At 62.9% G+C, this 57,671-nt stretch carries 43 protein-coding genes and 1 tRNA gene (1 of these 44 cut by a window edge); 20 read left to right on the top strand and 24 right to left on the bottom strand.

Features of this window, described 5'->3' with window-relative positions:
- Positions 1-131 precede the first annotated feature (131 nt).
- Positions 132-1,811, bottom strand: a complete 1,680-nt coding sequence (locus KHO30_RS22240) for a methyl-accepting chemotaxis protein (RefSeq protein ID WP_200652437.1) — start codon at positions 1,809-1,811, stop codon at positions 132-134.
- 521 nt (positions 1,812-2,332) lie between these two features.
- Between KHO30_RS22240 and KHO30_RS22235 the strand changes: the two genes are divergently transcribed.
- Positions 2,333-3,580 carry an MFS transporter gene (locus KHO30_RS22235; RefSeq protein WP_200652438.1) on the top strand — a complete coding sequence of 416 codons (1,248 nt, stop codon included), beginning with the start codon at positions 2,333-2,335 and terminating at the stop codon, positions 3,578-3,580.
- 213 nt (positions 3,581-3,793) lie between these two features.
- Positions 3,794-5,698: a propionate--CoA ligase gene (locus KHO30_RS22230; RefSeq protein ID WP_200618941.1), complete on the top strand. Its 1,905-nt coding sequence runs from the start codon at positions 3,794-3,796 to the stop codon at positions 5,696-5,698.
- A gap of 106 nt (positions 5,699-5,804) precedes the next feature.
- Here KHO30_RS22230 and KHO30_RS22225 read toward each other — a convergent pair whose 3' ends face one another.
- Together KHO30_RS22225 and KHO30_RS22220 are read right to left on the bottom strand one after the other, a co-directional pair.
- Positions 5,805-6,611, bottom strand: a complete 807-nt coding sequence (locus KHO30_RS22225; protein WP_200618942.1) for a 5'-methylthioadenosine/adenosylhomocysteine nucleosidase — start codon at positions 6,609-6,611, stop codon at positions 5,805-5,807.
- Positions 6,608-8,959 carry a UvrD-helicase domain-containing protein gene (locus KHO30_RS22220; protein WP_211702320.1) on the bottom strand — a complete coding sequence of 784 codons (2,352 nt, stop codon included), beginning with the start codon at positions 8,957-8,959 and terminating at the stop codon, positions 6,608-6,610. The genes KHO30_RS22225 and KHO30_RS22220 overlap by 4 nt, the downstream gene beginning before the upstream one ends.
- Positions 8,960-9,796: 837 nt before the next feature.
- Between KHO30_RS22220 and KHO30_RS22215 the strand changes: the two genes are divergently transcribed.
- Both KHO30_RS22215 and galU read left to right on the top strand, forming a co-directional pair.
- Positions 9,797-12,676, top strand: a complete 2,880-nt coding sequence (locus KHO30_RS22215) for a valine--tRNA ligase (protein ID WP_093647645.1) — start codon at positions 9,797-9,799, stop codon at positions 12,674-12,676.
- 72 nt (positions 12,677-12,748) lie between these two features.
- Entirely contained in the window at positions 12,749-13,630 is an 882-nt protein-coding gene (gene galU, locus KHO30_RS22210; protein WP_054042256.1) for a UTP--glucose-1-phosphate uridylyltransferase GalU, read from the top strand.
- Positions 13,631-13,769: 139 nt separating this feature from the next.
- Here the strand turns inward: galU and KHO30_RS22205 are convergent, their stop codons facing one another.
- The 4 genes from KHO30_RS22205 to KHO30_RS22190 all read right to left on the bottom strand — a co-directional run bounded on the left by KHO30_RS22205 (position 13,770) and on the right by KHO30_RS22190 (position 17,073).
- Complete coding sequence (locus KHO30_RS22205; protein WP_054042293.1) at positions 13,770-13,997, bottom strand: sulfurtransferase TusA family protein; 228 nt, start codon at positions 13,995-13,997, stop codon at positions 13,770-13,772.
- Positions 13,998-14,142: 145 nt separating this feature from the next.
- Complete coding sequence (locus KHO30_RS22200) at positions 14,143-15,183, bottom strand: Gfo/Idh/MocA family oxidoreductase (protein ID WP_211702318.1); 1,041 nt, start codon at positions 15,181-15,183, stop codon at positions 14,143-14,145.
- Positions 15,183-16,199, bottom strand: coding sequence for an inositol 2-dehydrogenase (iolG, locus tag KHO30_RS22195; RefSeq protein WP_211702316.1), 1,017 nt, complete (start codon positions 16,197-16,199; stop codon positions 15,183-15,185). The genes KHO30_RS22200 and iolG overlap by 1 nt, the downstream gene beginning before the upstream one ends.
- Positions 16,192-17,073 carry a MurR/RpiR family transcriptional regulator gene (locus KHO30_RS22190; RefSeq protein WP_211702314.1) on the bottom strand — a complete coding sequence of 294 codons (882 nt, stop codon included), beginning with the start codon at positions 17,071-17,073 and terminating at the stop codon, positions 16,192-16,194. The genes iolG and KHO30_RS22190 overlap by 8 nt, the downstream gene beginning before the upstream one ends.
- A gap of 277 nt (positions 17,074-17,350) precedes the next feature.
- On the opposite strand from KHO30_RS22190, the gene KHO30_RS22185 reads away from it, so the two are divergent.
- From KHO30_RS22185 to iolB, 7 genes are all read left to right on the top strand, one after another.
- Positions 17,351-18,397 carry a sugar ABC transporter substrate-binding protein gene (locus KHO30_RS22185; RefSeq protein ID WP_054042251.1) on the top strand — a complete coding sequence of 349 codons (1,047 nt, stop codon included), beginning with the start codon at positions 17,351-17,353 and terminating at the stop codon, positions 18,395-18,397.
- A gap of 191 nt (positions 18,398-18,588) precedes the next feature.
- Positions 18,589-19,764, top strand: a complete 1,176-nt coding sequence (locus KHO30_RS22180) for an ABC transporter permease (protein WP_200618946.1) — start codon at positions 18,589-18,591, stop codon at positions 19,762-19,764.
- Positions 19,765-19,777: 13 nt separating this feature from the next.
- Positions 19,778-20,602, top strand: coding sequence for an ATP-binding cassette domain-containing protein (locus tag KHO30_RS22175; RefSeq protein WP_093647634.1), 825 nt, complete (start codon positions 19,778-19,780; stop codon positions 20,600-20,602).
- 66 nt (positions 20,603-20,668) lie between these two features.
- Entirely contained in the window at positions 20,669-22,747 is a 2,079-nt protein-coding gene (locus KHO30_RS22170) for a bifunctional 5-dehydro-2-deoxygluconokinase/5-dehydro-2-deoxyphosphogluconate aldolase (RefSeq protein WP_244864101.1), read from the top strand.
- Positions 22,744-24,717 (top strand): 3D-(3,5/4)-trihydroxycyclohexane-1,2-dione acylhydrolase (decyclizing), encoded by a 1,974-nt coding sequence (gene iolD / locus KHO30_RS22165; protein ID WP_211702312.1) that lies wholly within the window; start codon positions 22,744-22,746, stop codon positions 24,715-24,717. Before KHO30_RS22170 ends, iolD begins: the two co-directional genes overlap by 4 nt.
- A 10-nt stretch (positions 24,718-24,727) precedes the next feature.
- A complete protein-coding gene (iolE, locus tag KHO30_RS22160) occupies positions 24,728-25,654 on the top strand; it encodes a myo-inosose-2 dehydratase (protein ID WP_211702310.1) in 927 nt (308 codons plus the stop codon).
- Positions 25,651-26,451, top strand: coding sequence for a 5-deoxy-glucuronate isomerase (gene iolB, locus KHO30_RS22155; RefSeq protein WP_211702307.1), 801 nt, complete (start codon positions 25,651-25,653; stop codon positions 26,449-26,451). Before iolE ends, iolB begins: the two co-directional genes overlap by 4 nt.
- Before the next feature lie 702 nt (positions 26,452-27,153).
- On the opposite strand, the gene KHO30_RS22150 is transcribed toward iolB, so the two are convergent.
- From KHO30_RS22150 to KHO30_RS22110, 9 genes are all read right to left on the bottom strand, one after another.
- Positions 27,154-29,508 (bottom strand): hypothetical protein, encoded by a 2,355-nt coding sequence (locus tag KHO30_RS22150; protein WP_211702419.1) that lies wholly within the window; start codon positions 29,506-29,508, stop codon positions 27,154-27,156.
- A 586-nt stretch (positions 29,509-30,094) separates the two neighbouring features.
- Positions 30,095-30,808: an ABC transporter ATP-binding protein gene (locus tag KHO30_RS22145; RefSeq protein WP_211702306.1), complete on the bottom strand. Its 714-nt coding sequence runs from the start codon at positions 30,806-30,808 to the stop codon at positions 30,095-30,097.
- Complete coding sequence (locus tag KHO30_RS22140) at positions 30,805-31,557, bottom strand: ABC transporter ATP-binding protein (RefSeq protein ID WP_211702304.1); 753 nt, start codon at positions 31,555-31,557, stop codon at positions 30,805-30,807. Before KHO30_RS22140 ends, KHO30_RS22145 begins: the two co-directional genes overlap by 4 nt.
- On the bottom strand, positions 31,554-32,792 hold the full coding sequence (locus KHO30_RS22135; protein ID WP_244864107.1) for a branched-chain amino acid ABC transporter permease: 1,239 nt from the start codon (positions 32,790-32,792) through the stop codon (positions 31,554-31,556). Before KHO30_RS22135 ends, KHO30_RS22140 begins: the two co-directional genes overlap by 4 nt.
- A 43-nt stretch (positions 32,793-32,835) precedes the next feature.
- Entirely contained in the window at positions 32,836-33,774 is a 939-nt protein-coding gene (locus KHO30_RS22130) for a branched-chain amino acid ABC transporter permease (protein ID WP_211702302.1), read from the bottom strand.
- 4 nt (positions 33,775-33,778) lie between these two features.
- A complete protein-coding gene (locus KHO30_RS22125; RefSeq protein WP_200618432.1) occupies positions 33,779-34,228 on the bottom strand; it encodes an acyl-CoA thioesterase in 450 nt (149 codons plus the stop codon).
- Between the two features lie 3 nt (positions 34,229-34,231).
- Entirely contained in the window at positions 34,232-34,762 is a 531-nt protein-coding gene (locus tag KHO30_RS22120) for an NUDIX domain-containing protein (RefSeq protein ID WP_054036317.1), read from the bottom strand.
- A gap of 172 nt (positions 34,763-34,934) precedes the next feature.
- Entirely contained in the window at positions 34,935-35,966 is a 1,032-nt protein-coding gene (locus KHO30_RS22115) for a threonine aldolase family protein (RefSeq protein ID WP_054036315.1), read from the bottom strand.
- A gap of 224 nt (positions 35,967-36,190) precedes the next feature.
- Entirely contained in the window at positions 36,191-37,468 is a 1,278-nt protein-coding gene (locus tag KHO30_RS22110) for a YbfB/YjiJ family MFS transporter (protein ID WP_211702300.1), read from the bottom strand.
- A gap of 119 nt (positions 37,469-37,587) precedes the next feature.
- On the opposite strand from KHO30_RS22110, the gene KHO30_RS22105 reads away from it, so the two are divergent.
- Positions 37,588-38,499, top strand: coding sequence for a LysR family transcriptional regulator (locus tag KHO30_RS22105; protein WP_200618429.1), 912 nt, complete (start codon positions 37,588-37,590; stop codon positions 38,497-38,499).
- Positions 38,500-38,666: 167 nt separating this feature from the next.
- Here the strand turns inward: KHO30_RS22105 and alaS are convergent, their stop codons facing one another.
- Complete coding sequence (gene alaS, locus KHO30_RS22100; RefSeq protein ID WP_211702297.1) at positions 38,667-41,291, bottom strand: alanine--tRNA ligase; 2,625 nt, start codon at positions 41,289-41,291, stop codon at positions 38,667-38,669.
- A gap of 345 nt (positions 41,292-41,636) precedes the next feature.
- Between alaS and KHO30_RS22095 the strand changes: the two genes are divergently transcribed.
- Positions 41,637-42,857 (top strand): CaiB/BaiF CoA transferase family protein, encoded by a 1,221-nt coding sequence (locus KHO30_RS22095; protein WP_211702295.1) that lies wholly within the window; start codon positions 41,637-41,639, stop codon positions 42,855-42,857.
- A 117-nt stretch (positions 42,858-42,974) separates the two neighbouring features.
- Here the strand turns inward: KHO30_RS22095 and KHO30_RS22090 are convergent, their stop codons facing one another.
- Together KHO30_RS22090 and ggt are read right to left on the bottom strand one after the other, a co-directional pair.
- A complete protein-coding gene (locus KHO30_RS22090) occupies positions 42,975-43,535 on the bottom strand; it encodes an RBBP9/YdeN family alpha/beta hydrolase (protein ID WP_200652457.1) in 561 nt (186 codons plus the stop codon).
- A 41-nt stretch (positions 43,536-43,576) separates the two neighbouring features.
- Positions 43,577-45,331: a gamma-glutamyltransferase gene (gene ggt, locus KHO30_RS22085; protein WP_211702293.1), complete on the bottom strand. Its 1,755-nt coding sequence runs from the start codon at positions 45,329-45,331 to the stop codon at positions 43,577-43,579.
- A gap of 498 nt (positions 45,332-45,829) precedes the next feature.
- On the opposite strand from ggt, the gene KHO30_RS22080 reads away from it, so the two are divergent.
- Positions 45,830-47,539, top strand: coding sequence for a glutamine--tRNA ligase/YqeY domain fusion protein (locus KHO30_RS22080; protein WP_200618425.1), 1,710 nt, complete (start codon positions 45,830-45,832; stop codon positions 47,537-47,539).
- A gap of 271 nt (positions 47,540-47,810) precedes the next feature.
- The gene (locus tag KHO30_RS22075) at positions 47,811-48,704 is read left to right on the top strand and encodes a transporter substrate-binding domain-containing protein (protein WP_093640274.1); all 894 of its coding nucleotides are present in this window, start codon (positions 47,811-47,813) and stop codon (positions 48,702-48,704) included.
- A gap of 77 nt (positions 48,705-48,781) precedes the next feature.
- On the opposite strand, the gene KHO30_RS22070 is transcribed toward KHO30_RS22075, so the two are convergent.
- Positions 48,782-49,231: an NUDIX hydrolase gene (locus KHO30_RS22070; RefSeq protein WP_211702291.1), complete on the bottom strand. Its 450-nt coding sequence runs from the start codon at positions 49,229-49,231 to the stop codon at positions 48,782-48,784.
- A gap of 82 nt (positions 49,232-49,313) precedes the next feature.
- Positions 49,314-49,703 (bottom strand): RT0821/Lpp0805 family surface protein, encoded by a 390-nt coding sequence (locus tag KHO30_RS22065; RefSeq protein ID WP_093640280.1) that lies wholly within the window; start codon positions 49,701-49,703, stop codon positions 49,314-49,316.
- A gap of 282 nt (positions 49,704-49,985) precedes the next feature.
- Between KHO30_RS22065 and KHO30_RS22060 the strand changes: the two genes are divergently transcribed.
- Positions 49,986-50,225 (top strand): hypothetical protein, encoded by a 240-nt coding sequence (locus KHO30_RS22060; RefSeq protein ID WP_093640283.1) that lies wholly within the window; start codon positions 49,986-49,988, stop codon positions 50,223-50,225.
- Between the two features lie 55 nt (positions 50,226-50,280).
- Here KHO30_RS22060 and KHO30_RS22055 read toward each other — a convergent pair whose 3' ends face one another.
- On the bottom strand, positions 50,281-51,702 hold the full coding sequence (locus tag KHO30_RS22055) for a cytochrome-c peroxidase (RefSeq protein ID WP_211702289.1): 1,422 nt from the start codon (positions 51,700-51,702) through the stop codon (positions 50,281-50,283).
- A 215-nt stretch (positions 51,703-51,917) separates the two neighbouring features.
- Between KHO30_RS22055 and KHO30_RS22050 the strand changes: the two genes are divergently transcribed.
- Both KHO30_RS22050 and KHO30_RS22045 read left to right on the top strand, forming a co-directional pair.
- Positions 51,918-53,498: an acid phosphatase gene (locus tag KHO30_RS22050; RefSeq protein ID WP_211702287.1), complete on the top strand. Its 1,581-nt coding sequence runs from the start codon at positions 51,918-51,920 to the stop codon at positions 53,496-53,498.
- A 244-nt stretch (positions 53,499-53,742) separates the two neighbouring features.
- Positions 53,743-54,126, top strand: coding sequence for a DUF427 domain-containing protein (locus KHO30_RS22045; RefSeq protein WP_093640291.1), 384 nt, complete (start codon positions 53,743-53,745; stop codon positions 54,124-54,126).
- Positions 54,127-54,184: 58 nt separating this feature from the next.
- Here KHO30_RS22045 and KHO30_RS22040 read toward each other — a convergent pair.
- Together KHO30_RS22040 and KHO30_RS22035 are read right to left on the bottom strand one after the other, a co-directional pair.
- Positions 54,185-54,258: transfer RNA gene (locus tag KHO30_RS22040), tRNA-Arg, on the bottom strand.
- A 311-nt stretch (positions 54,259-54,569) separates the two neighbouring features.
- Positions 54,570-55,400: an undecaprenyl-diphosphate phosphatase gene (locus KHO30_RS22035; protein ID WP_093640294.1), complete on the bottom strand. Its 831-nt coding sequence runs from the start codon at positions 55,398-55,400 to the stop codon at positions 54,570-54,572.
- Between the two features lie 658 nt (positions 55,401-56,058).
- Between KHO30_RS22035 and KHO30_RS22030 the strand changes: the two genes are divergently transcribed.
- Positions 56,059-56,967, top strand: a complete 909-nt coding sequence (locus tag KHO30_RS22030) for an aldose epimerase family protein (RefSeq protein ID WP_211702285.1) — start codon at positions 56,059-56,061, stop codon at positions 56,965-56,967.
- Between the two features lie 183 nt (positions 56,968-57,150).
- A protein-coding gene (locus tag KHO30_RS22025; protein ID WP_211702283.1) for a peptidoglycan DD-metalloendopeptidase family protein crosses the window boundary here: on the top strand, positions 57,151-57,671 show its 5' portion. 205 nt of this gene lie beyond the right edge of the window; the window shows 521 of its 726 coding nt (coding positions 1-521); the start codon lies at positions 57,151-57,153; its stop codon lies beyond the right edge, outside the window.

Below are 57,671 nucleotides of genomic sequence, written 5' to 3'. Positions count from 1 at the left end.
CGGACGGGCCTGCATGGGAAACCACCGGCTTCGCTTTTGCGCAGCGGGAACCATCGGCTTCGCCTCGGCGGCGCGGCGCGCGCCGAGGCGGTACCTCAATATCGTTTCTTCTGTTGCGGTGCTGCGCTGCTCTATAGCCTGAACTTTCCGACCATCTGCTTCAGGCCGCGGGCCTGATCGTCCAGTGATCTTGCGGCTGCGGTGGCCTGTTCCACTAGTGCGGCGTTCTGTTGTGTGCCGGAATCCATCTGTGTTACCGCAAGATTGATCTCTTCAATTCCCGCGCTCTGTTCCGATGATGCCGCCGAAATCTCGCCCATGATGTCGGTTACGCGTTTCACCGCCTTTACCACTTCGTCCATCGTTTGTCCGGCATCCTGCGCCAGCGTCGAGCCGTTGCTCACTCGCTCCACCGATGTGCTGATCAAACCCTTGATCTCCTTGGCGGCAGCCGCGCTGCGTTGAGCCAAGTTGCGCACTTCGGCGGCGACTACCGAAAATCCGCGGCCTTCTTCGCCCGCTCGTGCGGCTTCCACCGCGGCGTTCAACGCCAGAATGTTGGTCTGGAATGCAATCCCCTCGATCACGCCGATGATGTCGCCAATGCTCCGCGCGCTATCGTTGATCTCGTTCATCGTTGCCACCACGCGGCTTACTACGTCGCCACCCTTCTCCGCAATTTCCGAGGCGTTGTTGGCTAGGGTGCTCGCCTGCTTGGCGTTGTCGGCGTTCTGACGCACCGTCGACGTCAACTGCTCCATGCTGCTCGCGGTTCGCTCGAGCGCCATTGCCTGTTGTTCGGTGCGCTGTGACAGGTCGAGGTTGCCCATCGAGATTTCGCCCGATGCGGTTGCGATCGCGTCCGCGCTGGATGCGATGTCGGACACCGTCGTCGCGAGGCCGCTTTGCATGTCGTGTAGCGCGTAGAGCATGCTCGACTTGTCCTTGCGGCCCAATGCGATCTGGTTCGATAGGTCGCCCGCGGCAATCCGGCTCGCGATTTCCTTTGCGTATGCCGGCTCGCCGCCGAGTTGGCCGGCGAGGCGTCGGATTACCCACTCGCTAATGCCGAACGCCAGTACGATCAGCGCGACCGTCATAGCCGCGAGCATCACGAACGATGAGTGGAAGATAAATCCCGATGCTTCGATAGTCGCCTTGGCGGCTGTGCCGCGCTGGGCTACGAGTTCGTCGACCAGTTTTTCGAGCTTGCCGGTCTCGACCAGCAAGGAGACGTCCTGGGTGCCGACCTGCCAGTTCATCTGCGAAAGATCGAGCGGTTGGGCTTTTACGAGGGTCACGAAGTCGCGCAAGTGGCCACTCCATACCGCGACGGCTGCGGCGAATTTTTTCTGCTGGTCGACGGCCTTGGCGTCGGACGTGTCGACGTACTGTTGCAGCGTGCCGAGTTCTCTGGCGAGGCCACTCAAGCCCTTGTCGATGTCGGCGCCGAGCTCGTCGCGTTCCTTGGCTGTGGTCGCGGTCAGCAGCATCTTTTGCGCGCGGCTTGCGCGCAGCATGTGGCCACGCGCCTCTTCGGCGGCGCGGCTCGCGACGTGGCCCTGGTCGTAGATCGATTGTGCGGAAGCATTCAGGCGGCTGATCTGGGTCAGCGAAAACACGCCGATCGCGAGGGTGCCGATCAGCAGCACGGCAAACGCCAGCCGCAACGTCGCCTTCACCGACAAGCCCTTGAGCCGCACGGCCCGCGAGCGGTTGCCCTGGCCACGCGATGGCGACGGCTTGCCCGCCGCTTCTCCTTCCGGTACGAACCCCGCGCCCGTCTGGCCACCCAGCGAAACTGCTTTCATATTCCTCGTCCCCACGTTTCGAACTGCCGGAAAGGTCGGTTCCGGCATTAATACTTATCTCTCCGGGTCTACGGCACAAACGTCTGCGATCTTTAACGCCGCTCGTCTCATGCCGATTGTCGCGCCCGGTCCTCGACGCGTCGCCTTGTAAGCTTCGCGCCCGCGACCGTTTTATACATGGCCAAAAATCCACGAATCGCATTTATCAGACGACGTGCCGCCCACACGTCGCCCTGCGCAACACACTTGACACAAGCACCACCACAGTGCACCGCGTTTGGGTTTCGGCACATCCATGACGCATGGGAAGCGTAATACGTGTCCGATTCTCGACAAAACTTGTCCTTACAATTCGTGCGAGCCACATTAAACTTCGACAAATAGCTGACAAGGCCCGGCGCCGCGTCGAAATGCCGCGGCAACCCGGCAGGTCACGCACAGGCATGCGAACGCCTGAGATCGCGACGCGCCGGCAGCCTGAAATCATGACCGCACACCCTTTCTCCTCTCTCATCTAGCGTATGGAAACGAGCCTCGATAAAAGCACCCTCGCCGGCGCTTCAGCCTCCCCCGCTGGCGCGCAGCCGGCTGCCAAGGTCCAGCGCACGGTCTATTCCGTGCTGGGTGCGATCAGCTTTTCGCACCTGCTCAACGACATGATCCAGTCGTTGATCCTGGCGATCTACCCGATGCTGAAAGACAACTTTTCGCTGTCGTTCGGGCAAATCGGGTTGATTACGCTGACTTACCAGATCACCGCGTCGCTGCTGCAGCCGCTGGTCGGCAGCTATACCGACAAGCATCCGAAGCCGTATTCGCTGCCCGTCGGCATGGGCTTTACGCTCGCCGGCCTGCTGCTGATGTCGGTCGCGCCGAGTTTCGGCGTGTTGCTGGTCGCGGCGGCGCTGGTCGGCTGCGGCTCGTCGGTGTTCCATCCGGAGTCGTCGCGGGTGGCGCGCATGGCCTCGGGCGGCCGTCACGGTCTGGCGCAGTCGCTGTTCCAGGTGGGCGGCAATGCGGGTTCGTCGCTCGGGCCGCTGCTCGCCGCGTTGATCGTGATTCCGCACGGCCAGCGCAGCATCGCGTGGTTCTCGGTGGCGGCGCTGGTCGCGATCGTCGTGCTCACGCAGATCGGCCGCTGGTACAAGCAGCATCCGGCCGTGAAGAAGGCGCGCAGCCAGACCGGCCACGCAACCCTGTCGCGCAACCAGGTCATGTTCGCAATGGGCGTACTGATGCTGCTGGTGTTCTCGAAGTACTTCTACCTCGCCAGTATCAACAGCTACTTCACGTTCTATCTGATCGACAAGTTCCATCTGCCGGTGCAGGCCGCTCAGGTTCACCTGTTCGTGTTCCTCGCGGCGGTTGCGGCGGGCACGGTGATCGGTGGTCCGATCGGCGACAGGATCGGCCGCAAGTATGTGATCTGGGTGTCGATCCTCGGCGTCGCGCCGTTCACGCTGCTGCTGCCGTACGCCAACCTGTTCTGGACCGGCGTGCTGACGGTGATCATCGGTATCGTGCTGGCTTCCGCGTTCTCGGCGATCCTCGTCTATGCGCAGGAACTGGTCCCCGGCAAGGTGGGGATGATCGCGGGCCTCTTCTTCGGTCTCGCGTTCGGCATGGGCGGGATCGGCGCTGCCGTGCTCGGGCAGTTGGCCGACGCCACCAGCATCACCTATGTGTATAAGGTCTGCTCGTTCCTGCCGCTGATCGGCCTGTTGACGGTGTTTCTGCCGGATGTCGAAGGCAAGCGCGCAAAAGCGTAATGGGATCTCTTCTGGCTGCATGAAGAAAAAGGCGCTACGGCGCCTTTTTCCGTTGGGCCGCCCCCTCATGGTGAACCCGCGTTGTCCGCAAGGTGACGCCTGCTCTATGCTTGTGCGGATGTACGCACTGCTGCCCTCTCGCCGCGCCCGGCAGCCGCCCCGAGCCGTACGACTCGCCATCCGTTCACTCACGCAGCAGAAGGATCGCCGCCGATGACCACCTACCGCGACTTCCACCGCCGTTCGATCGAGCAGCCCGAGGAATTCTGGCGTGACGAGGCGCAGCGGATTCATTGGCAAACGCCGTTCGATACCGTGCTCGACCGCTCGAATCCGCCTTTCGCGCGCTGGTTCGTCGGCGGTCGCACGAACCTGTGCCATAACGCGGTGGACCGGCATATGGCCGAGCGCCCGCAGCAGAACGCACTGGTGTACGTGTCGACGGAAACCGGCATCGAGCGGCGCTACACCTACGCCGAGCTGTACGCGGAAATCAACCGTATGGCCGCGGTGATGCGCTCGCTGGGTGTGAAGCGCGGCGACGTCGTGCTGCTTTATCTGCCGATGATCCCGGAAGCGCTGTTCGCGATGCTCGCGTGCGCGCGGCTCGGCGCGATTCACTCGGTGGTGTTCGGCGGCTTCGCGGCGCCTAATCTGGCGGCCCGCATCGACGATGCGAAACCTGTCCTGATCGTCACCGCCGACGCAGGCGCGCGCGGCGGCAAAGTGATCGACTACACGCCACTGGTGGACGAAGCACTGGCGCGCGCGACCCACAAGACGCCGCACGTGCTGTTGATCGACCGGCAACTCGCGCCCGAGCGCCTCAACGCGAGCTACCTCGTCGCCTACGAGCCGCTGCGCGAGAAATTTTTCGACGCCCACGTGCCGTGCGAATGGCTCGAATCGAACGAACCCTCGTATGTGCTGTACACGTCGGGCACCACCGGCAAGCCGAAGGGCGTGCAACGCGACGTCGGCGGCTATGCGGTGGCGCTGGCGGCATCGATGGAACACATCTTTCAGGGCAAGCCCGGCGACACGATGTTCACCGCGTCGGACGTGGGCTGGGTGGTCGGCCATAGCTACATCGTCTATGCGCCGCTGATCGCGGGCCTTACCACGGTGATGTACGAAGGCACGCCGATTCGTCCGGATGGCGGCATCTGGTGGCGCCTCGTCGAACAGCACAAGATCAATCTGATGTTCACTGCGCCGACTGCGTTACGCGTGCTGAAAAAGCAGGACCCGGCGCTGCTGAAAAAATCCGATCTATCGAGCCTGCGCGCGCTGTTCCTCGCCGGCGAGCCGCTCGACGAACCGACCGCCGCATGGATCGCCGACGCGCTCGGCAAGCCCGTGATCGACAACTACTGGCAGACCGAGACCGGCTGGCCGATGCTGGCGATTCCGCGCGGCGTCGAAGCCCTGCCCACCAAGCTCGGTTCGCCAGGCGTGCCGTCGGCCGGCTTCAATCTGACCTTGCGTAACGAACTGACGGGCGAGCCCTGCCCGCCCGGCGAAAAAGGCGTGCTCACGCTGGGCTATCCGCTGCCGCCGGGCTGCATGTCGACGGTATGGGGCGACGACAAGCGCTTTGTCAGCACGTACTGGTCGAGCATTCCGAACCAGCAGGCTTATTCAACCTTCGACTGGGGCATTCAGGATGAAGACGGATACGTGACGATTCTCGGCCGCACCGACGACGTGATCAACGTGGCCGGCCATCGGCTCGGCACGCGCGAGATCGAGGAAGCGTTGTCGAGCCACGCGGCGGTCGCGGAAGTGGCGGTGGTCGGCGTGACGGATGCGCTGAAGGGTCAGACGGCGATGGCCTTCGTGGTGCTGCGCGACGCGCAAGCCTACGCGAGCGAGAAGGCACGAGCGAAGCTGGAAGCCGAACTCACCGCGACGGTGGACCGCCAACTCGGCGCGATCGCGCGGCCGGCGCGCGTGGTGGTGGTGTCGATGCTGCCGAAGACACGCTCGGGCAAGCTGCTACGCCGCGCGATTGCGGCGCTGGCCGAGGGACGCGAACCCGGTGATCTGCCGACGATCGAGGATCCGGCGGCTTTGCAGCAGGTGCGGGAGGCGCTGGGGGATTCAACGAAGCACTAGCGAGCGGCGAGGCTGATCGTGCGGTGAAAGGGCGACGCAGTCATGCGCCGCTCATTCGTGTGACTGCCGGCTGATCAGCGCCCTGCGCGTACCAACGGCGAACATGTCACGCCACCCGACGCGCCTCCAGAAACCGCTTCAGAATCGCATTCGAATACGTCCCGGCAATCGCCGTGAGAAACGACACGAACGATTGCGGTGCGTGATCGTCGGCGGTGTCGGAGATGGTCCGCACTACCGCGCACGGCACACCGTACTCGTAACAGACCTGTGCGATCGCCGCGCCTTCCATCTCCACCGCAAGCGCATCCGGCAGCGCATCGCGCAAGGCTTTGACGCCCGTTGCACTCGCGACGAACTGATCGCCGCTGATAATCAACCCGCGATGTACGCGCGGCTCGCGCGTGCCGAAGCGCGCAGCCGACGCAGCGCCCTCTTCAGCAACAAAACGCTCACACGCAGCGGCCAGTTGATCGGCAAGCACCGCATCGGCTGCAAAGCGCGACACGCCGAGCAACGGCACTTCGAAGCGTGGAAACAGGGGCGACGCGTCGAGATCGTGCTGCATCAGCACGTTGGCGACGACGATGTCGCCGACCCGCACCTCAGTCCCCACGCCTCCCGCCACGCCGGTGAACACGACCGCTTCGACATCGAACGCATGGATCAGGGCGCTGACCGTGGCTGCCGCCGCGACCTTGCCGACGCGCGCCAGCGTCACGACGCAAGGCGCGCCATGCACGGTGCCGAGGTGATAGTCACGCTGACCGTGAGTGATGGTGCGCACGCCGGATTCGGCGCGCATCGCTTCGATCAGATCGCCGAGTTCCTGCGGCAAGGCCGCCAGAATGCCTAGCGGACGATGCGAAACCGGCGCACCGCCGCGGTTTGGATCGATGCCGCCCGCGCTCATTCGACCGCCTGCAATTTAGCGACCGCAAGCGCCAGCCACTTCTCGCCGTGCCGCTTGAATTTGACCTGGGCCTTGGCATCCGTGCCACCGCCTTCCAGTGCGGTGATCGTGCCTTCCCCGAACTTGGTGTGGAACACCTGCTGGCCGACGCGGAAACCCGTTTCAGCTGCGCGCTGTTCGTTCGCAAAGGCCGGCAACGGCGCCGGCGTCGACGACACCGCGCCCGTGTAACCCGACCGCGCGAACCAGTCGCGACCGTAACCGGCGTTATCCGAACGCCCGCCCCAGCGCGCGCCTGCCTCGACCTTCGGCGTGAGCCACTTGAGCGTTTCCTGCGGCAGTTCGTCGAAGAAGCGCGAGCGGATGTTGTAGCGCGTCTGGCCGTGCAGCATCCGGCTCTGCGCGAACGACAGATACAAACGCTCCTTGGCCCGCGTGATCGCCACGTACATCAGACGACGCTCTTCTTCCAGGCCGTCCGATTCCATCGCACTGTTTTCATGCGGGAACAGCCCTTCTTCGAGCCCGGTGATGAACACCGCCGTGAACTCGAGACCCTTGGCCGCGTGCACCGTCATCAACTGCACGGCTTCCTGACCGGCTTGCGCCTGGTTGTCGCCTGCTTCCAGCGATGCGTGCGACAGGAAACCGGCGAGCGGCGTCATCGTGTCCGGGTTTTGCGCCGGATCGGCGATGCCGGGCGCGTCCAGCACGACGGTATTCGGATCATCCGTGGCGACGGCCAGCTCAGGCGCCGTGGTCGCGCCTGGACGCAGCGGAATCGAGCGCGCGGGCGTATCCATGCCGTAGCCTTCTTCGCTGACGAAAGCAGCGGCCGCGTTGACCAGTTCCTGCAAGTTCTCCAGCCGGTCCTGGCCTTCACGTTCGTTCTGATAGAACTCCGTGAGACCGCTCGTGCGGACCACGTATTCGACGGTTTCCGGCAGACTCATTTGTTGCGTTTCGGCGCGCATCTTGCCGATCAGGTTTGCGAAACTCGCGAGGCTCGACCCCGCCTTACCCGCGACATACGGAATCGCCGCAGCCATCGAGCAGTTGTATAGACGCGCCGCGTCGGCAAGCTGTTCGATCGAGCGCGCGCCGATGCCACGGGTGGGGAAATTGACGACGCGGGCGAACGCGGTGTCGTCGTTCGGATTGTCGATCAGGCGCAGATAGGCGAGCGCGTGCTTGACTTCCTGACGCTCGAAAAAGCGCAGACCGCCGTACACGCGGTACGCGATGCCCGCATTGACCAGCGTGTGTTCGATCGTGCGCGACTGCGCGTTGCTGCGATACAGGATGGCGATTTCGCTGCGCGAGGTGCCCGTGCTGATCAGCGCCTTGATTTCCTCGACGATCCAGCCGGCTTCCTGCGTATCAGTTGCGGACTCATAGACGCGCACCGGTTCGCCGTGACCCGCGTCAGTGCGCAGATTCTTGCCCAGACGCCGCGAGTTATTGGCGATCAGCTGATTGGCCGCATCGAGAATATGGCCGTGCGAGCGGTAGTTCTGCTCCAGCTTGATCATGTGCCGGACGTTGAACTCGTGTTCGAAGTCGCGCATGTTGCCGACGTTCGCGCCGCGGAAGGCGTAGATCGACTGGTCGTCGTCGCCGACGGCGAAGATCGAGTTGGTCTGCCCGGCCAGCATTTTCAGCCACGCGTATTGCAGCTTGTTGGTGTCCTGGAACTCGTCGACGAGGATGTGCCTGAAGCGCGCCTGATAGTGGGCGCGCAGCGGCGGATTGTGCGCGAGCAGTTCAAAGCAGCGCAACAGCAGCTCCGGAAAATCGACGACACCTTCGCGCTGGCATTGCTGATCGTAGGCTTCGTAGAGTTCGACGAATTTGCGGTTGAAGTTGTCGGTGGCGTCGACGTCTTTCGGGCGCAGGCCTTGTTCTTTGGAATTGTTGATGAAGTACTGGAGATTTTTCGCCGGGTACTTTTCATCGTCGATGTTGAGGCCCTTCATCAGACGCTTGATCGCGGAGAGCTGGTCCGCGGTATCGAGAATCTGGAAGGTGGCCGGCAGGCCCGCATCGCGATGATGCGCGCGGAGCATGCGGTTGCAGAGGCCGTGGAAGGTGCCGATCCACATGCCACGGGTGTCGATCGGCAGAAGCGCCGAAAGACGCGACATCATTTCGCGGGCGGCCTTATTGGTGAAGGTCACCGCCAGGATGGTGGCGGGCGACGCCAGACCGTGCTGGATGAGCCACGCGATGCGGGTGATGAGGACGCGGGTTTTGCCGCTGCCCGCGCCGGCAAGGATGAGTGCGGGCTCGTTGGGGAGCGTGACGGCGGCGTGTTGTTCGGGGTTTAGATTGGCTAGCAGATCGGGCATTTTTTGGGAGGACGGCGAGGGCGTTCGACATTATATGCCCCTCCGGGGGTTGGGTTTTTTTGGGGGTTTTTTGCCTTCGCGGCGCTTTTTTCCGTGTTCTTAGCGCTTTGGCCTTTCCTTGCATTGTTAGTGGTCTATTAGCGTTGCCCCTGTGCGGGGCGGCACTTACTTTCTTTGCCGCCGCAAAGAAAGATAAGCAAAGAAAGCGGCTAGAAGCCCCTGCTAAGTGGGCACCGTGGTCTGCTACGGGTAGTGGTGCATCTGGAATCTGTGTTCGTGCCCGTGCATAGGCTTGTGACAAGGGCGTCATACTTCCGGCGGCGCTACGCGCGCCGAAGAGCCATTCATAAAACCGATCGCCACGTTTTAACGTTTGCGTCTCGCACGGGGTTTCAGAGTGAGTGCAGCGGCGCCTCGCCGAGGCGAAGCCGATGGCCCCACAAACCAAAACCGAAGCCGGCGGTTTCCCATGCAGACCCGTCCGCGACGCACGCAGTGCGGAGTGGGAGCTGATGACTCCTTTGTCACTAACGCCGAATGTGAGAGAACACGGATTCCAGTCGCACCACTACCCCTAGCAAACCACGGTGCCCACTTAGCATTAGCGGTTTGAGCTGCTTTCTCTTGCCTACTTCTCTTTGCAGCCGGCAAAGAGAAGTAGGTGCCGCCCCGCACAGGGGCAACGCTAATAGACCACTAACAATGCAAGGAAAGGCCAAAGCCTCTGGAGCACTGACAAACAAGCGCCCCGCAGGCAAAAACCGCCCCCCAGGGGCCCCCACCGGCATCGCCGCTTATAATTGAACATTCTTTGCATCCACCAGCAGACGGACAGAAATGAGCGAGACCCCGAGCGACCCCACCTCCACACTTGCCAAAAGCTTCGAGCCCCACACCATCGAGGCCCACTGGGGCCCCGAATGGGAAAAGCGCGCCTACGCAAAGGCCACCTTCGACGAAAACAAGAAAGACTTCTCGATCCAGCTGCCGCCGCCGAACGTCACCGGCACCCTCCACATGGGTCACGCGTTCAACCAGACGATCATGGACGGCCTCACCCGCTATCACCGCATGCTCGGCGAAAACACCCTCTGGGTGCCGGGCACGGACCACGCGGGCATCGCCACGCAAATCGTCGTCGAACGCCAACTGGATGCGAAAGGCGTCTCCCGTCATGACCTCGGCCGCGAAAAGTTCACCGAACGCGTCTGGGAATGGAAGCAGGAATCCGGCTCGACCATCACGAATCAGGTGCGCCGCCTCGGCGCGTCGATCGACTGGTCGCGCGAATACTTCACGATGGACGACAAAATGTCGGCCGCCGTGCGCGACGTGTTCGTACGCCTGTATGAACAAGGCCTGATCTACCGCGGCAAGCGCCTCGTGAACTGGGATCCGGTGCTGCTCACCGCCGTCTCCGATCTCGAAGTGGTCAGCGAAGAAGAAAACGGCCACCTCTGGCACATCCAGTACCCGCTCACGGACGGCTCGGGCCATCTGACGGTCGCCACCACGCGCCCGGAAACCATGCTCGGTGACACCGCCGTGATGGTCCATCCGGAAGACGAGCGCTATGCCCATCTGATCGGCAAAACGGTCACGCTGCCGCTCTCCGGCCGCGAAGTCCCGATCATCGCCGACGACTACGTCGACCGCGACTTCGGCACCGGCGTGGTCAAGGTCACGCCCGCGCACGATTTCAACGACTATCAGGTCGGCCTGCGCCACAAGCTGCCCATGATCGAGATCCTCACGCTCGACGCGAAGATCAACGACAACGCGCCGGAAAAATATCGCGGTCAGGACCGTTTCGCAGCCCGCAAAGAGGTCGTGGCCGACCTCGAAGCCCTCGGCGCGCTCGAATCAGTCAAGCCGCACAAGCTGATGGTGCCGCGCGGCGACCGCACGGGCGTCGTGATCGAGCCGATGCTGACGGACCAGTGGTTCGTCGCGATGAGCAAGCCGGCGCCGGAAGGCACCTTCAACCCGGGTAAATCGATCGCGGAAACGGCGCTGGACGTGGTTCGCAGCGGCGAAATCAAGTTCGTGCCGGAAAACTGGTCCACCACGTACTACCAGTGGCTCGAAAATATCCAGGACTGGTGTATCTCGCGCCAACTCTGGTGGGGCCATCAGATCCCGGCGTGGTATGGCGAAAACGGCGAAATCTTCGTCGCCAAGACCGAAGAAGGTGCGCGCGAGAAGGCCGCGGAAGCCGGTTACACGGGCCCGCTCAAGCGCGACGAAGACGTGCTCGACACGTGGTTCTCGTCGGCGCTAGTGCCGTTCTCGTCGCTCGGCTGGCCTGCCGAGACGCCGGAGCTGAAGCATTTCATGCCTTCGTCGGTGCTGGTCACCGGTTTCGACATCATCTTCTTCTGGGTCGCGCGCATGGTCATGATGACCACGCACTTCACCGGCAAGGTGCCGTTCGACACGGTCTACGTGCACGGTCTCGTGCGCGACGCCGAGGGCCAGAAGATGTCGAAGAGCAAGGGCAACACGCTCGACCCGATCGATATCGTCGACGGCATCGACCTCGACGCGCTGGTCGCCAAGCGCACCACCGGCCTGATGAATCCGAAGCAGGCTGCGTCGATCGAAAAGAAAACCCGCAAGGAATTCCCGGAGGGCATTCCGGCGTTCGGCACCGACGCACTGCGCTTCACGATGGCGTCGATGGCCACGCTCGGCCGCAACGTCAACTTCGACCTGGCGCGCTGCGAAGGCTATCGCAACTTCTGCAACAAGCTGTGGAATGCCACCCGCTTCGTGCTGATGAACTGCGAAGGCCACGATTGCGGTTTCGGCAAGCCGGAACAATGTGGCGAATGCGGTCCGGACGGCCACCTGAATTTCTCTGCGGCCGATCGCTGGATCGTCTCGCGCCTGCAGCGCGTGGAAGCGGAAGTCGCCAAGGGTTTCGCTGACTATCGTTTTGACAATGTGGCCAACGCCCTATACAAGTTCGTATGGGACGAATACTGTGACTGGTATCTCGAACTCGCCAAGGTTCAGATCCAGACGGGTCAGCCGAACCAGCAGCGCGCAACGCGCCGCACGCTGCTGCGCGTGCTCGAGACGGTGTTGCGCCTCGCGCATCCCGTGATTCCGTTCATCACCGAAGCGCTGTGGCAAAAAGTTGCGCCGTTGGCTGGACGTTATCCCGAAGGCAAAGCCGAGGGCGAAGCGTCCATCATGGTGCAGCCCTACCCCGTTGCGGAGCCGTCGAAGATTGACGAAGACGCTGAGCAATGGGCGGCCGACCTGAAAGCAGTGATCGATGCGTGCCGGAATCTGCGTGGCGAGATGAATCTGTCGCCGGCGGTCAAGGTGCCGTTGCTCGCTACCGGCAACGCGGAGCGCCTCGCAACTTTCGCTCCGTACGCTCAGGCATTGGCCCGTTTGTCGGAGGTGCAGATCATTGCCGACGAGGCAACGCTGGACGCGCAGGCAGATGGCGCGCCAATTGCTATCGTAGGGAATGACAAGCTTGTGCTGAAGGTGGAAATCGACGTTGCGGTGGAACGCGAGCGTCTGTCGAAGGAGATTGCGCGGCTTGGCACGGAAGTCATCAAGTGCAATGCCAAATTGCAGAATGAAAGCTTTGTGGCTAAGGCGCCACCGGCAGTCGTTGAGCAGGAGCAGAAAAGGCTGGCAGAATTCGAAACCACTATCGGCAAGCTGAAAGCCCAGTTGGCGCGTTTGCCGGCCTGATCGACGCGCCTTGTCCGCCCCGTTGCGGGCTGACGGGGCGCAAAGCTAAACCAGAGGATTCAGGGTAATCACATGCTAAAAGTTACAAAAGCGGTTTTTCCGGTAGCAGGTCTTGGCACCCGGTTCCTCCCTGCCACGAAGGCAAGCCCGAAGGAGATGCTGCCGATCGTCGACAAGCCGCTGATTCAATACGCGGTGGAAGAGGCAATGGCGGCCGGCATCACCGAAATGATCTTTGTGACGGGCCGCAGCAAGCGCGCGATCGAGGACCATTTCGATAAGTCATACGAAATCGAGGCCGAACTCCAGGCGCGCGGCAAGGACAAGCTGCTGGAATTGGTGCGCAGCATCAAGCCGAGCCATGTGGACTGTTTCTACGTGCGTCAGCCGGAAGCGCTGGGCCTCGGCCACGCGGTGATGTGCGCCGAAAAGCTGGTGGGCGACAACCCGTTCGCCGTCATCCTCGCGGACGACTTGCTGTACGGCAAGCCGCCTGTCATGACGCAAATGATCGAGGTGTTCGACCACTATCACAGCTCGGTGATCGGTGTCGAAGAGATCCCGCACTCGGAGACGAAGTCGTACGGTATCGTCGACGGCAAGGAGTGGGAAGACTCGATCATCAAGATGTCGGGCATCGTCGAAAAGCCGGAGCCGGACGTCGCGCCGTCGAATCTCGGCGTGGTAGGCCGCTATGTGCTGAAGCCGCGTATTTTCGAACATCTGCGCGCGCTGAAGCCGGGCGCAGGCGGCGAATTGCAGCTGACGGACGCGATTCAGTCGCTGCTCGCCGATGAGCAAGTGCTGGCGTACAAGTACCACGGCACGCGTTTCGACTGCGGCAGCAAGCTGGGTTATCTGAAAGCGACGGTTGAGTTCGCGTTGCGTCACCCGGAAGTGGCAGCCGATTTCGAAGAATATCTGCGTACTCGTTCGCCGGTGCTGGAAGGCTGAGCAACGGGACAGCCGCGCAGAATCCTTGCGCTGTTAGCCTCTCGCGATAAGCAGTAGTCAGGTTAGTCAGACGTAAAAAAGGCGCTGTGCCCCGCAATTGCGGGCACAGCGCCTTTTGTTTGGTATTTTCGTTCGTGTTTCAGCGGCGCTTCATCAGAAACGTGAAAACCTTGTCGTGCGACGAGCTTTCGACGATTTCGTTGCCGGTTTGCTTCGCGAATGCGGCGAAATCGCGCTGCGAGCCCGGGTCGGTGGCTAACACCTTGAGAATCTGGCCGCTTTCCATGTCGGCGAGCGCCTTCTTGGCGCGCAAGATGGGCAGCGGGCACATCAGCCCGCGCGCATCGACTTCCTTGTGAACCTGAATTTGCATCGACGATGACCTTCGGGATGAGGCGTCATAAGCGACGCCGGACAGAGGGTCAAATTCTACAGCAGGTGTCGTTTAGCCGCCGGAAGTGACGCTGTCGTGTCGATTTCCGTCATCCGGCGGCGCTTTGGTGCCTTGGGGGTTACAACGTGACCGCCTCTCCGCTCTGCAGCGACTGCCGCAACGCCATGCCGATCCGAGTCGCTTCGAGCGCGTCGGCCAGCGTAGCGCCTGCTTGGGCATTCGATGCCGCGCCGCCCTGCACCGCCGCCACGAAGGCGCGCGCCTCATGCAAAAACGCATCCTCGAAGCGATCGAAGAACGTCGGTGTGCATTCGTTGCGAATGCCCGTTGCGTCGTAGATCTCGACGCGATTTGCCCGTGGATTGTGGCCAATCGCCAGCGCGCCGGCAGTGCCGATCACCTCGCTATGCGTGTCGTTACCGTGAGCTTGCGTGCGCGACGCGTAGAACATCGCGAGCTTGCCATCCTCGAATTCGCAGATCGCCACGCCGTTATCGACGTCGCCGAATTCCCGCAGCCCCTCGTGCAATGCGACCGCGCCCGCCGCAAACACGCGTTTGGCGCGCGGTTTGCCGAGCAGCCAGCGCGCGACGTCGATGTCATGCACCGTGCAATCCAGAAAGATCCCACCGGAGGTCGCCGAGAAACGCACGAAGAAACCGTTGGTGTCGTTCTGATCGGTGGTTTGCGAGCGCACCAGAAACGGCCGTCCGATCTTGCCGGCTTCGATCTTGTCGAACGCATCCTTGTAGCTCGGATCGAAACGCCGCATGAAGCCGATGGTGGCCTGCAGATGCGGATAGCGCGCGGCTTCAGCCAAGACGCGCTCGCACTCGGCGAGATCCAGCGACAGCGGCTTCTCGCAGAACACATGTTTGCCGGCGCGCAATGCATCGATAATCTGCTGCGCGTGCAAGGACGACGGCGTGACAAGCCACACCGCGTCCACGTCGCGATCGGCGAGCAGGTCCGCATAGTCGGCGTAGAGACGCGGTTCGGGTAAAGTCTCGCGCGCCCACGCCCTCTCCTCTTCCACCGGACTGCAAGCGGCCACGAGCGTCGCACCCGGCACGCGATACGCCAGATTTTCCGCGTGGCGCTTGCCCAACCGTCCCAAGCCCACCACACCCAAACGAAGTCGCCCAGTCGTCGCATTCATCACAATGCCTCCCCGAGTCTCACCGCGCGACCCTCGCGCCACGAGCGCGTCGCGGCGTCGGCGAGTTCGAGCGCCTTAAGGCCGTCGGCGACGGTGGTTCGCACCGGTTTGCCGTGCGTGACCGCGTCGAAGAAATGCGCGATTTCCAGTGCGTACGCCGCACGATAGCGCTCGAGGAAAAACGCCTCGGGCACATCGCTCGACACTTCGGTTTTTGAGTACGCGGTGACCTCGGTGGGTCGCACATTGCCCGCCTGCAGCATGCCGGTGCTGCCGAGCACTTCGAAACGCTGGTCATACCCATAGGCCGCGCGGCGCGCGGTATTGATCTGGCACAGACGTCCGTGCTTCGTGCGGATCGTCACCGCGGTCGAATCGATATCGCCCGCTTCGGCAATCGCCGGATCCGAAAGACAACTCCCCGTGGCGTGCAGCGTGTCGGCTTCGTCATCGAGAATCCAGCGGAAGATGTCGAAGTCGTGAATCAGCATGTCCTTGAAGATGCCACCCGAGTGCTTGATGTACTCGACCGGCGGTGCGCCCGGATCGCGGCTCGTCACCACCAGCATTTCCGGCGTGCCGATTTCGCCCGCATCGATGCGCGCTTTCAACGCGGAAAAGGTCGGGTCGAAGCGGCGCTGAAAGCCGATCATGCAAACCACGCCCGCGCGCTCCACCGCATCGGCGCAGGCACGCGCCCGCTCCAAAGTCAGATCGACCGGCTTCTCGCAGAACACATGCTTCTTCTGCGCGGCTGATTTCATGATCAGATCCGCGTGCGTGTCCGTGCTCGAACAGATCACCGTCGCGCCGATCGACGCATCGCCCATCGCGCCGTCGATATCCGCAACCTGCGCACCGTGCTCGGCGGCGAGCGCCGCAGCCGCCTCGCGATTCACATCGACCACATACTTGAGCCGCACGCCTGGCTGCCGCGCCAGATTCGCCGCATGAATCTTGCCGATACGGCCCGCGCCGAATACCGCTACGTCGATCGTCTTTACCGCCTCAGTCATCGTATCCTCCAGTCTCTTTGGATTCTTCTACGTTCAGTTCGAGCTTGTACGCGAGCGCGATGAACAACGCCTGGCACAAACAGATCGTGCTGGTCAGCGAGCGGAACGCAAACGCGCTGCCCTCTTTCACATACAGTTGGATGGTGGCGTAACGCGCCAGCGGTGATAGTTGGCTATCCGTAATAACCAGCGTCTTAGCCTGATGGTGATGCGCCACCCGCAGGCAGTACTGCGTTTCCTTGCCATACGGTGCGAAGCTGATCGCGATCACCACGTCGCTCTTCTTCACGCTGCGAATCTGTTCGCGGTACATGCCGCCAAAGCCGGATACCAGATGCACGCGCTTGGGCGTGTGCTGCAACGCGTAGACGATGTAGCTTGCCACCGGAAACGAACGCCGCACGCCAATAACGTAGATGTTGTCGGCCTGCTGCAGCATCTTCACGGCGGCGTCGAACTGCTGGTCGTCGAGGCCGGCTTCGAGTTCTTCAAGACCGCCGCGCGAGGCCGCGATGAATTCGCGCGCCACGGAACCGCCGGACAACGCACCGGGCTTCTCGTCGATCAGCTTGCGAATCCGCTGCTGATAGCTCGGCGAGGACGTCCCCTGACCCGTGTACGCCTGACGAAACACCGCCTGCAGATCGGAGAAACCGGAAAAGCCGAAGCGCTGCGCAAAACGCACCACCGCGGACGGATGCACGCCGCAACTCGCGGCGATATCGCTGGTGCGATCCACCATCACGCTCGAGCGATGCTGCTCGATATACGTCGCGACATTCTTCAATTGCCGCGGCAGCGCCTCGTAGTTTTCCGCGATGCGCTGCATCAATTCTTCGACGCTCGGCAAGTCTTCGGTGCTCTCTTCCGCCATGGCTCTCTCTTCGTTGCTTTATTGCAGTGCAGAAGACGCTTCCAGCGCGCGCCACACGGCATCCTGACGCTGCCGATTATAGGCAGGCGCCCCGTCAAATGGAATGTATTTTCCATTTTTATTTGTCATGAAATTTTCATTGCAACGCTTCGGAAGATGGCCTAATCTTGGTCGTGAGCGATGGTGCATCGGCTGACGTCTGCCGCAACGCACGCAATCGGAAAGCCGCCCGCCAGACGCTCCCTTCAATAACGACAGACCGAGAAAGGTGGAGACAATGAGACTTTGCAAGGGCAAGGCTACGCTCAGGATTCTGGTGGCGGCATTGACGTTGGCGACGGGATTCGGTGCGGCGTCGGCCGCCCGCGCGGCTGACGCTCACTTCGTGCTGATCAGCCACGCGCCGGATTCGGATTCGTGGTGGAACACCATCAAGAACGCCATCAAACAGGCCGACGAGGATTTCAACGTCGAGACCGACTACCGCAATCCGCCGAACGGCGACATCGCCGATATGGCGCGCCTCGTCGAACAGGCCGCCGCGCGCAACTACGACGGCGTGATCGTTTCCATCGCCGACTTTGACGTGCTCAAGAGTTCGCTCGCCAAGGTCACCGAGAAGCACATTCCGCTCGTCACGATCAATTCCGGCACTGAGGAGCAAAGCGCGCAGCTTGGCGCGATCATGCACGTCGGTCAGCCTGAATACGCCGCGGGCAAAGCGGCGGGCCAGAAAGCGAAGGCAGCGGGCATCAAGTCGTTCCTGTGCGTGAACCACTACGCAACCAACCCGGCTTCGTTCGAACGCTGCCGCGGCTTTGCCGAGGCGATCGGGGTCGACTTCAAGTCCTCCACGCTCGACGCGGGCCAGGACCCGACTGGTGTGCAATCGAAAGTGAGCGCGTATCTGCGCAATCACCCGAACACCCAGGCGGTGCTCACGCTCGGTCCGCTGTCGGCTGCGCCGACGATGAAGGCGCTGCAGCAGATGGGCCTCGCCGGCAAAGTCTGGTTCGCGACATTCGACTTCGACAATGACATCGCCAAGGGCATCCAGGACGGCACGATCCAGTTCGCCATCGACCAGCAACCCTACCTGCAGGGCTATATCCCGGTTGCCGTACTGGCCATCGTGAAGAAGGAACACACCACAGATCCGGCGAAGATCCGCCAGATCCTGCAGGCCAATCCGAAGTTCCAGCAACGTCTCACCACGTACGGCCTGCAGCCCGCCTATGGGCCGCGCAATATCGGTTCCGGCCCGGGTTTCATCACCAAGGCCAACATCGACAAGGTGGTCAAGTACGCAGGGCAGTACCGCTAACGCATTTCGCTGGACGTACGGACACGGGAGAACCGTTCCGGCAGGTATGAAGAAAGTGGACGCGGCCGGCCGCAACTGGCCAGGCCGCCCCACGCCTGCATTCACCACGTTTTACGTGCATTACGCGCCATGCGGTCCGATTGCAGTCCTTTGACGACTGCGAAAAGCCGGGCGCATCAAGGAGAGCTTCAATGGGCGTAGCCAACCCCTTCCACCCTCATCCCCGCAAGCAGCCCCCTTCGAACACCGCGACGACGTCAACGTCCGGCGGTGCACCCGCGGCGGCCGATGAGCGCGTGCGCCAGGAATCGTGGTTCCGGCATCTGCTGAACCGTCCGGAATTCGCCGCCCTCGCCGGCACCGTGATGGTGTTCCTCGTGTTTGGGATTGCGGCCGGCAACTCCGGCATGTTCAACCTCGACGGCGTGATGAACTGGTCGCAAGTGGCCGCGTATCTCGGCCTGATCGCAGTCGGTGCATGCCTGTTGATGATCGCCGGTGAATTCGATCTGTCGATCGGCTCGATGATCGGCTTCTCGGGCATGATGGTCGCGCTGCCCACGATGTATTTCCACTGGCCGATTGCCTTGTCGATCGTGTTTGCGTTCGCCGGATCGATGCTGCTCGGCGCGCTCAACGGCTATCTGGTGATGCGTACACGGCTGCCGTCATTCATCGTGACGCTGGCATTCCTGTTCATCCTGCGCGGGCTCACACTGGCCCTGTCGGTCATGTTCGCCGACCGCACGATCATCTCCGGCGTAGGCGACGTCGCGGCTCACGACTGGCTCGCCCATACCCTGTTCCAGGGTGTCGCGTTCAAGGGTCTGTTCGTCTGGCTCGGCCATATCGGCGTCGTGAAGCTGCTCGATAACGGCAATCCGCTCGTGCCGGGCATTCCGAAGGTGCTGCTCTGGTGGTTCGCGCTGGCCGCGGTCTGTGCCTTCACCCTCGCCAAGACCCGCTTCGGCAACTGGATTTTCGCGGTTGGCGGCGACGCCAACGCGGCAAAGAACGTCGGCGTGCCGGTGCGGCGCGTGAAGATTTCGCTGTTCGTGCTGACCGCGTTTTGCGCGTGCCTGTTCGCCGTGCTGCAAGTGTGCGACATCGGCTCGGCCGCGGCCGACCGCGGGTTGCAGGCCGAATTCGAAGCCATCATCGCGGCGGTGATCGGCGGCACGCTGCTGACCGGCGGCTACGGCTCGGTGATCGGCGCCTGCTTCGGCGCATTGATCTTCGGCGTCGTGCAGATCGGCATTACCTATACGAATGTCGATTCCGACTGGTTCCGCGTGTTCCTCGGCGTGATGCTGCTGATCGCCGTGCTGTTCAATCACTACGTGCGCCGCCGCGTCGCGCAATCGTAACGAGGAGACGACCATGTCCGATACGAATACCGTGAACACCGCGGCCAAGCCGCAGGACGACGTGATCCTCGCACTCGAAGACGTCAGCAAGTACTTCGGCCAGGTCATCGCGCTAAGCGGCGTGACCTTGCGTCTGAAGCGCGGCGAAGTGCATTGCCTGCTCGGCGATAACGGCGCGGGTAAGTCGACGCTGATCAAGACGCTCGCTGGCGTGCATCGACCCTCCTCCGGTCAATATCTGGTGGATGGCAAACCGGTGCTGTTCGAATCGCCGAAAGATGCGCTCGATCTCGGCATCGCCACCGTCTATCAGGATCTGGCGCTAGTGCCCTTGCTCTCCGTGGCGCGCAATTTCTTCATGGGCCGCGAGCCGCAGAAGAAACTGTTCGGCTTTCTGAACGTGATGGACCTCGAAACCAGCGCCACCACCGCACGCGACAAGCTCGCCGAAATGGGCATCAACGTGCGCGACCCGCATCAACCGATTGGAACGATGTCCGGTGGCGAAAAGCAGTGCCTTGCGATCGCGCGAGCGATTCACTTCGGCGCACGCGTGCTGATTCTCGACGAGCCGACTGCCGCGCTCGGCGTCAAGCAGAGCTTCAACGTGCTGAAGCTGATTCACACGGCGCGTGCAAAAGGCATCTCGGTGATCTTCATCACGCACAACGTGCACCACGCGTATCCGATCGGCGATTCGTTCACGCTGCTCAATCGCGGCAAATCGCTCGGCACGTTCACGAAGGACACCATCAGCAAGGACGAAGTACTCGACATGATGGCCGGCGGCGCCGAAATGCAGAAGATGATCGGCGAACTCGACGGCGCGACGATCTGATTCATTCGCGCGGGCTTCCGGCGCATGTTGCGCCTCACGCCCGCGCTCAGCTATTCAGGAATATTCATGAATCATTCCAGCACATCCAGCGGGACCGGGATCGTGAACGGTGGCGGGCTCGCTTCCGCTTCAGGGGCAACGTCAGCGACAACGGCCAGCCGTTTCGCACCGGACCGCAGCCGCGACATCGTCTGTCTTGGCCGTCTTGCCGTCGATCTGTACGCGCAGCAGGTCGGCGCGCGACTCGAAGACGTGTCGAGTTTCGCCAAGTATCTTGGCGGTTCATCGGCGAATATCGCGTTCGGTTGCGCGCGCCTCGGGCTTGCATCGTCGATGCTCGCGCGCGTCGGCAACGATCACATGGGGCGTTTTCTCACCGAGACCTTGACGAAGGAAGGCTGCGACGTCAGTCATGTCCGCGTCGATCAGGAACGCCTGACCGCCCTCGTTCTGCTCGGCCTGAAAGATCGCGATACCTTTCCGCTGATCTTCTATCGCGAGAACTGCGCGGATATGGCGGTAGATGAAGCGGATTTCGACGAGGCGTACATTGCGTCGTCGAAAGCGCTGCTGATTACCGGCACGCACTTTTCGACCGAGCAGGTGAATCGCACGAGCCGCCGCGCGCTGGATTACGCGCGACGCAATAACGTGCGCACCGTGCTCGATATCGACTATCGCCCGGTGTTGTGGGGCCTCACAGGTAAGGCGGACGGTGAAACCCGCTTCGTCGCGAGCGAAGGCGTAACCGCGCACTTGCAGCGCATTCTGCCGTTGTTCGATCTGGTGATCGGCACTGAGGAGGAGTTTCGCATCGCCGGCGGCAAGACCGAGCTCGTCGACGCACTCGCGATGGTGCGCGCTGTGACGCCGGCCACGCTGGTTCTGAAGCGCGGGCCGATGGGCTGCCAGATCATCGACGGCAAAGTACCCGCAACGCTCGACGATTTGCCTATTCACGGCGGCGTCGAGGTGGAAGTTTTGAATGTACTCGGCGCGGGCGATGCATTCGCCTCGGGCTTTCTCTCCGGATGGTTGCGCGATCAGCCACTCGAAGCGTGCGCCCGTGCGGCGAATGCAAGCGGCGCGCTGGTCGTGTCGCGTCACGGCTGTGCGCCTGCAATGCCGACGCCCGCCGAACTGGACTACTTCCTGCGCGAAGCCAAGGCCGATCCGCAACGCATGCGCCGTCCCGACCGCGATGCAACGCTCGCACGCCTGCATCGTGTGTCCCCTGCCCGCAAACAATGGGACGAAGTGCTCGGCTTCGCGTTCGACCACCGCAACCAGTTCTTCGAGCTTGCCCAGCAGACCGGCGCCGACGAAGCGCGTATCGTGCAACTGAAGGGCCTGTTCGTCGAAGCTGTCGCGCAGACGGAAACCGCCTTGGGGCTGCAAGGCCGCATCGGCATCCTGAGCGACGACCGCTACGGTCAGGACGCATTGAACGCCGCCACCGGACGCGGCTGGTGGATCGGCCGGCCGGTTGAGCTGCCCGGTTCCGTGCCGCTCGTGTTCGACCACGGACGCTCGATCGGCACGACGCTGATTGCATGGCCGCAGGAACACATTGCGAAGTGCCTCGTGCAATTCCATCCCGACGAACCGATCGAACAACGCCTCGAACAGGAAGCGCAGCTGCGTGCGCTTTACGACGCGACACAAGCAAGCGGCCACGAATTGCTACTCGAAGTGATTCCGCCGAAACACGCGCATCTGCCGCAAGCACCGGACATCGTCTATCGCGCGTTGAAGCGGCTGTACAACATCGGCATCTATCCGGAATGGTGGAAACTCGAACCGATGGACGCCGCGCAATGGCAAGCCGTCGACGCGTTGATCGCCGAGCGCGATCCGTACTGCCGGGGCGTGGTGTTGCTCGGTTTGTCAGCGGGTGTCGAGCAATTGAACGAGGGCTTTCGCGCGGCGGCGCAATCGGCGACATGCCGCGGCTTTACCGTGGGTCGTACGATCTTTCACGAGCCGAGCCATGCGTGGCTCGCCGGTGAGATCGGTGACGATGAGCTGATCGCGCGCGTGCGCCGCACATTCGAAACGCTGATCGCGTCGTGGCGTGCCACGCGTGGAACGACAAGCACGCAGCCCACCACGGCGGACCATGCACATCAGGAGCAGGCGGCATGAACCAGCGCGTATTGCATCACGATGCGGCGTCCGCCAACGACGCCACCCAGGCCCACGCGCCGTCGGGCGGCACCGTCCGCCTGACGACCGCCCAAGCGTTGGTTCGCTACCTCGCCGCACAACGGGTCACGACGGAAGACGGCGGCGGCACCGAACCGCTCTTTGGCGGCGTATTCGCGATCTTCGGGCACGGCAATGTGGCCGGCATGGGCGAAGCCTTGTATCAGCACCGCGAAGCGTTGCCCACGCTACGCGCTCACAACGAACAGGCGATGGCGCACAGCGCGATTGCCTATGCGAAGGCGCATTTCCGTCGCCGTATGATGGCCGTCACGACGTCGATCGGCCCCGGTGCGACCAACCTGGTCACCGCGGCCGCGCTCGCGCATGTGAACCGTCTGCCCGTGCTGCTGTTACCCGGCGATGTGTTCATCTCGCGCGCGCCCGATCCGGTGTTGCAGCAGGTTGAAGATTTCCACGATGGCGGCGTCTCTGCCAACGATGCGTTCAAACCGGTGTCGCGCTACTTCGACCGCATCGTGCACCCGGCGCAATTGCTCAATGCATTGCCGCGCGCCTTGCGCGTGCTCACCGACGCGGCCTTGTGCGGTCCTGTGACGCTCGCGCTGCCGCAGGACGTGCAAGCGCAAGCATGGGATTTCCCTGCCGACTTCTTTACGCCGCGCGTCGTCACGTTCCACTCCCCCGCGCCGCGCGCTGACGATATCAACGCGGCAGTTGCCCATCTGCGCCGCGCCAAGCGTCCATTGATCGTCGCGGGCGGCGGGGTGCTCTATGGCCGTGCGACCGACGCGCTGCACCGCTTCGCCGCCGCACACGGCATCCCGGTTGCTGAAACGCAGGCCGGCAAGGGTTCGCTCGCGTGGAACGATCCGTTGAACGCCGGCGCGTTGGGCGTGACCGGCTCGCCCGCCGCCAATGCACTCGCCCACGATGCCGACTGCGTGCTGGCAATCGGCACCCGCTTGCAGGACTTCACCACCGGCTCGAACACATTGTTCACCCAGGCCGACGTGATCGGCATCAACGCGAATCCGTTCGACGGCCTCAAGCATCGCGCGCTGGTGGTCGAGGCCGACGCACGTCTTGCGCTGGATGCGCTCGCCGAATCCATGCAAGGCTGGCACGCGGACCGTACATGGACCGCGCGCGCCCACAAACTCGCGGCAAGCTGGCGCGACACCGTGAGCACGCTCACGCATGCGCCGCAACGCGACACCGTGCTGCCGTATGAAGGCGACGTGATCGGCGCGGTGCAGCGTTCGAGCGCGCGTTCCGCGACGGACGATATCGTCGTGTGCGCGGCGGGCACCTTGCCGGCCGAATTGCACAAGCTGTGGCGCGCCGGCAAACCGGGCGCTTACCACGTCGAATACGGCTACTCATGCATGGGCTACGAGATTGCCGGCGGCCTCGGCGCCAAGCTCGCACGGCCCGCACGTGAAGTGATCGTGATGCTCGGCGACGGCAGCTATTTGATGATGAACAGCGAGATCGCGACTTCGGTGATGATCGGCGCGAAGCTGATCGTGGTGGTGCTCGACAATCGCGGCTACGGCTGCATTAACCGCTTGCAGCAGGCTTGCGGTGGCGCACCGTTCAACAACCTGCTCGACGACTGCATGCAGGGCCCGCTTGGCGCACCGAAGATCGACTTCGCTGCCCATGCACGCGCGCTCGGAGCAGAGGCCGAACACGTCGCGAATATCGGCGAACTGGAAGACGCGCTGCAACGAGCGCGCGCCGCCGATCGCACCTACGTGATCAGTATCGACACTGACCCCGCCCGCACCACGAACGACGGCGGCTGGTGGTGGGAAGTCGCCGTGCCCGAGGTATCGGCGCGCGACACTGTGCGCGCTGCACGCTCGCAATACGACGCGCAACTCGCCGCCCGCGCGGCGCCCACCGACCCCAGCGACCGCCCCGGCCACATCGACAACGAATGAGGACGCCCGCATGACTGCTTTCGACGTACGTATCGGCATCAACCCCTTATCGTGGATGAACGACGACCTGCCTTCGCTCGGCGGCGAAACACCGCTTGAAGTTGCACTGACCGAAGGACGCCAGATCGGCTACCAGGGTTTCGAACTCGGCAACAAGTTTCCGCGCGAACCGCAGGCGCTGAAGACGCTGCTTGCCCAATACGATCTGGCCTTAGTATCCGGCTGGTACTCCGGCCGGCTCGCGCGACGCGGCGTGGAAGAGGAAATCGCCTCCGTCGGCCCGCATCTCGACCTGCTCGCACAGAACGGCGCGACGGCGATGGTCTATGGCGAAGTCGCCGATTCGATCCAGGGCGCACCGCAACCGCTCTATCAACGCCCGCGTTTTTTCAGCGAAGCGCAGTGGGCCGCGTATGCGGCGCGCGTCGATGAATTCGCGCGCTACACCCTAAGCCGCGGCGTGCGGCTGGCGTACCATCATCACATGGGCGCATATGTCGAAACACCGGCTGATGTCGATCAACTGATGTCGCGCACGAGCGACGCCGTCGGCCTGCTATTCGACGCCGGACACATCACGTTTGCCGGTGGCGATCCGCTCGCGGTGCTCGACAAACACATCGGGCGCGTGTGCCACGTCCACTGCAAGGACGTACGGCCCGCGGTAATGAAACTGGCGCGCAATCGCAACTGGAGTTTCCTCGACGCCGTGATCGCTGGTGCCTTCACGGTACCGGGCGATGGCGCGGTGAACTTCCCGGCGATCATCGATCGATTGAAGCGGCATGGCTATCGTGGCTGGCTCGTGGTTGAAGCGGAACAGGACCCGGTGGTGGCGCCATCGTACGAGTATGCGCAAAAAGGATTCCGGACCTTGCGAGCGCTGGTCGATGCGCCGCTCGACGCCGGTGGCGGGACTGAGCAGGAGGCAGCATGAGTTTATTGGTCAAGGCGCAGCGCGAGGGCCAAACGATCGCGCGGGTGACGCCTGAGTCGGCGTGCTGGCGGTATGTGGGATTTGCGGCTTACCGGCTAGGCGCGGATGAAGTCGTGCATGTGTTTGAACCGGCTCGTGAGGTGTGTGTCGTCGTGCTGACAGGCGCGGTGGATATTGAAACTCCCGATGAGAAATGGAGTTCGCTGGGTTCACGCGATAGCGTGTTTGAGGATTCCGCGCCGTATGCGGTGTATTTGCCGCCTGGTGTGCGGGTGACGGTTCGCGCCTGTCGCGATGCTGAGGTTGGTGTGGCGAGTGCGCCCGGCAAAGGGGCGTATCCGGCGAGGTTGATCGAGCCTTCTACGATGAAGCGTTCCACGCGTGGGAAGGGGCTGAATACGCGTTACGTATGCGATATTCTTCCGCAGACTGAGCTTGCGGAGTCTTTGCTGGTTGTCGAGGTTCGGACGCCTGGGGGGCATGCTTCAAGCTATCCGCCGCATAAGCACGATACGGATAATGTGCCTCATGAGAGTTCGCTCGAAGAGACTTATTATCATCGGCTCGATCCGCCGCAAGGGTTTGCTTTTCAGCGTGTGTATACGGATATGCGGGATATCGATGAGTCGATGGCGGTGGAGAATCACGACGTCGTGATGGTGCCGCGTGGGTATCATCCTGTTGTTGTTCCCTATGGGTATGAGTCTTATTATTTGAATGTGATGGCTGGGGGGCAGCGGACCTGGCATTTTCGGAATGATCCGGCGCATGAGTGGATTATTAATAAGGACAGTTAGGGGGTTTTGCCTTTTGCGGCGGCATTGGCCGTGTTCCTGGGGCTTTGGCCTTTCCTTGATTTGTTAGTGGTCTATTAGTGTTGCCCCTGTGCGGGGCGGCACTTACTTTCTTTGCCGCCGCAAAGAAAGATAAGCAAAGAAAGCGGCTAGAAGCCCCTGCTAAGTGGGCACCGTGGTCTGCCACGGGTAGTGGTGCGACTGGAATCCGTGTTCTCTCACATTCGGCGTTAGTGACAAAGGACTCATCAGCTCCCACTCCGCACTGCGTGCGTCGCGGACGGGTCTGCATAGGAAACCACGGGCTTCGATTGAGGTTTGTGCGAGCCATCGGCTTCGCCTCGGCGAGGCGCCACTGCACTCACTCCGGAACCCCGTGCGAGACGCGAACGTTAAAACGTAGCGATCGGTTTTATGAATGGCTCTTCGGCGCGCGCAGCGCCGCCGGAAGTATGACGCCCTTGTCACAAGCTTATGCAGCGGCACGAACACAGATTCCAGTCGCACCACTACCCTGTGCAGACCACGGTGCCCACTTAGCAGGGGCTTCTAGCCGCTTTCTTTTGCCTACTTTTCTTTGCGGCGGCAAAGAAAAGTAGGTGCCCCCCCGCACAGGGGGAACACTAATAGACCACTAACAAAACAAGGAAAGGCCAAAGCCCCAAGAACACGGCCAATGCCGCCGCAAAAGGCAAAAAACCCTAACTATTTCCTAGCAGCCAGATCCACCTCCAATCCCCCATCCCCCCCCATCCTCACAGTCCCCTTAGAAACATCCCTCCTATACCCATAAAGATCAAACCTCATAACCCCAGGATTAGAACTATCCCGAATAAAAGTCCTCGCATTCGTGACCAACGAATTAAACATCTTCACATCCCCAGACTCGATCCACACAAAACTCTTCGCCGCCCCAACAGGCGGCCTCGCAGCAACAACGGATGCATCCCGCTTGAACTTCAACACCAACCCCTCATCAGTCACCGTCGCACTAGCCAGCCGCCCCTGCAAAACGGGCGGCGGAAACACGGTGTACTGATCGAACACCAGTTCGTTACCCTTCAACGCCACACCCTTGCGCGTAAACGGCGTCAACGACGCCAACGGAATATCCAGCGCCCGCAGCAACCCCGCCTGCGGCACGCCCAACACCTTCACCGAGGTCGGCTCATAGACGAGATGCCGCTCATCCTTAGCCACGATCGTGCCGCTCATCGTCGTCGGCAACCACACGCCAGGAAAGTGATTCCACAACTTGATGCCACCCGTCACTTCCAACTTGCCGTCCACCGGCTTCAGCTGCAAATCGTTCAGCGAACGCGGCTCATAGTCGAGCAGATAGTCGTTGAACAACGCCGCCATCGCCGGCCACGGCTCGACCACTTCGCCGCCAATGATGCGAATGTCGTACTGGTCCGGATCGTCGAGGTCGACCGGTTGACCCGGCTTCTTCGGCACCATCTGCGCATCCAGCGATCGCACATGAAAACCGATTCGGCCCGATACGTAGAAGTCCACATTCTCGACGTGAATCAACGGCGCAGGTCCGGACGAGTGTCGCTCGTCGCTGATCGCGGAGCCAGGCGTCGCCATGCTCTGACCGGCAAACGCCGCCCGTGTGCCGACCGGGATCGCGCGTGCAACCGACGCCGTCCGCAACGTCTGCGGCACGTGTTGCCAGACCTGGCGCGCCTGCGCGAGCGACGCCTGCTGCGCGCGAATGAAACTGTCGTTAAAGCGTGCGCTCGCGCTGCCCATTTGCGTCGGCGCATCTTTCGACGCGCTGGCTAGCGTCGGATATGACGGCAAGTGCACGTCCAGTGCGCCCGCTTCGTCGAAGGTGAAGTAGCCCGCCGCCATCTGGTCTCGATAGTGATACAGGTCGAGCACGAAGGGTGCATTCGTATCAAGCGGGGTTAGCGCCATGTCGATGTTCATCGGCATCGAACGCATGAACTTCACGTCGCCGCCCTGCACCAGCATGCCGCGCGGTGGCATCGTCGCGGGCCAGTCGATCTTCGGCACCGTGCGGTCGTCGAGCGTGAAGCGCACACCTGCGGCACTGATGCTGATCTGCGTGATGGTCATGCGCAACGCGGGCGGCGGCGTGAGTTTGGCCACCTGCATCACGACGTCGTCGCCGTCGAGACGCGCGATCGGTGTGTCCACTTTCAACAGGTCGGCCATCTTCACGTGCGCGGCCTGCATCAGCTTGTCGGCGCCGACGCCGGCCACTTCGACGTGATCGGCATGGAACACGAGGTCGTCGGCGTTGCGCATCGACAGCGAACCGATCAGCACGATCGGCACCCACGTGTCGCGATGCATTTCGCCCGTGATGCGCAAAGTGCCGCCGTCTTGCGGCACCACTCGCATATTGCGCAACGGCGAGCCCTGGTACTGGAACAGATAGCGATTGAAGATCGCGGTGAGCTTAGCGCTGTCGAGCGTCACATCGCCGCGGTGGACATTGATCGTCACGCTGGTCGGATCGTCGAACACGATCGGTTGGCCGGCGCGCGCCGGAGTCAGCGTCGCCGCCATGTCGTGAATCATGAAGCCGATGTCGCCAGTCACGCGAAAGTCGACGTCGCGCGCGAACATCAACGAGCCGTCGATGCCGGAATCGCGCAGCGTCAGCGGACGGCTGCGCTTCTCGGTCATGCCGCTCGCGGCCGGCACGCGTGCGGCGACGCGCTGTTCGGCAGCAAGCTGTTTGGCCTTGACGAGTTCAAGCGAGGGGCGCGATGCGGAGGCAGGTTGATCGGTGCTCGCAACGGAGGTGCCGCTCGAAGCAGTAGCGACGCCGTTCGTGGCGTTAGCGGTGGGTCCCGGAGCATCCGGTTGAGATTTTGCCGTCAACAGGCTGTCGTTGTTGCTCACAGCGTTCGCTGCCGCGCTCGTTTGTCTCGACGGTGCGGACGCCGCATCGCCGGTCGTGGAACTCGCGTCGGCGCACGCGGACATCAGCAGTGCAGCCGTCACCAGCGCGGCACTGGCGCCAGCTCGCGTGCGCCACGTTTCTGCGAGCGGCGAGCGCGCCACTCGACGCGACAACATTCTTTGAAGCGGTCGCAGCGCGGGCTCCGCCTGCACGCCGTCAGCCGATGTTTCGCCCAATGCGTCTGTCTGTTTCATGATGTCTCCTCCTGAGGCCGCGGCGCGTCTTGTGCGCGTCCGGCACGGCATGGTCGGTCGCACATACGTCGGCTTTAAACACCGTGCCGCCGTTGCGCGCCTTTGACCTGATTGTCTTGATTTGTCAGCGCGCTGCCGACAAGATTTCTGGAGGACGCTCACCAAACGATCAAGCGTTTGAATCGCTACGACAAGTCACGGGAAAGCCCCACGCATCAGGCTTGAGCGCGCTGTACGCAGACGGGATTCAAACGGCATTCAGAACGCGATTCGGACGTGGAACGAGGGACGCGTGCATCGCGGAGCGCATGACGTACGCGTCAGGACAACAAAATGGCCGCAAATTCGAATGCGGCGCCGCAATAAAACTGCAGCGGGATGGCTGCCAGGGATGCTCAGGTTCGGCTTCGCGAAACCGGGCTTGGGCGCCCTTTCGGAGCTGTCCTTGAGTGAGTCGCAGTGATGCCGGTGAACTAGCGGTTAAGCGCAGCTCCGCTACACATCGCGACTAACCCACGCCGAGCCATTCCTGCATAACGTCCGGCCGCTTCACAAACGACGCGAGCGCATCGTCGAAAACAATTTCGCCGTGCCCCATCACCGCAACCCTGCTGGCGATGTCTTGCGCAATAACGAGCCGCTGTTCGATCAGCAGCATCGCCACGCCACGATCACGCAGCGTCCGCAGGCACCGCGCGACTTGCTCCATCACCAGGCTAGCCAGCCCTTCGCCGGGTTCGTCGATGACCAGCAGGTCGGGGTCGCCGAGCAATGCCCGGGCGAGCGTCAGCATCTGTTGCTCGCCGCCCGATAACACGCCGGCTCGCGTGCGCTTTCTCTCGCGCAAGACGGGGAACAGTTCGTAGGCGTCGTCAAAGGCGAAGCGCGGGGCACGGCCGCGCGCTTGCGGCGCCACACCGAGTTGCAGATTTTCGTGGACGCTCAGCGTCGGAAAAACGTCGCGATGCTCAGGCACGTACCCGAGTCCCAGGCGAGCGATTTCGAAGGTGCGCAGCCCGCCGAGCGCATGGCCGGCAAAACGCAACTCGCCCTCGCTGCGCACGAGGCCCATGATCGCGCGCGCGAGCGTCGAGCGTCCGGAGCCGTTGCGCCCGACCAGCGCGACGACTTCGCCGGCGTCGATCCGCAAGTTGACGCCGTGCAGGGTCTGGCTCGCTCCATACCAGGCGTTCAGCTGTTGAATGTCGAGCAGGGCAGTCATGGGTGGACGCTGTCGCCAAGATACGCAGCGCGCACAGCCGCATCCGCGCGAATCGCCGCCGGCGTGCCGGTCGCGATGATCCGGCCTTGCACCAGCACCGACACACGGTCGGCAATCGCGAACACGGCGTCCATGTCGTGCTCGACCATCAGCAACGTACGGCCGGCGGTGGTCGCGCGAATCAGTTCAATGGCGCGCGCCGCTTCGGCGCGGTTCATGCCGGCAGTGGGCTCGTCGAGCAGCAAGGTGTGCGCGCCGCCTGCAAGCGCAAGGCCGAGGTCGAGCGCGCGTTGTTCGGCATAGCTGAGCGTGCCGGCCTCGATATGTCTGCGCGCACTCAGCCCCACGGCTTCGAGCACCTGCTCGGCGCGCGCATCGACCGTGCGTGAGCCGCTGAAACGCTGCCACCAGCGCGTGCGGTCGCGCTCGGCCAGCATGGCCGCGCAGCGCAGGTTGTCGAATACGCTGAGTCGTGCGAACACGCTGGTGGTCTGAAAGCTGCGCGCGAGGCCCCGGCGCGTGATGGCGGCAGGCGCAAGACGCGTGATCTCCGCGCCGAACAGATCGATGCGCCCGGCGTTCGGGCGCGCGCCGCCGGCAATCAGATTGAATAGCGTCGACTTGCCCGCGCCGTTCGGCCCGATCAATGCATGACGCTCACCGGGCTCGATCGCAAGATCGACACCGCGCAGAATCCGCGTGGCGCCGATGCGCTTTTCGACGCCGTAGACCGCGAGGGCCGGGATCATCGCGCGTCTCCGGTGATCGGCGTGGCGCTGGCGCGCCCGGCAAGACGTGCTTGCGCGCGATGTGCATAGTGCGCGGCAAGTGCGCCTGGCGCGGCCAACATGCACACCACGACGCCGAGCCAGAGATGCGGCGAGGCCGGCTCCAGCGGCACGCCGATAACGCTGAACGCCGCGCCATCGGCAGCGCCGAATTGCACGGCATACGCCCACTGCACCGCGAGCACGACGGCCAGCGTCCATAGCACCGCCGAAGCCGCGCCCCATAGATACGCCTTGCCGCACACGCGCCAACCGTAAGCAGCGACGCGTGCCGTGTGCCGCTGCATGAAGCCCGCCAGTCCATCCGGCGAAGCCACCACGATCACGATAAAGAACAGGCCCAGATAGAACAGCCACGCCCGCGTCACGCTCGCCACCGCGACGCTGAAAAACGTCAGCACGATCGCCCCCGCGACCGGTCCGAAAAACGCACCTGTGCCGCCGATCACCGTCGCGATCAGCACGGCGCCCGAGCGCATCATGCCGACGCTTTCCGTCGACACCAGTTCGACATTGATCAGCCCCAGGGTGCCTGCGATGCCCGCAAAAAAAGCCGACATCACCACCACGCCGTAGCGGATGCGGCGCGGATAGCAGCCGATCGCGGCAGCGCGCGCCGGGTTGTCGCGCACGGCGTTGGCGAGCCGCATGAACGGTGTGCGCGACAACGCGAACATCGCGACGCTCGCCAGCACGCACCACAGCGCGATCAGCGCATAGGCCTCGCGCGCCGGGCCGAAACTCCAGCTTGCGAGCATCGGTCCACTCGCGCGATCGATCGGCACGCCCGCCTCGCCGCCGAACCAGTCGGGCAGCGTCCACGCGGCCGCAGCGACGAGTTCGCCGATGCCGAGCGTGATCATCGCGAAGGCCGTCCCTGCACGCCGCGTCGACACGAAACCGAACAGCACGCCGCACAATGCGCCGCCGATGCCGCCGATCAGCGGCAACAGCACCAACGGTGCACCGATGCGATTGAACACTTGCGCCGCGATGAGCGCGCCGAGGCCGGAATAAGCGGCATGACCGAAAGAAAGCAAACCCGTTTCGCCAAGCAGCAAGTTATACGAGAGCGCGAATACGATCATCGTCGCGGTTTGCGCGAGATAGGCGAGGAGCCAGCTTTGCGGCCAGACAAAAGGCGGCACGGCGAGGAACAAAACAAGCGCGAGCCACGGCGCGAATCTGTGCAACATCGAGCGCGGCTTGACTGCCGGCACAACAAACTTCTCGGGCGGCTCACGCATGATCGTCATGCCGTCCGAACAGTCCACGCGGGCGCAGCGCCAGCATGGCGACTAGCAGCAGATAGGGAATCAAAGGGGCGAGTTGCGCCAGCGTCAGCGTGTCCCATGCGTCCGGCAGCACGCCTCCGAATACGGCTGTGAGATCGCCCAGCGACACGTCGCTCGCTACCGCGAAGGTCTGCACGCAACCGACGATCAGCGATGCCGCCAGCGCCCCGCTCAACGAGCCGAGGCCGCCGATCACGACCACCACGAAGACGATCGAGCCGAGCGACTCCGCCATCGACGGTTCGATCACGAAGAGCGGCGCGCCGATCACGCCGGCCAGTGCGGCGAGCGCCGTGCCCGCCGCGAACACGCCGGTGAACACGCGCGGCACGTTGTGGCCGAGCGCCTCGACAGCGCTCGCATGCGTGAGCGCGGCGCGTACGATCAACCCCGCCTTCGACACGCGCAACACCGCGTAGAGCACCGCCAGCATCGCCAGCGATACCGCCATCATGAAGGCCCGATAGCGTGCAAAAGCGGCGCCGTAGAGGGTGAACAACGGTCCGTCGAGCACGGCCGGAACAGTCGCGCTAAGCGGACTCAAGCCCCAGCCGAGCTTGACCAGCTCACCGAGCAGATACGCGGCGCCGAAAGTCAGCAGCAACTCGGGGAGATGACCGTGCACACGCACGCGGCGCAACAGCCAGCGCTCCAACGCCGCACCGATCAGGCCGACGATCAGCGGAGCGATTACGAGCGCACTCCAGAAACCCGCATGCGCCGCCACCGAAAAACCGACGTACGCGCCGAGCATGTAGAAGCTCGCGTGCGCGAAATTCAGCACGCCGAGCATGCTGAAAATCAGCGTCAAACCCGCCGACAGCATGAACAGCAGCAGGCCGTAACTGACACCGTTCAGCAGATTGATGACGAACGACTGCACGCGCCTATTCCGCCTGCACAGCGACGGTCAGCGGTTCGAGCGCCGCGCGCAAGTCGGCGGCCAAGCTCACCGGGCGACGCGTGACGCGATCCACATACACGTGCACGAAATGCCCTTGAGCGACGGGTTGATCTTCGCCCGCCTTGAAGAGGCCCACCTCGTAGCGCACGCTCGAGGTGCCGAGGCGCACGACCCGCAAGCCCGCTTCGACGTGTTCGGGAAACACCAGCGGCGCGAAGTAATTGCAATGCGTCTCGACCACGAGGCCGATCGTCGCGCCATGCTCGAAATCGAGCACGCCGGCGCGGATCAAATACTCGTTCACCACCGTGTCGAAGTAGCTGTAATAGACGACATTGTTGACGTGGCCATAGACGTCGTTATCCATCCAGCGCGTGGTGATCGGCAGAAAATGCGGGTAGGCGCTGCGCGTGGCCGGTGCGGGTTTGTTCATCGCTTACTGCCCCGGTTTTTCGACGAACTCGAACGGCAAGCCGCGCCGCCGCATCCATTCGCCGAGCGCCTGACCGGTGCCCGCACGCCATGGACGCAATTTGGCCGGCTCGACCAGCCGGTATTCGAGCAATTCCGGCGACAGCGCGACCGTGCCGTATGCCTTCACGTGATACGCGATGATCAGTTCGTTTTTGCGGATGAATTCGTACACGCCGATCAATTCGACCGTCTCCGCGTGCAGCGAGGTTTCTTCCAGCACTTCGCGGGCAATGCCCTCTTCCGGCGTCTCGCCGTTTTCCAGAAAGCCGGTGATCAGCGCGAACATGCCTTCCGGCCAGGCGGCGTTGCGTGCGAGCAGAATCTTGCCCTCGTACTCGACGATCGCGGCCACCACCGGCAGCGGATTGTTCCAATGGACGTAGCCGCATTCCGTATCAGGGCAGATCTGGCGGATCCGGCCGCCTTCGTGTTCGGCATCGGCGCGCTCGATCAAAGGCGTAGCGCAGCGCGGACAAAATCGATGTTCGGTCATGGCGAGTGGGGCGTCTTTTATGGTTTGTGTGCAGCGTTGTTCAGTGTTGAATGTCGTACTGCGGCGGGTTCAGCAACTCGTGCGCGATGCTGTTTGTACGCCTCGTTCCTGGTTCCAGCTTCCGGTTCAAGCTCACGATGCCAGGCTGGTCGCACGCGCGGTCATTGCGGTTTCAGGCCAGGCACAAATCGCGTACTTCCGCGGCGAAACGTTCGACGGTTTCCGGCTGCGTATCCCAGGCGCACATCAGCCGGCAACCGCCCGCGCCGATGAACTCGTAAAACTTCCAGCCGCGCGCACGCATTGCCTTGGCGGCCTGCGCCGGCAATTGCGCAAAGACCGCGTTCGATTCTCGCGGAAACATGATGCTCACACCGGGAATTTCCTGCAACCGCGTTTCCAGCAAGGCCGCCATTGCATTCGCATGACGCCCATTGCGCAGCCAGACGTCGTTGTCCAGCAGTCCGAGCCACGGCGCGGAGATGAAGCGCATTTTCGAGGCGAGTTGGCCGGCCTGCTTCAGACGGTAGGCGAAATCGTCGGCGAGCGAGCGGTCGAAGAACACCACAGCCTCACCGACCGGCAAACCGTTCTTGGTCCCGCCGAAGCACAGCACGTCGACGCCCGCGCGCCACGTGATCTCGGACGGATGCACGTCGAGCGCCGCGACCGCGTTCGCAAAGCGCGCGCCGTCCATATGCACTTTCAGATGACGCCGCTTGGCGATGGCCGCGATCGCGCGCACTTCCTCGACGGTGTAGACGGTGCCTACTTCCGTCGATTGAGTCAGCGTGACGACCTTCGGCTTCGGGTAATGAATATCGGCGCGGCGCGTGACGACCGCTTCGATCGCATCCGGCGTGAGCTTGCCGCCGACGCCCGGCGCGGTCAGCAGCTTCGAGCCGCCGGAGAAGAATTCCGGGCCGCCGCATTCATCGGTTTCGATGTGCGCGAGTTCGTGACAGATCACCGAGTGATACGACTGGCACAGCGACGCCAGCGCCAGCGAATTGGCGGCCGTGCCGTTGAACACGAAAAACACTTCGCAATCGGTCTGGAACAGATCCCGCAGACGGTCGCAAACCTGGTTGGTCCAGGAGTCGTCGCCGTAAGCGGGTTCGTGACCGCTGTTGTTGGCGGCGATCAGCGCGTTGAGCGCTTCGGGACAGATGCCGGCGTAGTTGTCGGACGCGAAATGTTGCATGGCTGGCGACGCGCCCGGCGACGGGCGCGCTGAGATGACGGGAAAGCCGTCATTTTAGTGCGCCGGTGAGTTATTTGTTTTTTGGCCTGGAATTGGCCTCGCGGGCGGTTCAACGGGCCCATACGTTCCTCGCAAGGCGGGGGACGAACTTGCCTTGCTGGTGCTTGAGCTTGTGCGTGCACGGGTTCTTTTGACGCCGCGGAATGGGCCAACCGGAAAGACCGTTAGTTGCAGCCGCAATCGGGCATGCGGCCACGGCCTCGCGGCATGTGTGCCACGACGATCAGGCCGACCGCGCCCAACAGCAGCGTCCCCGCCGCCAGCCACAAGGCCGGCGAAAAAGACCCCGTGTGCTCGGCGACCGGCGCGGCCACCAGCGGGCCGACAATCTGCCCCACGCCGTACGCCGCCGTCGCATAACCCATCAGGCCCGCCGCTTCGTCGCCAAGCAGACGCCGCGCCTCACGCATCGCGAACAGGGTGATGGCCGTAAATGGCAGGCCGATCAGGATGCTGCCGAGCGAGAAACCGCCCGCCGTGGGCCAGACGATGCCGAGCGCAATACCGGCGGCTTGCAGCACGTAACAACCGGCGAGCAGCGTGCGATTGTCCCAATGCACCGGCAGGCGGGCCGCGAGCAGCGCACCGACGATCAGGGCCGCGCCGAACATCGGCCAGAACAGATCGGGCCAGGACGAACCCGGCAGCGCATGGCGCGCGATCACCGGCAGGAACGTCGCGGTGATGATGTAGCCGAAGCCGGGCACGCCGTAGAGCAGGATCAGCCAGAAGGCGTCAGCGCGGTGCCAGGCGTGGTTTGTAGAGGCGCGCTGACCTGCGGGCGAGGCTCGCCGAGTGGCAGTGGTTGCCGGGCCTGTGGCGCGCGTCGCGTCTCCTGGGGCGGTCCGGAACACGGGCCAAACCAGGATCGAAAGCACCGCCCCGATGAGTCCGAAACCGATCCAACCGACCGTCGCGCCATAGCCGCCCGCAGCGCTAACCAGCAGACCCGTTCCGACAATGCCCATGCCCGGGCCCGTATAGATCACCCCTCCCCACCCATGCGCGCCGAGTTCGGCGAGGCGCCGCAAGCCCCACTGCGAGGCGAACACGAAGGTCCAGGCGCTGACCGCGCCGGCGACGAAGCGCACGACGGCCCATACCCAGAATTGGCTTGTTACGCCCATCGCCAGCGTCAGCAGGACCGTCGCGACAAGTCCCACGCGCACCATGCGAGCCGGCTCGACCCGCAGCGCCGCGCAGGTGATCGCGCCGACGAAATAGCCTGCGTAGTTGGCCGATGCGAGCCAGCCGCCGTGCTGGATGTCGATCTGCGGCTGCCCGAGCGCGCTGCCGTGAAGCATCAGCGGCAGGAGCGGCGTGAACGCAAAACGGCCGATACCGAGCACCACGGCCAAGGTAATCATGCAGGCAAGCGCCGCGCGGCGGGCGGCGTGACGTTCGGTAGCGGTGTCTTGCGCGCTGGAAGCGAGATCGATCATGAGCATCACGGATAGTGGAAGCGGGCCGGCAGCTGCCGGTTTGTTGAATCCATATTAGCTTGACCTTTCAATCACGAAAAATGAATAATTAGGATATCAACCATCGCCAGGAGAGAATCGTGGATCTGGCCGCTTTGACCATTTTTCGTGCTGTGGTGCGGGAAAACGGCGTGACGCGCGCCGCTGCCAAGCTCAATCGCGTGCAATCGAACGTCACGACGCGCATCAAGCAACTCGAGGAGCAACTGGGCACCGACCTGTTCATCCGTGACGGGCGGCGCCTTGTTCTGACCCCGGCGGGCGAGACACTGCTGCCCTACGCGGAGCGTTTGCTCGCGCTCGCCGACGAGGCGCGCCATGCCGTGCGCGAAGATCGGCCGAGTGGACGCCTGCGTTTGGGCACGATGGAAAGCGTCGCGGCAACGCGTCTGCCCGGATTGCTCGCGAGTTATCACCAGCGGTGGCCGGATGTCGCACTGGAGCTCGAAACCGGTACGACCGGCAAGCTGATCGAGCGGGTGCGCGAATTCGAGGTGGATGCAGCGCTTGTGGCGACGCCGCAGGATCCTGCCGCGCTCGGCGAATTGTTCGAGACGGTGCCGGTTTTTCGCGAAGAGCTGGTGATGCTGTCGCCGCGTGGCCATCGGCCGATTCGCGAAGTACGGGATATTGCTTTATCGACGCTGATCGCGTTCGAACGCGGCTGCGCTTACCGCGCGTATATCGAGAAGTGGTATCTGGAGCATGGCGTGAGGCCGGCTCGCGTTCTGGAGCTCGGTTCGTATCATGCGATCGTGGCTTGTGTCGCCGCCGGCGCGGGGGTGGCCGTGGCGCCGCGATCCGTGCTCAATCTGCAAACGGATGCGAGCAATATCGCGGTTCATGAGCTTCCGGATATTGGTGTGATCGAGACACTGCTCGTCTGGCGACGAGGGCATTTTTCGTCCGCGCTCAATGCGCTGCGGCAAACGCTTGTGTCGGCAGAGGATACGGTGGAGTTGCCTGCCACTACACCGGTAGGCGTTGCTTGAATTTTTACTTGATGCTTTGTCTGCGTGGCTGGGAACGCTAACCGCCAACGCTATCGGCAAGGTTGATGCGCGGCAAGACACGCTACGACACGCCAAGGCCAGAAACAACTTGGGCCACGTGGGACGCCAAAACCACCAGCGTCCCGCATGGCCCAATCAAACTCAAATCAAAGCTGGGCTTCGACCCAACCCTTCACACCTGCCAGTGCCGCCGGCAGATTCGCCGGTTCGGTGCCACCCGCTTGCGCCATATCCGGCCGCCCGCCGCCCTTGCCGCCGACTTGCTGGGCAACGAAGTTGACCAGTTCACCAGCCTTGACCTTCTTGCTGGCGTCCGCCGTCACACCGGCGATCAGGCTCACCTTGCCGCCCTCGACCGAGGCCAGCACGATCGCCGCGCTCTTCAGCTTGTCCTTCAGCTTGTCGACCGTCTCGCGCAACGTTTTCACGTCCGCGCCCTCGAGCGTTGCAGCCAGCACATGCACGCCGGCCACTTCGATTGCCTGACCGGCAAGCTCATCGCCCTGGCTCGAAGCCATCTTCGACTTCAATGCGCTCAGTTCCTTCTCCAGCGACTTCACCTGGTCCTGCACCTGCACGATCCGCTGCGTCAATTCCGACGGCTGCGCCTTCAACACGGCCGCTGCCGCATTGATCCGCGCGTCGAGATCCTGCACGAAGCGCACAGCGTTGTCGCCCGTGATCGCTTCCACGCGACGGATACCGGCAGCCACGCCGCCTTCCATGACGATCTTGAAGAGTCCGATGTCGCCCGTGCGATGCACGTGCGTACCGCCGCACAACTCGCGCGAAAAGCCGAGGTCGAGCACACGTACTTCGTCGCCGTATTTTTCGCCGAACAGCGCCATCGCGCCGCCCTTCACCGCTTCGTCGAACGGCATCACGCGCACGATACCCGGCGCGTTCGCCAGCACTTCCGCGTTGACGATCGCTTCGACCTGACGGATCTGTTCGTCAGTCATCGGCGCGTTGTGTGCGAAGTCGAAACGGGTTTTGTCCGCATCGACCAGCGAACCCTTCTGCTGCACGTGCGAACCGAGTACTTCGCGCAGCGCCTTGTGCATCAGGTGGGTGGCCGAGTGGTTGCGCTCGGTGCGGGCGCGACGCACCGCATCGATTTCCGCCTTCACGACGTCGCCGACTTTCAGCGTGCCCTGCTCGAGGGTGCCGTGATGGCCGACCACGTCCGCCTGTACCTTCAGCGTATCGGCTACCGCAAAGCGCACGCTCGCGTTAGCCAGCACACCCTGGTCGCCGACCTGACCACCCGACTCCGCGTAGAACGGCGTGTGGTCGAGCACGACGACCGCCTGCTGGCCGTTGCTCACTTCCTTGACCGACGCACCGTCGACATACAGCGCGATCACTTTCGCGTCGTCGAAGATGATTTCTTCGTAGCCGTGGAACGTGGTCTTCGCGCCCGAGTATTCGAGGCCCTGCGCCATCTTGAACTTGCCCGTCGCGCGCGCCTGTTCGCGCTGACGCGCCATGGCTTCGTCGAAGGCGGCTTCGTCGACCGTCACTTCGCGCTCGCGGCAGACGTCTGCCGTCAGATCCAGCGGGAAGCCGTAGGTGTCGTGCAGCTTGAACGCGAGTTCGCCGTCGAGCGTCTTGCCGCCCTTGGCTTCCAGATCGGCCAGCGCGCTTTCGAGAATCGACATGCCGTGCTCGATAGTCTCGAAGAAGCGCTCTTCTTCCTGACGCAGCACGTCGGTCACGCGTTGCTCGGCTTCCTTCAGTTCCGGATAGGCGCCGCCCATTTGCGCGACGAGGTCCGGCACCATGCGGTGGAAGAACGAACCCTTCTTGCCCAGCTTGTAGCCGTGGCGGATCGCGCGGCGCACGATACGGCGCAGCACGTAGCCGCGGCCTTCGTTGCCTGGAATCACACCGTCGACGATCAGGAACGAGCAGGCGCGGATGTGATCGGCGATCACCTTCAGCGAGTTGTTCGTCAGATCGGTCACGCCGGTTTCGCGGCCCGCGGCCTTGATGAGCGCCTGGAACAGGTCGATCTCATAGTTGCTGTGAACGTGCTGCAGAACCGCGGCGATACGCTCGAGCCCCATGCCGGTGTCGACGCACTGCTTGGGCAGCGGCGTCATGTTGCCCTGGGCGTCGCGGCTGAATTGCATGAACACGAGATTCCAGATCTCGATATAACGGTCGCCGTCTTCCTCAGGCGATCCCGGCGGGCCACCCCAGATTTCCGGACCGTGGTCGTAGAAAATTTCCGAGCAAGGGCCGCACGGCCCGACGTCGGCCATCTGCCAGAAGTTGTCAGACGCGTAGCGCGCGCCTTTGTTGTCGCCGATGCGGATGATGCGCTCGACCGGCACGCCGACTTCCTTTGCCCAGATGTCGTGCGCTTCGTCGTCTTCGTGATAGACGGTGACCCACAGCTTGTCTTTCGGCAGCTGGTACACGCCGGTCAGCAATTCCCACGCGTAGTGGATCGCGTCGCGCTTGAAGTAGTCGCCGAACGAGAAGTTGCCCAGCATTTCGAAGAACGTGTGGTGACGCGCGGTGTAGCCGACGTTTTCCAGATCGTTGTGCTTGCCGCCAGCGCGCACGCTGCGCTGCGCGGTTGTGGCGCGCGCATACGGACGCGATTCCGCGCCGAGGAACACATCTTTGAACTGCACCATTCCCGAATTGGTGAAGAGCAGTGTCGGGTCGTTGCCGGGCACAAGGCTCGACGAGCGAACGATCGTATGGCCCTTCGATTCGAAGAACTTGAGGAATTTCTCGCGGATTTCGGCGGCTTTCATAGCGTGCGGGGGACGGGTTTGCCAGTTCCCTGGCTGTTACCGGCGGCATCATGGGGATGCGCCAACTGTTTGTTTCTTAAACGACTGATTATACGGGATCGGGGCCCGTGCGCGGCGACGGCCCTGTCCCGCCTTGATCCCGATAGCCATTCGGCCAGGTTTGGCCGGGTAGCGAGTGACATGTCAAGACGCGCCGCGCGTCCTATGCCGTTCGGCCGAGTGCGCCTGCGCACGGGAATCGCTTAAGATTGCCCCCATCCGCGGCGCCACGCGCGCCGCTTTGGCATGGGACCGGAGTAAGCGCTAAAGCGCTAACTCCGGTCGACAAAGGAGACATTGAAGAATATGGGCGCTCTCAGTCATATCCGCGTGCTGGACCTCACACGCGTGCTCGCCGGGCCTTGGTGCGCGCAGACGCTTGCCGATTTCGGCGCCGACGTGATCAAGATCGAACGGCCCGAAGTCGGCGACGACACGCGCCACTGGGGGCCGCCGTACCTGAAAACGCCGGAAGGCGCCGACACACGCGAGGCCGCCTATTACCTCGCGGCCAATCGCAACAAGCGCTCGGTCACCGTCGACATCGCTTCGCCCGAAGGCCAGCGGATCATCCGCGAACTGGCCGCGCAAAGCGACGTGGTGCTGGAGAACTACAAGGTCGGGCAGTTGAAGAAGTACGGCCTCGATTACGCGTCGCTGAAGGAAGTAAAGCCCGATCTGATCTACTGCTCGGTGACCGGCTTCGGGCAGACCGGCCCGTATGCGCAGCGCGCCGGCTACGACTTCATCGTGCAAGGCATCGGCGGCTTCATGAGCATCACCGGCGAGCGCGACGGCCAGCCGGGCGGCGGTCCGCAAAAGGCCGGCGTCGCGATCGCCGATCTGATGACCGGCATGTATTCGACCATCGCCGTGCTCACGGCGCTTACGCATCGCGACCGCACGGGCGAAGGTCAATACATCGACATGGCGCTGCTCGACGTGCAGGTGGCCATGCTGGCCAACATGAATTCGAATTACCTGGCGAGCGGCCAGCCGCCCGTGCGCTGGGGCAATGCGCATCCGAACATCGTCCCCTATCAGACCTTCCAGACGAGCGACGGCTGGATCATCGTCGCGGTCGGCAACGACGGCCAGTTCCGGAAATTCGTCGAGGCGGGTGGGCGCGCCGAACTCGCCATTGACGAGCGATTCGCGACCAATCCGGCGCGCGTGCGCAACCGCGACATCCTCGTGCCGATTCTGGCCGACATGGTGCGTCTGCAGGGCAAACAACAATGGATTGCCGCCCTGGAAGCAGCCGGTGTGCCGTGCGGACCTATCAACGATCTGGGCGAAGTGTTCGAGAACGAGCAGGTGGTGGCGCGCGGGCTGCAGGTCGATCTGCCGCATCCGTCGGGCGGCACGGTCAAACTGGTGCGCAATCCGATCAATATGAGCGGCACGCCGCCCGAAGCGCTCTCCCATCCGCCGACGCTCGGCGAGCACACCGACAGCATCCTGCGCGATGTGCTCGGCTATGACGAGGCACGGATTGCGGTGTTGCGGGACCAGTCGGTGATTTGAGGCCCGGCTGCGTTGTGGGCGAGTGGTCTGGCAGTCGGCTGAGCCGGTGGCAGTTTTCAGCGGAGCTGGCGATGGTGGCCAGCTCACTCGCCGCTCGAATCTCAGCAAATCAGGCGATCACCGCTGCTCGCCTAACGAAGCCAGCCAGCGCCGCCCCTCTTCCCAATCGCCGAGGCCGCTGTCGGCATTGATGTGGCCGCGCGGCCCGATGTCGATCCAGCGGCTGCCCCACGCGCTCGCACACGTCTGCGAAAACGGCACGCCGCCGTATGGATCGTCGCTGCTCGACACGACGATGCTCGCGAACGGCAGGCGCACAAGAGGCACCGGTGCAAAGCCGCTGGCGTCCTGCGGAAAATGTGCCCCGGAGGGATCGGGCACGGCCACCAGTAATGCACCGGCCACTTTGGCCAACTGCTCAGTGCTCGCGTACTGCGACGCCCAGAAAGCGGTCGCGAGGCAGCCAAGGCTGTGCGCGGCGAACACCACCGGCGATTCGGCTGCGGCCACTGCGGCGTCGAGCGTGCGGCACCACGCGTCGCGCGTCGGATGGTCCCAGTCGGGCATCTGCACGCGCGCGAAGGCGGGATCGAGTGCTTCCCAAAGCGTCTGCCAGTGGCCCGTGCCGGAATTCTGATAGCCTGGCAGCACAAGTACGTTTAGTTTTTGTCCGCTCATTGCGTTCCCCGTCGCAGTTCGTTTTTCAAGTTCGCTTTCACTCAATGCATCACACGACCCACACCCACGCCGCGCGGATCCGCCGCCGGCTCAGGCGTCGTCCCTTCAACGCGAATCATCTGCACATCACCGTTAAACGACTGCCCTTCCAGCGCGTAGCCTCTGGCTTTTAGCTGATCTGCCAACTCGCCCGTGATCGGATGATACGGCTCGAAATAGATCGTCTTAGGCGGCAACAACTGATGATGGAACCGCATCGCAGCCAAAGCGTCGGCAGGCGCCATGTTGAAATCGTACAGGTTAGTCATGACCTGGAAGATCGACGTCAGGATTCGCGAGCCCCCCGGCGTGCCGATCACGAGCGACACCTTGTTGTCCTTCAACAGGATGGTCGGCGTCATCGACGAAAGCGGCCGGCGTCCCGGAGCCACCGTGTTCAGATCGTCAGCCGTTGCGCCGGGCGTGCCGGCGGCAGCCGGTTTGGTGACGAAGTCGTCCATCGCGTCATTGAGCAGGAAGCCGCCGCCGTCCACCACCACGCCGGAACCGAAATCCCCGTTCAGCGTGTAGGTGTTCGACACGGCGTTACCCCACTTGTCGACCACCGAAAAATGCGTGGTTTGCGCTTTCTCCGGCATCACGTCGCCGAGGCCGCCTTTAACGGGCGTGGCGCCCGGCACTTCGTCGGGTTTCACTTCATCGGCGCGTTGCGCGAGGTAGGCGTCGCTGGTCAGTTTGTCGACCGGCACCTTGTACGAATCGGGGTCGCCAATGTATTGCTGGCGGTCAGCGAACACGCGGTCTTCGATCTGCGCGATCAGATGGATATACGGCTCGGAGTTCAACTCAAGGCCTTCGAACGCCGGCTTCAGATCTGCCTTCATCTTCAGCATCTGGATCAGCCCGACGCCGCCCGAACTCGGCGGCGGCGCGGTCACGACCTGGTAGCCGTTCCAGTCGGCGGTGAGCGGCTGACGCCAGACAGCCTTGTATTGAACCAGGTCCGGCTTCGTGACCAGACCGTGGCCGTACATCTGCTGCGCGATCAGATCGGCGGTGCGGCCTTCGTAGAATTCACGGCCGCCGTCGCTGGCGATGCGCGAGAGGGTTTGCGCGAGTTCCGGCTGGCGATACATCACGCCCGCCTTCAGGTTCGAGAAGTAGGCGTCGAAATTGGTCTTGCCGGCGAAACTCTTCGCCGCCGCGTCGTGACGCTGCTGCAACCCCTGGTCGACCTGGAAGCCGTCGGTGGCGTAACGGATCGCGGGCGCCAGCACCTGCTTCCATTTCAGCTTACCGAAACGCTGCTGCGCTTCCCACATACCCTCGACGGTGCCCGGCACGCCCACCGCGCGATGGCCGACGAGGCTCATACCCGGCACGAGGTTGCCTTTATCGTCGATGTACATATCGCGGGTCGCCTGTTGCGGCGCGCGCTCGCGGTAATCGAGAAAATACGGCTTGCCGTCCATGAACAGGGTCATAAACCCGCCGCCGCCGATATTGCCCGCGTCCGGACAGGTCACGGCCAGCGTGAAGGCGATCGCCACCGCGGCGTCCACGGCGTTGCCGCCGGCGGCGAAGATCTGCTGGGCGGTGTCGGCGCTGTAGCGATCCGGCACGGCCACCGCCGACGCGTCCAGCACGGCCTTTGGCGGCGGCGTTTTCGCGAGCGCGGGGGCCGGCGCGACGACGCTGCCGGCGAGCGCGGCGAACACGGCCGTAGCCGTCACGATCCGTGCGAAAGACAAAGGGGCAAAAGGCGCGCGAGGCGCGTCATGTGACGGGACGGACATCCGAGAAACTCCGGGAACTAGGAGCGCCATGTTGCACGAACGAAAAGCGTCCATGCCAGGGCGGCTCAATGGGTGAGGCGGCCTGCACACCCGGCAGCACTGCGCTCGGCGCTACGCGGCGGGTACAGGCAGCGCAATCCGAAACGGCTTGAACGGGGGCGCGGGTGTGCGGCGAGGCTGTCTGGCTTGCGCCGCACGGGCGCAAAGTGGCGCCGGGGGAAAAATCCGTGGGCGAACATCATGTTGCCCGTGCGCGGCGCGTGGAGAGTGCGCCGCCCGCATCGTAAGTCGCCACGGACCGCGCAAACAAAACGTTTTACCTCCTGTTACAGCACATTAAACGCAGCTTGCAGGATCTCGTCCTGCCCCCAAAAACCGCCCGAAACCGCTCAAACGTTGGCTGCGCGCCGCACTCGCCTGCCGCGAGCGAACGCGTCAGGTAGAATTGACGGATAAGTGGGCGCATTGCGCGTCCCCGACAGACTTTCACCTTCTCGCATGAATACCGAACGCAACGACGCGCCAGCGGCATCCAATTTCATCCGCAACATCATTGACGAAGACAACCGCACCGGCAAGTGGGAGCAGCGCGTCGAAACGCGCTTTCCGCCCGAGCCGAACGGCTACCTGCACATCGGTCACGCCAAGAGCATCTGCCTGAACTTCGGCGTGGCGCGCAGCTACGGCGGCGTGTGCCATCTGCGCTTCGACGATACAAATCCGGAAAAGGAAAGCGTCGAGTACGTCGACTCAATCATCGACTCCGTGCGCTGGCTCGGTTTCGAGTGGGAAAAAGGCGGCAAGGAACAGCTCTACTTCGCGAGCGACTACTACGACAAACTGTACGAATTCGCCGAACTGCTGATCGAACGCGGCAAGGCCTACGTGGACAGCCAGTCGGCCGAAGAAATGCGCGCGAACCGCGGCTCGGCTTCCGAAGTCGGTACGCCGTCGCGCTTCCGCGACCGTTCGGTGCAGGAAAACCTCGACCTGTTCCGCCGCATGAAAGCCGGCGAGTTCAAGGAAGGCGAACACGTGCTGCGCGCGAAGATCGACATGTCGTCGCCGAACTTCAACATGCGTGACCCGGTCATCTACCGCATCCGCTTCGCGCATCATTACCGCACCGGCGACACATGGTGCGTGTACCCGATGTACGACTACACGCACTGCATTTCGGACGCGCTGGAAAACATCACGCATTCGCTGTGCACGCTCGAATTCGAAGACCACCGTCCGCTGTACGACTGGATTCTGAACGAGCTGGCCGAAGCCGGAATCTTCACGCGCCCGCTGCCGCAACAAATCGAGTTTTCGCGCCTGAACCTGACCTATGCGATCACCAGCAAGCGCAAGCTGCTGCAACTGGTGACCGAAGGCCATGTCGAGGGCTGGGACGATCCGCGCATGCCGACCATCGTCGGTGTGCGCCGCCGCGGTTTCACGCCGGAAGCGATCCAGTTGTTCTGCGAGCGCATCGGCGTCACCAAGGTCGATTCGTGGATCGACATGAGCGTGTTCGAAGGCGCGCTGCGCGACGATCTGGACGACAAGGCGCCGCGCACTGCTGCCGTGCTCGATCCGGTCAAGCTGATCATCGACAACTTCCCTGAAGGCGTGACCGAGCCGTGCAATGCGCCGGTCCATCCGCATCACCCGGAAATGGGGGTTCGAGAATTCCCGATCTCGCGCGAACTGTGGATCGAACGCGAGGACTTCACCGAAACGCCGCCGAAGGGCTACTTCCGCCTGTTCCCGGGCAACAAGGTGCGCCTGCGCTACGGCTATGTGATCGAATGCATCGGCGCGGACAAGGACGAGAACGGCAACATCGTCGCAGTCCACTGCAACTACTTCCCGGACAGCAAATCGGGCACGGAAGGCGCGAACACCTATAAGGTCAAGGGCAACATTCACTGGGTCAGCGCGGCAGGCGCAGTCCCGGCCGAAGTGCGCATCTACGACCGTCTGTTCAAGGAACCTCAACCGGACGCCGGCGGCCGCGACTTCCTCGAAGCGCTGAATCCGGATTCAAAGCGCGTGGTCAACGCCTACCTGGAACCGGGTGCGCGCGACGCGCTGCCCGAACAGCGCTATCAGTTCGAGCGCCACGGCTATTTCGTCGCCGACCGCGTCGATTCGAAACCGGGCAAACCCGTATTCAATCGCATCGTCAGCTTGCGCGACAGTTGGGGCAAGCCGGCGTAAGCTGGAGCCACTACAGCGCGAAGCGCATCTGACGTTGCCTGGCCGACGTCAATTACGGCGTGCATTTCGCAAGCGGGATGCACGCCGTTTTCGTTGCATCATGTTCCATCGACAGTGACAGCGCGGCATCCGTGCACGTGCGAGTCCAGGAGACCCGATGAAAGTTGCAGCCCGTCGCGGGGTAAGTGCATGGGACACGGCGCGAGGCGCGGCTCATACGCGTGCCGTTCCTGTTACGCACACAACCCGAGCCGCACGCGCCACGCATAGCATGCACAGCGTATTCGTAGCGCTGGTCGCGTTCGGCGCGGCATCGCTCGCCTGCGCCGCTCAAGCGGACGAACTCACCGGCACGCTGAAGAAAATCCACGACGATGGCGTGGTCGTACTCGGCGTGCGAGAAGCGTCGATTCCCTTCTCCTACTTCGACGGCACGCGCACGGTCGGCTACTCGCAGACCATCGCGCTGCAAATCGTCGACGAAATCAAGAAAACGCTCGGCCTGCCGCAACTGAAGGTGCACGAAATCACCGTGACCTCGTCGAACCGCACGCCGATGTTGCTGAACAACCAGATCGATCTGGAATGCGGCTCGACCACGCATACGGTGGAACGCGAAAGCGCGGCCGCGTTCTCGAACAGCTTCTTCCAGTACGCGGTGCGCATGATCGCGCGCAAGAGCAGCGGCATTGCGGATTTTCCGGATCTGGCCAGCAAGACGGTCGTGACGACCGCGGGCACCTCCGACGAGCGCCTGCTGCGCCGCCTGAACACCGAGAAGCATCTGAACATGCGCATCACGAGCGCGCGTGACCATGCGGAAGCATTCAGCGCGGTCAAGGACGACCGGGCCGTGGCCTTCGTGATGGACGAGCCGATCGTGTACGGTTTCAAATCGACCGACCCGCACCCCGAAGACTTCGTGGTAACCGGCACGCCGCTCGGCTATGAGGTCTACGCCTGCATGTTCCGCAAGGGCGACGAGCCGCTGCGCACGCTCGTGAACGGAGTGATCGCACGCGGCCAGCTTGCCGGCGACGCCGAGCGTCTATACAACCAGTGGTTCACCCAGCCGATTCCGCCGCACGGCATCAATCTGAATTTTCCGTTGTCGGAACAGAACCGCACGCTGTTCGCGCATCCGAACGACCGCGCGCTCGACTGAGCGTGTCGGCCGTGCGCGTGGCGGGTACGGGTGGCGGCTAATGCCAGCGCCACAGCCCGAACAACCCATCCACCGCGCTATAGCGTTCGATGCAGTTCCGCGAGTGAAAGCGTGGTCTGAAAAAGCCGTGTGAGACTGCGGCTCGCATACCGCTCGACTTCGTCCGGTGCGGTCCAGCGATATGCGTCCATTTCGGGAATCAGCGTGCCGTCGGAGCGGCGCGGAAACAGCGACGTGCAGATGCACGAAGACAGATCGAGTTCGTCGGCCGTCGCACGCGCCGCGAACAGATGCAGATCCTTGTCGCGCCGGTAGACGAACAGTCCGAGATCCTTCAGGCGGCCGGCTTCGATCACGATACCGGTCTCCTCGACCATCTCGCGTAACGCCGTGACGTGTGGCGCCTCGCCCTCTTCGCCGTGCCCTTTCGGAATGTCCCAGTGAGACGTTTCGGTGGCGTGCGCGAGCAGCACCCGGCCGTCCGGGTCGAGCAGCACGATGCCGCACGAGACGACCCGCGCGCTCATCGACGCAATGCGCCGCAGGGGCGCACGGCTTCAGGCTGCGCCGGCGGCAAGCCGGCGCGCATTGTCATACCCGCCCGCACGCTCAGTGCTTTTTCTGCAATTGCCAGTTGCCGCTGCCCTGTTTGCAGAACTGCGGACGCAGGTTCATCGACTGCCCTTTCGCATTCAGCACGACGCCGACGTCGCGGCAGGTGCGTTCGCCATCCTTCGCGGTGCTGGCGATGCTGATCGTTGCGTCGATCTTCACGCTATTGCCGGTGCCTTCATTGACCCAGCTCACGCTCTCGCCGTCCTGCTTGTCGTTCAAGGCAGCGAACACGGCGTTCTTGATCGAGTCGACGTCGCGTTGCTTCATGTAGCTGATCGGCGTGTCGTTCAGAAACCCGAGGTTCGCCGCTTGCGCACCGATGGCGCCGCCAAGCAGCAGGCCACCGACGGTCAGGTGAAACAGGGCACGGGGTCGCATCGACATGAAGGGTTCTCCTCGAAGAGTGGTTCGGCGGTCTCGAGCGCGCTCACGGCAGCTCGTGATCTGGACCCCAAAAGCATAGCATGTCGCCCTCGAAGTAGCCGCCCGGATGCGGCGTCGCAACGGCCTACGGCAACGTGTAGCGACCAGCTCCCTGCTCTGGGGAACGAACTGGCGCGACGACCGCTCAGACTTTTTAGGACGCGTCTCATATCTTCTTATGGAGCGTTTTCTTAAGATAGGTCTGTTGCGCTGTAGCGCTGATCAAGCTTCCACTGCCGCCCTATGGACATCTCGTCTGCTCTCGAAACCTTCACCGTCGCGCTCGCGCTCTTTTGCGTCGCGCTGGTGCCGTTCGCCATCGGCCGCGATCCGGGTCTTGCGCGGCGCATCGTGCGAATGGACAGCCTCCCTCGCGCACGCTGGCCAAATCTGCTGACACGCGCCGGCATTGCCTGCCTCCTCGTGTCGTTCGCACTTCTGCTGGTCGGCTGCTATTACATCATTGCCGGCGCAGGCTACTGACCCCGCCCGCGGCGGCACATGCCGCTCAACCGGCCACGCGCCCATCACCCGGCGATCAATTCGCGGCTGCTTGATTTCCCGCTTTATTTCCCGCCTTATATCCATCCGTGAGCGTATTCAAAAACGCCACCACGTCCTTGATTTCAGCCTCGTCGAGCACCGGTTTGTCACCCGGCTTGCGATCGAACGGCGGATCGGTATTCAGGTTGGTCCAGTAACGCTGCGGCAGATCGTCGAACTTCTGCACTTTGCCCTTCACGACCGGATAAAACTTTTCCGGGTTTGTGTCGCGTTGCGCATAAAAACGCACTGCCTGATCCAGCGAATGATAGATGCCGTTGTGGAAGAAACTCTTCTTCAACGCGACGTTGCGCAGCGTCGGCGTGCGGAAGATGCCGCAGAACTCGGCGCGGCCCTTCAGGTCGGTACGCTCCGGCCCGCATGCGCCGAGGTCGTAGAAATGCGGATCGCGATTCACCTGCAGCGCACGGTTGCGCGGCACGCCGATCGCAATCAGACCGAAGTCGCTGAACTGTGGGGGCGCACCGTCCATGGTGCGCTGGCTGATGTGGCAGCTCGCGCAATTGCCCTTCTTTTCGTCGTTAAAGACTTCCAGACCGTGTAGTTCGGCCTTGGTCAGTTGCGTTTTGCCCGCCAGATACGCGTCGTACTTGCTGGTGTACGGGTAGAAAATCTCCGGCGCCTGTTCGAAGGTTTCCAGCGCTTGCAGCACGGCGTTGAAGGTGGCTTCGTCGCTATCGAAAATATGCGCGCCGAATGCCGTGCGGAAAGCCTCCGCATACGGCGCGGCCTTCACCGCCGCCGTGACCTTCGCCGGTGTGCTGCCCATTTCGAACGACGACAGCAGCGGAATACGCGCCTGGTCCGAGCCGCGGTCGACCCGCCCGTCCCACGTCAAGCCGCCGGTCGGCCCGGCATCCACGCTCTCATCGCCTTCGTCGTCCGACTCGTGATAGTGCTCGGCGAACGCCGGCACCGACTGCAGGTACTTGAGCGTCGGCGCGGCGCGCATGCCGGTGCGGTGCATATCGTTGCCGCCCAGTTGTACCGACAGCGAATTCGCCGGCGAAAAGCCGTGATCGGGGCTGTGGCACGACGCGCAGGCCAGCTTGCCCGAGCCGGATAGCGACGCGTCGAAGAACAGTTGCTTGCCGAGGGCCGTCATCTGCCGCACGGATTCGTAGACTTGCGCGCGGGTCTGACCGGCTTCATGGGCCGCCACCTTGACGGCAGAGGCCGGCGTAGACGTGGACGTGGACGCCGGCGACGCACTCGCCTGGGTCCCAATTTCGGCCTTGGCTCCCGCTGTCTGCGAGCCTGCATCACACGCGGCCAGCGTCACGGTCATGGCCGCGAGCGCCATCGCCAGCACCGCGCCAATGCCCAGCGTCCCCACGCGCCGCCATGCCTGCGGCCGAACCGTCGTTTTTCGAATCCCCGCGAGACCAGGCCGCATATGAATGATGTGAGTTTGCGATATTGAAGTCCGCGAGCGTATTTCATCGACATGTCGTTTAAATGACATACAGCCGACGAAAATATCGAAACCCAAGCTATTCGTAATTAGTTACATGTTTCTGTCAAATTCCTTGTTCAAACTTTCGCTCGCGGCCATCCGTGTAAGCAATGCACGCGGCCCGTCCCCAACGCGAGAGAGAGAACACATACCAAATGAACAAGAAACTGATCTGCGCGGCGCCTATCGCGATCGCGGCAGCGTTGAGTCTGTATGCGTGCGGCGGCGACAATGTCACCGCGCCACCGGACATCACGTCGATCAAGACGGTCGTGGTGATCTACGCGGAGAATCGCAGCTTCGACAATCTGTACGGCAACTTCCCCGGCGCCAACGGTCTGCAGAACGTGACGGCGGCGAGCGCCACACAGTTGGACCGCAACGGTACGGCGCTCGCGACGCTGCCGCAAGTGTGGAACGGTCTGACCCAAACCGGCGTGACGCCGGTCGTAACGCAAGCGATGACGGCCAACCTGCCGAACAGCCCGTTCGCCATCGACGACCCGAATGGTTTCAACACGCCGATCACCGCCACGACGCGCGATCTGTATCACCGCTTCTATGAAAACCAGATGCAGATCAATGGCGGCAAGAACGACAAGTTCGCCGCGTGGGCGGATTCCGGCGGCCTCGTCATGGGTCACTACACGCTCAACGCGGACAAGCTGCCGTTGTGGAAAATCGCCCAGCAATACACGCTGGCCGACAACTTCTTCATGGGCGCGTTCGGCGGTTCGTTCCTGAATCACCAGTGGCTGATCTGCTCATGCACGCCTGCTTATCCGAATGCGGACAAGAGCCCGGCAGCCGCCTCGATCTCGTCGGTCGAAAGCGACGGCGTCACGCTGAAGCTCGCGACCAACTCGCCGGCTTCGGCGCTGAGCGGCCCGCCGAAATTCGTGCTGTCAGGCAACCTGACGCCTGACTTCTACGCGATCAACACGATGCAGCCGCCGTATCAGCCGAGCGGCAACAAGGCGGCTTCGGGCGGCGACGCCAACCTGGCCGACCCGACTTCGGCCACCACGTTGCCGGCGCAAACGCAGCAGCACATCGGCGATCTGCTGAACAACGCGAAGGTGTCGTGGGCGTGGTACGGCGGTGCGTGGGGTGCGGCGGTCTCGGCGGCGCAAACCGGCGCGACGAATGTGATCTACGGCGCGAACCTGACGGCGCCGAATTTCCAGCCGCATCACCAGCCGTTCAACTACTTCGCCGATCTCGCACCGGGTTCCGCGAACCGTTCGCAGCATTTGCTCGACGGCGGCCTGGCAGGCTCCGAGTTCATCAAAGCGATCGACGCCGGCACGCTGCCGCAAGTGTCGTTCTACAAGCCGCAGGGCAACCTGAACGAGCACGCGGGTTACACCGACGTCGCCTCAGGCGACCAGCATATCGCCGACGTGATCTCGCATCTGCAGAAAAGCCCGCAGTGGAACAACATGCTGGTGGTCGTGACCTACGACGAAAACGGCGGCTTCTGGGACCACGTCGCGCCGCCGAAGGCCGACCGTTGGGGTCCGGGCACGCGGATTCCGGCGCTGATCATTTCGCCGTTCGCAAAGAAGGGTTTCGTCGATCACACGCAGTACGACACGACGTCGATCCTGCGTTTCATCACGCGCCGTTACTCGCTGCCGACGCTGCCGGGCATCTCGACGCGCGATGCCGCGCTGGTCAGCAACGGCAGCAAGCCGATGGGCGACCTGACGGCCGCACTGAACGTCAGGCAGTAATCCGTTAGCAACGACCCGCCTGACGGTGGAATCTTGACGGGGCAGCTTCGGCTGCCCTTTTTTGTGTTCGTCGCACGGATCACCCCACGGCGCGCGCGACTCGTTATCGACGCAAACAGCGACACAACGCGTTTGCACGACCGGCGTATGCTTCGACGCAGGACTCGATCATTCCCGCCGATGGCGGCTCGAAACCCATAGCAACGTGTTGCAGGCTTGCCCACCTATTCAGGAGTTCGACAGCATGACGGAAAAAATCATCAAGGTACCCGGCCCCGATCATCCGATTACGATCGAGCCGGACAAAGCCCACGTGGTGGTGACGGTCGCCGGCCGCGTGATCGCGGACACGCGCAATGCACTCGTGCTGCGCGAGGCGGCGTATCCGCCGGTGTATTACATCCCGCGCAATGACGTCGAGATGACGCTGCTGGAACGTACCGATCACGCAACGTATTGCCCATACAAAGGCGATTGCGCGTACTACAGCATTCCGCTTGGCGGCGAGCGGGCAGTGAATGCGGTCTGGACCTACGAGTCGCCCTACGCGCCCGTGAAAGAGATCGCCCAGCATCTGGCGTTCTATCCGAACCGGGTCGATTCCATCGACGTGCAACCGGCGGAGTAAACGGCCTCGCGCGCATCGCAGCGGTGAGGCTTCGATGCGCGGCGCAAGGCTTTTGAAGTACGGCAGGAGGGACTCGAACCCCCCACCCTCGGCTTAGAAGGCCGATGCTCTATCCAGCTGAGCTACTGCCGTATTGACGTGAGGCGATGCAAACACAAACGTGACCAACCTGCATCGCCCGCAATGAGAACCCGTAGAGGGCATTGGAACCTGTGCTGTATGACCGCCACAGGGTTCATGGGATACCGAAATTCTAACTGACCGGGCCGGGGACTGTGGAAATCCGATCCGGCACACGGCAACCCTGATCGGCAATCACCACGCCGCATCACAAAACAAACGGGCCCGACTCGTTGAGCCGGGCCCGGATTATAACCGATCGCTTCTTACCCGCCAGTCGCGCGCCAGCACGTGGCGGGCTGTAGCGGGCATTCCGAGCGCAATCAGACCGGCTGCGGATGCAGCATGAACCAGCCGAGGAACACGATCCCGGCGATCACGCAGTACACGCCGAACGAAGCCAGACGTCCGCGGCCTTCGAAATAACGCATCAGGAAACGCACGCTGAGATACGCGGCAATTGCGGTCAGCACGCCGCCGAGCAAGGCATCGGCGAGCTGGTCCGGAGCATGAAACAGTTTCGGCAATTCGAGCACGCCGGCAGCGAAGATGATCGGCGTGCCGAGCAGGAACGAGAACTCGGCGGCCTTCTCGGTCGTCAGGCCGGCCGCATTGCCGGCGATCATCGTCAGACCGCTGCGCGAGAAGCCCGGAATCAACGCGCCGATCTGCGCGAGACCCACGAAAAACGCCTGACGGAAGGTCAGCTTCTCCGGCGCCAGATGCGCGCGTGAACGTTGCAGGCGATCGCCAAACCACAGCAGCACGCCGTTTACGATCAGGGCGGCTGCGACAATGCGCAGATCGTGAAAAATCAGTTCGAGACGTTTCTCAAGGATCAGCCCGACGAGGCCCGCCGGAATCGTGCCGATGATGAGCGCCCACATCATGTGCGCGTCGTCGTTGCGACGGCCGCCGAACGAAGCGAAGAAGCCACGCACCAGCGCGCACCAGCGCTTGCGGAAGTACCACAGCAGCGCGAACGCCGTACCGAGGTGCAACGCGACGAGGAACGGCAGCAGCTGCGGCGCGTGCTTGTCGATATGCATGCCGAACAGGCCAGGCACGAGCAAGGTGTGGCCGAGGCTGCTGACCGGGAACAGTTCGGTGACGCCTTGCAGCACGCTCAGGAAAATCAGAAACGACAGGTTCACGCGGCGGTCCTTGTAAGGAAAATGTCGGGGAACAGCGCGCCGCACAAGGAAATCGACGACGCGTCAAAAGCGCACCGATTATGCCTGGCTGCAAAGTCAGCGCCAAGCGTTTGAACCGCATTCGGGGAAATATTGATGCGCTGCGTCACAACTGGAAACGGTTGTTACGTCGCAGCAAAAGAAACAGAGCGCCGCCGGTGGCCGCCCTGCGTTCATGAGAAATTCAATGTACTGATGCGCGAGAGTTGCGCCAGGTCCGTGGTACTAGACCCGTTACCAGGCCCGCATTGACGGCCCGGCAGAAGGCGAAGCAGATGGCTGGACTAGCGCTCGAGCTTGTAGAAAAAGTAGACCGTGCTTGCCGCGAACATGCCGAACAGCGCCACACCCATTGCCATTGCGAGATCCATAAAGCCTCCTGAGCCGATCTCTCCCGGTCGTTGAAGGGACCGGGCAGTCAGTGGATTATCGACAAGGATAGTGCTTCCCGGCCACCCGCAATTTCCCGAGAAGGGTTTCCCCGTAGCGCAAAGCAGCGCAAAATCGTTGCTTCGCGAGCTGTTATGCAGCGCCATTCGAACGTTCACAACCCGCCTTCGAGCCGCGCTCAATCCACGTTTGAACGTCACCTAACCTTTTCTCAACCAGCCCATCGACCATGCCCCTCTCCCCGCAACAGGACATTCTCGAGATCGCCCAGGACGCCTCCGTGCTCCGTTTCTCGCCGCAAGCCGGTGGCCGTCTTTTGTCGTGGATCATCGACGGCGAGGAGGTCATTCATTGGCCGGAGAACGCCGACTGGAGCCAGCCTGCCAGGATTCGCGGCGGCAACCCGTTGCTGTTTCCGTTTCTGGGCCGGCATCGCGTCGACGGCAAGATCGGCTTCTGGCGTGACGCAGAAGGCACGGTGCGCGAATTGCCGATGCACGGTTTCGCACGCGACCTGCCCTTCGAAGCCCACGCCGACGTAAACGGCGCCGGTTTGCGCATGACCCTCGCCGACAGCGACGCGACGCGTAGCGGCTACCCGTTCGGCTTCCGTTTCGAAGCGACATACCGGCTCGTCGATACGCATACGCTGGAAGTCATGCTGAGCACCGCCAATACTGGCGACACGCGGCTGCCCTACTACGCCGGTCATCACTTCTATTTCACGCTGCCGCACACGCAGCGCGCCGAGACCTCGCTGGAACTGCCGCCCACCGAACGGTGCTACCAGCAGAGCGACGGCTCGATCAGCGCAACCGAGCCGGGCGCGGCCCGCTACACGCTCGACGAGGCGCGCATTCTCGACCGCTTCCATTGCCTCGTCGGTGTGCCGGACCAACCGGTGCGGCTCGTCGCGCCCGGACTGAACCGGGTCATCACGATCGATCTGCAACGGCCGGATTCGGTGCCCTGGTACGCGGTCACGACATGGACCGAAGCCGCTGAGTCGGACTTCTACTGCGTCGAGCCGTGGTTGGGTCTGCCGGATGCGATCCACAACGGCCTGGGACTGCGCTGGCTCGAACCGGGACAAACCGAGACGGCCACACTGCGTATCAACGTCAGCAAGCTGCGCTGAGGGCAGGTTTTCCCCTCTTCGCGACGTAACGGGTTACGCGGCTTTTCGCCGCGTTCCCGCCTTGTGCGCCCGCCTCGACATCCGTTTTTCGGATGCTGCAGCGCAAAACCGTTAGAATCGGACGCTTTGCATCTACCTGCCGCGTGATCGGGATCGGCGCGTGGCAGCGCTTTGCGAGGTCCAATGCTTAACACAACAAGAATGAAACGGCTCGCCTGCGTGTCTTTGCTGGCGGTGCTTGCCGCCTGCGGGTCCGCTCCGGTGGGGCCAGGCTTTTACCGCGTCGAACGGGGCGATACGCTGTCGAAGATCGCCCGCAGCAGCCGGCAACCGGTGCAAAACATCGTGCGCTGGAACAACCTGACCAACCCGGACAGCATCGAGGTTGGACAGGTGCTGCGTGTCGCGCCGCCGGGCAATGTGGCGTCCACAGGTGGCGCCGCGGGTGGTGCAACGCGTAGCAGCGGTGCAGGAAGCGCGAGCGCTTCGGCGGCGCCCCGCGCGGCACCCGCCGATAGCGCGCCGTCGTCGGCACCGGCTCCGTCGATCTCGCTGATTTGGCCCGCTGACGGCACGGTGATCCGGCGCTTCGACGGCTCCAATTCGAAGGGCATCGATATTTCGGCGGCGGCGGGCACCCCGGTGGTTGCCGCGGCATCCGGCACGGTGGTCTATGCGGGTAACGGCTTGCGCGGTTACGGCAA

The organism is Paraburkholderia aspalathi (assembly GCF_905220735.1).
Taxonomy (GTDB): domain Bacteria; phylum Pseudomonadota; class Gammaproteobacteria; order Burkholderiales; family Burkholderiaceae; genus Paraburkholderia; species Paraburkholderia aspalathi.
Note: the sequence above shows the minus strand (reverse complement) of the source record. Positions and strands in the feature narration are given on the sequence as shown.

What these genes read in the sequence shown, in the direction of transcription:
- KHO30_RS22240 (WP_200652437.1), bottom strand. Translation starts at nt 1,811, where the DNA reads ATGAAAGCAGTTTCGCTGGGTGGCCAGACGGGCGCGGGGTTCGTACCG.
- KHO30_RS22235 (WP_200652438.1), top strand. Translation starts at nt 2,333, where the DNA reads ATGGAAACGAGCCTCGATAAAAGCACCCTCGCCGGCGCTTCAGCCTCC.
- KHO30_RS22230 (WP_200618941.1), top strand. Translation starts at nt 3,794, where the DNA reads ATGACCACCTACCGCGACTTCCACCGCCGTTCGATCGAGCAGCCCGAG.
- KHO30_RS22225 (WP_200618942.1), bottom strand. Translation starts at nt 6,611, where the DNA reads ATGAGCGCGGGCGGCATCGATCCAAACCGCGGCGGTGCGCCGGTTTCG.
- KHO30_RS22220 (WP_211702320.1), bottom strand. Translation starts at nt 8,959, where the DNA reads ATGCCCGATCTGCTAGCCAATCTAAACCCCGAACAACACGCCGCCGTC.
- KHO30_RS22215 (WP_093647645.1), top strand. Translation starts at nt 9,797, where the DNA reads ATGAGCGAGACCCCGAGCGACCCCACCTCCACACTTGCCAAAAGCTTC.
- galU (WP_054042256.1), top strand. Translation starts at nt 12,749, where the DNA reads ATGCTAAAAGTTACAAAAGCGGTTTTTCCGGTAGCAGGTCTTGGCACC.
- KHO30_RS22200 (WP_211702318.1), bottom strand. Translation starts at nt 15,183, where the DNA reads ATGAATGCGACGACTGGGCGACTTCGTTTGGGTGTGGTGGGCTTGGGA.
- iolG (WP_211702316.1), bottom strand. Translation starts at nt 16,199, where the DNA reads ATGACTGAGGCGGTAAAGACGATCGACGTAGCGGTATTCGGCGCGGGC.
- KHO30_RS22190 (WP_211702314.1), bottom strand. Translation starts at nt 17,073, where the DNA reads ATGGCGGAAGAGAGCACCGAAGACTTGCCGAGCGTCGAAGAATTGATG.
- KHO30_RS22185 (WP_054042251.1), top strand. Translation starts at nt 17,351, where the DNA reads ATGAGACTTTGCAAGGGCAAGGCTACGCTCAGGATTCTGGTGGCGGCA.
- KHO30_RS22180 (WP_200618946.1), top strand. Translation starts at nt 18,589, where the DNA reads ATGGGCGTAGCCAACCCCTTCCACCCTCATCCCCGCAAGCAGCCCCCT.
- KHO30_RS22175 (WP_093647634.1), top strand. Translation starts at nt 19,778, where the DNA reads ATGTCCGATACGAATACCGTGAACACCGCGGCCAAGCCGCAGGACGAC.
- KHO30_RS22170 (WP_244864101.1), top strand. Translation starts at nt 20,669, where the DNA reads ATGAATCATTCCAGCACATCCAGCGGGACCGGGATCGTGAACGGTGGC.
- iolD (WP_211702312.1), top strand. Translation starts at nt 22,744, where the DNA reads ATGAACCAGCGCGTATTGCATCACGATGCGGCGTCCGCCAACGACGCC.
- iolE (WP_211702310.1), top strand. Translation starts at nt 24,728, where the DNA reads ATGACTGCTTTCGACGTACGTATCGGCATCAACCCCTTATCGTGGATG.
- iolB (WP_211702307.1), top strand. Translation starts at nt 25,651, where the DNA reads ATGAGTTTATTGGTCAAGGCGCAGCGCGAGGGCCAAACGATCGCGCGG.
- KHO30_RS22150 (WP_211702419.1), bottom strand. Translation starts at nt 29,508, where the DNA reads ATGTTGTCGCGTCGAGTGGCGCGCTCGCCGCTCGCAGAAACGTGGCGC.
- KHO30_RS22145 (WP_211702306.1), bottom strand. Translation starts at nt 30,808, where the DNA reads ATGACTGCCCTGCTCGACATTCAACAGCTGAACGCCTGGTATGGAGCG.
- KHO30_RS22140 (WP_211702304.1), bottom strand. Translation starts at nt 31,557, where the DNA reads ATGATCCCGGCCCTCGCGGTCTACGGCGTCGAAAAGCGCATCGGCGCC.
- KHO30_RS22135 (WP_244864107.1), bottom strand. Translation starts at nt 32,792, where the DNA reads ATGTTGCACAGATTCGCGCCGTGGCTCGCGCTTGTTTTGTTCCTCGCC.
- KHO30_RS22125 (WP_200618432.1), bottom strand. Translation starts at nt 34,228, where the DNA reads ATGAACAAACCCGCACCGGCCACGCGCAGCGCCTACCCGCATTTTCTG.
- KHO30_RS22120 (WP_054036317.1), bottom strand. Translation starts at nt 34,762, where the DNA reads ATGACCGAACATCGATTTTGTCCGCGCTGCGCTACGCCTTTGATCGAG.
- KHO30_RS22115 (WP_054036315.1), bottom strand. Translation starts at nt 35,966, where the DNA reads ATGCAACATTTCGCGTCCGACAACTACGCCGGCATCTGTCCCGAAGCG.
- KHO30_RS22110 (WP_211702300.1), bottom strand. Translation starts at nt 37,468, where the DNA reads ATGATCGATCTCGCTTCCAGCGCGCAAGACACCGCTACCGAACGTCAC.
- alaS (WP_211702297.1), bottom strand. Translation starts at nt 41,291, where the DNA reads ATGAAAGCCGCCGAAATCCGCGAGAAATTCCTCAAGTTCTTCGAATCG.
- KHO30_RS22095 (WP_211702295.1), top strand. Translation starts at nt 41,637, where the DNA reads ATGGGCGCTCTCAGTCATATCCGCGTGCTGGACCTCACACGCGTGCTC.
- KHO30_RS22090 (WP_200652457.1), bottom strand. Translation starts at nt 43,535, where the DNA reads ATGAGCGGACAAAAACTAAACGTACTTGTGCTGCCAGGCTATCAGAAT.
- ggt (WP_211702293.1), bottom strand. Translation starts at nt 45,331, where the DNA reads ATGTCCGTCCCGTCACATGACGCGCCTCGCGCGCCTTTTGCCCCTTTG.
- KHO30_RS22080 (WP_200618425.1), top strand. Translation starts at nt 45,830, where the DNA reads ATGAATACCGAACGCAACGACGCGCCAGCGGCATCCAATTTCATCCGC.
- KHO30_RS22075 (WP_093640274.1), top strand. Translation starts at nt 47,811, where the DNA reads ATGCACAGCGTATTCGTAGCGCTGGTCGCGTTCGGCGCGGCATCGCTC.
- KHO30_RS22070 (WP_211702291.1), bottom strand. Translation starts at nt 49,231, where the DNA reads ATGAGCGCGCGGGTCGTCTCGTGCGGCATCGTGCTGCTCGACCCGGAC.
- KHO30_RS22065 (WP_093640280.1), bottom strand. Translation starts at nt 49,703, where the DNA reads ATGTCGATGCGACCCCGTGCCCTGTTTCACCTGACCGTCGGTGGCCTG.
- KHO30_RS22060 (WP_093640283.1), top strand. Translation starts at nt 49,986, where the DNA reads ATGGACATCTCGTCTGCTCTCGAAACCTTCACCGTCGCGCTCGCGCTC.
- KHO30_RS22055 (WP_211702289.1), bottom strand. Translation starts at nt 51,702, where the DNA reads ATGCGGCCTGGTCTCGCGGGGATTCGAAAAACGACGGTTCGGCCGCAG.
- KHO30_RS22050 (WP_211702287.1), top strand. Translation starts at nt 51,918, where the DNA reads ATGAACAAGAAACTGATCTGCGCGGCGCCTATCGCGATCGCGGCAGCG.
- KHO30_RS22045 (WP_093640291.1), top strand. Translation starts at nt 53,743, where the DNA reads ATGACGGAAAAAATCATCAAGGTACCCGGCCCCGATCATCCGATTACG.
- KHO30_RS22030 (WP_211702285.1), top strand. Translation starts at nt 56,059, where the DNA reads ATGCCCCTCTCCCCGCAACAGGACATTCTCGAGATCGCCCAGGACGCC.